This window comes from Moraxella catarrhalis (assembly GCF_001656295.1).
In the GTDB taxonomy this organism is placed as follows: domain Bacteria; phylum Pseudomonadota; class Gammaproteobacteria; order Pseudomonadales; family Moraxellaceae; genus Moraxella; species Moraxella veridica.
In genome coordinates, this window is record NZ_LXHE01000025.1 from 1 (window position 1) to 57,671 (window position 57,671).

Annotated in this window: 47 protein-coding genes and 3 pseudogenes (1 of these 50 running past the window's edge); 26 read left to right on the forward strand and 24 right to left on the reverse strand. The window is 42.2% G+C overall.

Annotation, left to right across the window (positions count from 1 at the left end):
- Position 1: 1 nt before the first annotated feature.
- The 4 genes from AO382_RS09735 to AO382_RS09750 form a co-directional block, all read right to left on the reverse strand.
- On the reverse strand, positions 2-1,393 hold the full coding sequence (locus AO382_RS09735) for an FAD-binding oxidoreductase (protein ID WP_064620685.1): 1,392 nt from the start codon (positions 1,391-1,393) through the stop codon (positions 2-4).
- A gap of 68 nt (positions 1,394-1,461) precedes the next feature.
- Positions 1,462-2,754, reverse strand: a complete 1,293-nt coding sequence (locus AO382_RS09740) for an NAD(P)/FAD-dependent oxidoreductase (protein ID WP_064620688.1) — start codon at positions 2,752-2,754, stop codon at positions 1,462-1,464.
- A 73-nt stretch (positions 2,755-2,827) separates the two neighbouring features.
- Positions 2,828-4,267 carry a Na+/H+ antiporter NhaC gene (gene nhaC / locus AO382_RS09745; RefSeq protein WP_064620691.1) on the reverse strand — a complete coding sequence of 480 codons (1,440 nt, stop codon included), beginning with the start codon at positions 4,265-4,267 and terminating at the stop codon, positions 2,828-2,830.
- Positions 4,268-4,411: 144 nt separating this feature from the next.
- Positions 4,412-5,929 carry an aldehyde dehydrogenase family protein gene (locus tag AO382_RS09750; RefSeq protein WP_081261409.1) on the reverse strand — a complete coding sequence of 506 codons (1,518 nt, stop codon included), beginning with the start codon at positions 5,927-5,929 and terminating at the stop codon, positions 4,412-4,414.
- Between the two features lie 320 nt (positions 5,930-6,249).
- Here AO382_RS09750 and AO382_RS09755 point away from each other — a divergent pair, with 320 nt between their 5' ends.
- Complete coding sequence (locus tag AO382_RS09755) at positions 6,250-7,455, forward strand: dicarboxylate/amino acid:cation symporter (RefSeq protein WP_227513682.1); 1,206 nt, start codon at positions 6,250-6,252, stop codon at positions 7,453-7,455.
- 77 nt (positions 7,456-7,532) lie between these two features.
- Here the strand turns inward: AO382_RS09755 and AO382_RS09760 are convergent, their stop codons facing one another.
- The 6 genes from AO382_RS09760 to AO382_RS09785 all read right to left on the reverse strand — a co-directional run bounded on the left by AO382_RS09760 (position 7,533) and on the right by AO382_RS09785 (position 16,180).
- Positions 7,533-8,822, reverse strand: a complete 1,290-nt coding sequence (locus AO382_RS09760) for an MFS transporter (protein ID WP_064620697.1) — start codon at positions 8,820-8,822, stop codon at positions 7,533-7,535.
- A 24-nt stretch (positions 8,823-8,846) separates the two neighbouring features.
- Positions 8,847-9,788 carry an ornithine cyclodeaminase family protein gene (locus AO382_RS09765; RefSeq protein ID WP_064611309.1) on the reverse strand — a complete coding sequence of 314 codons (942 nt, stop codon included), beginning with the start codon at positions 9,786-9,788 and terminating at the stop codon, positions 8,847-8,849.
- Between the two features lie 146 nt (positions 9,789-9,934).
- On the reverse strand, positions 9,935-11,299 hold the full coding sequence (locus AO382_RS09770; RefSeq protein WP_064620700.1) for a VOC family protein: 1,365 nt from the start codon (positions 11,297-11,299) through the stop codon (positions 9,935-9,937).
- A 59-nt stretch (positions 11,300-11,358) separates the two neighbouring features.
- The gene (locus tag AO382_RS09775) at positions 11,359-12,621 is read right to left on the reverse strand and encodes an aspartate aminotransferase family protein (protein WP_064620703.1); all 1,263 of its coding nucleotides are present in this window, start codon (positions 12,619-12,621) and stop codon (positions 11,359-11,361) included.
- Between the two features lie 131 nt (positions 12,622-12,752).
- A complete protein-coding gene (locus AO382_RS09780) occupies positions 12,753-13,661 on the reverse strand; it encodes a LysR substrate-binding domain-containing protein (protein WP_064620706.1) in 909 nt (302 codons plus the stop codon).
- A gap of 1,016 nt (positions 13,662-14,677) precedes the next feature.
- On the reverse strand, positions 14,678-16,180 hold the full coding sequence (locus AO382_RS09785) for a YhjD/YihY/BrkB family envelope integrity protein (protein ID WP_064620709.1): 1,503 nt from the start codon (positions 16,178-16,180) through the stop codon (positions 14,678-14,680).
- Positions 16,181-16,403: 223 nt separating this feature from the next.
- Between AO382_RS09785 and wrbA the strand changes: the two genes are divergently transcribed.
- On the forward strand, positions 16,404-17,009 hold the full coding sequence (wrbA, locus tag AO382_RS09790) for an NAD(P)H:quinone oxidoreductase (RefSeq protein WP_064620711.1): 606 nt from the start codon (positions 16,404-16,406) through the stop codon (positions 17,007-17,009).
- Positions 17,006-17,428 (forward strand): hypothetical protein, encoded by a 423-nt coding sequence (locus AO382_RS09795; protein ID WP_064620714.1) that lies wholly within the window; start codon positions 17,006-17,008, stop codon positions 17,426-17,428. The genes wrbA and AO382_RS09795 overlap by 4 nt, the downstream gene beginning before the upstream one ends.
- Positions 17,429-17,472: 44 nt before the next feature.
- On the opposite strand, the gene AO382_RS09800 is transcribed toward AO382_RS09795, so the two are convergent.
- A complete protein-coding gene (locus tag AO382_RS09800) occupies positions 17,473-18,156 on the reverse strand; it encodes a DUF3108 domain-containing protein (protein WP_227513683.1) in 684 nt (227 codons plus the stop codon).
- Between the two features lie 401 nt (positions 18,157-18,557).
- Here AO382_RS09800 and groES point away from each other — a divergent pair, with 401 nt between their 5' ends.
- The 9 genes from groES to ubiM all read left to right on the forward strand — a co-directional run bounded on the left by groES (position 18,558) and on the right by ubiM (position 26,401).
- Positions 18,558-18,851, forward strand: coding sequence for a co-chaperone GroES (gene groES, locus AO382_RS09805; RefSeq protein ID WP_201030233.1), 294 nt, complete (start codon positions 18,558-18,560; stop codon positions 18,849-18,851).
- 54 nt (positions 18,852-18,905) lie between these two features.
- Positions 18,906-20,525 carry a chaperonin GroEL gene (groL, locus tag AO382_RS09810; protein WP_064620716.1) on the forward strand — a complete coding sequence of 540 codons (1,620 nt, stop codon included), beginning with the start codon at positions 18,906-18,908 and terminating at the stop codon, positions 20,523-20,525.
- Positions 20,526-20,692: 167 nt separating this feature from the next.
- On the forward strand, positions 20,693-21,187 hold the full coding sequence (locus tag AO382_RS09815) for a hypothetical protein (RefSeq protein ID WP_064620717.1): 495 nt from the start codon (positions 20,693-20,695) through the stop codon (positions 21,185-21,187).
- Between the two features lie 108 nt (positions 21,188-21,295).
- Entirely contained in the window at positions 21,296-22,174 is an 879-nt protein-coding gene (gene lgt, locus AO382_RS09820; RefSeq protein WP_064620718.1) for a prolipoprotein diacylglyceryl transferase, read from the forward strand.
- Positions 22,171-23,010 carry a thymidylate synthase gene (locus AO382_RS09825; protein WP_064620719.1) on the forward strand — a complete coding sequence of 280 codons (840 nt, stop codon included), beginning with the start codon at positions 22,171-22,173 and terminating at the stop codon, positions 23,008-23,010. The genes lgt and AO382_RS09825 overlap by 4 nt, the downstream gene beginning before the upstream one ends.
- Positions 23,007-23,522 carry a dihydrofolate reductase gene (locus tag AO382_RS09830; RefSeq protein WP_064610096.1) on the forward strand — a complete coding sequence of 172 codons (516 nt, stop codon included), beginning with the start codon at positions 23,007-23,009 and terminating at the stop codon, positions 23,520-23,522. Before AO382_RS09825 ends, AO382_RS09830 begins: the two co-directional genes overlap by 4 nt.
- A 53-nt stretch (positions 23,523-23,575) precedes the next feature.
- The gene (locus AO382_RS09835) at positions 23,576-24,619 is read left to right on the forward strand and encodes an FAD:protein FMN transferase (RefSeq protein ID WP_064620722.1); all 1,044 of its coding nucleotides are present in this window, start codon (positions 23,576-23,578) and stop codon (positions 24,617-24,619) included.
- Between the two features lie 73 nt (positions 24,620-24,692).
- Positions 24,693-25,139, forward strand: a complete 447-nt coding sequence (locus AO382_RS09840) for a hypothetical protein (protein ID WP_064620725.1) — start codon at positions 24,693-24,695, stop codon at positions 25,137-25,139.
- Between the two features lie 65 nt (positions 25,140-25,204).
- The gene (gene ubiM / locus AO382_RS09845) at positions 25,205-26,401 is read left to right on the forward strand and encodes a 5-demethoxyubiquinol-8 5-hydroxylase UbiM (protein ID WP_064620728.1); all 1,197 of its coding nucleotides are present in this window, start codon (positions 25,205-25,207) and stop codon (positions 26,399-26,401) included.
- 580 nt (positions 26,402-26,981) lie between these two features.
- On the opposite strand, the gene xerA is transcribed toward ubiM, so the two are convergent.
- From xerA to lptM, 4 genes are all read right to left on the reverse strand, one after another.
- A complete protein-coding gene (gene xerA, locus AO382_RS09850; RefSeq protein ID WP_064620731.1) occupies positions 26,982-27,962 on the reverse strand; it encodes a site-specific tyrosine recombinase/integron integrase in 981 nt (326 codons plus the stop codon).
- Positions 27,962-28,861, reverse strand: coding sequence for a diaminopimelate epimerase (gene dapF, locus AO382_RS09855; RefSeq protein WP_064620734.1), 900 nt, complete (start codon positions 28,859-28,861; stop codon positions 27,962-27,964). The genes xerA and dapF overlap by 1 nt, the downstream gene beginning before the upstream one ends.
- Positions 28,862-29,129: 268 nt before the next feature.
- Positions 29,130-30,437: a diaminopimelate decarboxylase gene (gene lysA, locus AO382_RS09860; protein WP_064620737.1), complete on the reverse strand. Its 1,308-nt coding sequence runs from the start codon at positions 30,435-30,437 to the stop codon at positions 29,130-29,132.
- Positions 30,438-30,491: 54 nt separating this feature from the next.
- The gene (lptM, locus tag AO382_RS10560; protein ID WP_081258171.1) at positions 30,492-30,638 is read right to left on the reverse strand and encodes an LPS translocon maturation chaperone LptM; all 147 of its coding nucleotides are present in this window, start codon (positions 30,636-30,638) and stop codon (positions 30,492-30,494) included.
- 355 nt (positions 30,639-30,993) lie between these two features.
- On the opposite strand from lptM, the gene AO382_RS09865 reads away from it, so the two are divergent.
- The 3 genes and pseudogenes from AO382_RS09865 (at position 30,994) to ykgO (ending at position 34,088) form a co-directional block, all read left to right on the forward strand.
- A complete protein-coding gene (locus tag AO382_RS09865) occupies positions 30,994-32,178 on the forward strand; it encodes an acetate/propionate family kinase (protein ID WP_064620740.1) in 1,185 nt (394 codons plus the stop codon).
- Positions 32,179-32,662: 484 nt separating this feature from the next.
- Positions 32,663-33,736, forward strand: a pseudogene (pta, locus tag AO382_RS09870) (phosphate acetyltransferase); the annotation flags it as partial.
- A gap of 211 nt (positions 33,737-33,947) precedes the next feature.
- Positions 33,948-34,088 (forward strand): type B 50S ribosomal protein L36, encoded by a 141-nt coding sequence (gene ykgO / locus AO382_RS09875; RefSeq protein ID WP_003657744.1) that lies wholly within the window; start codon positions 33,948-33,950, stop codon positions 34,086-34,088.
- A gap of 134 nt (positions 34,089-34,222) precedes the next feature.
- Here the strand turns inward: ykgO and yaaA are convergent, their stop codons facing one another.
- Entirely contained in the window at positions 34,223-34,996 is a 774-nt protein-coding gene (gene yaaA / locus AO382_RS09880; protein ID WP_064620746.1) for a peroxide stress protein YaaA, read from the reverse strand.
- A 207-nt stretch (positions 34,997-35,203) separates the two neighbouring features.
- Between yaaA and AO382_RS09885 the strand changes: the two genes are divergently transcribed.
- Positions 35,204-36,268, forward strand: coding sequence for an enoyl-CoA hydratase/isomerase family protein (locus AO382_RS09885; RefSeq protein WP_227513684.1), 1,065 nt, complete (start codon positions 35,204-35,206; stop codon positions 36,266-36,268).
- Between the two features lie 48 nt (positions 36,269-36,316).
- Here the strand turns inward: AO382_RS09885 and AO382_RS09890 are convergent, their stop codons facing one another.
- Positions 36,317-36,922, reverse strand: coding sequence for a rhomboid family intramembrane serine protease (locus AO382_RS09890; RefSeq protein WP_064610118.1), 606 nt, complete (start codon positions 36,920-36,922; stop codon positions 36,317-36,319).
- Positions 36,923-37,316: 394 nt separating this feature from the next.
- Here AO382_RS09890 and AO382_RS09895 point away from each other — a divergent pair, with 394 nt between their 5' ends.
- Together AO382_RS09895 and AO382_RS09900 are read left to right on the forward strand one after the other, a co-directional pair.
- A complete protein-coding gene (locus AO382_RS09895) occupies positions 37,317-38,987 on the forward strand; it encodes an OmpA family protein (protein WP_064620748.1) in 1,671 nt (556 codons plus the stop codon).
- A gap of 115 nt (positions 38,988-39,102) precedes the next feature.
- Positions 39,103-39,837 (forward strand): pseudouridine synthase, encoded by a 735-nt coding sequence (locus tag AO382_RS09900; protein ID WP_064620750.1) that lies wholly within the window; start codon positions 39,103-39,105, stop codon positions 39,835-39,837.
- Between the two features lie 81 nt (positions 39,838-39,918).
- On the opposite strand, the gene AO382_RS09905 is transcribed toward AO382_RS09900, so the two are convergent.
- Positions 39,919-41,694: a M61 family metallopeptidase gene (locus tag AO382_RS09905; protein WP_064620810.1), complete on the reverse strand. Its 1,776-nt coding sequence runs from the start codon at positions 41,692-41,694 to the stop codon at positions 39,919-39,921.
- A gap of 248 nt (positions 41,695-41,942) precedes the next feature.
- Here AO382_RS09905 and AO382_RS09910 point away from each other — a divergent pair, with 248 nt between their 5' ends.
- The 6 genes and pseudogenes from AO382_RS09910 to AO382_RS09935 all read left to right on the forward strand — a co-directional run bounded on the left by AO382_RS09910 (position 41,943) and on the right by AO382_RS09935 (position 49,042).
- On the forward strand, positions 41,943-42,428 hold the full coding sequence (locus AO382_RS09910; protein ID WP_064620753.1) for an FKBP-type peptidyl-prolyl cis-trans isomerase: 486 nt from the start codon (positions 41,943-41,945) through the stop codon (positions 42,426-42,428).
- A gap of 203 nt (positions 42,429-42,631) precedes the next feature.
- Positions 42,632-43,609 carry a DUF1852 domain-containing protein gene (locus AO382_RS09915; protein ID WP_064620756.1) on the forward strand — a complete coding sequence of 326 codons (978 nt, stop codon included), beginning with the start codon at positions 42,632-42,634 and terminating at the stop codon, positions 43,607-43,609.
- A 100-nt stretch (positions 43,610-43,709) separates the two neighbouring features.
- Positions 43,710-44,744, forward strand: a complete 1,035-nt coding sequence (locus tag AO382_RS09920; protein ID WP_064620759.1) for a methionine synthase — start codon at positions 43,710-43,712, stop codon at positions 44,742-44,744.
- Between the two features lie 128 nt (positions 44,745-44,872).
- Positions 44,873-45,406 carry a flavin reductase family protein gene (locus tag AO382_RS09925; protein WP_064620763.1) on the forward strand — a complete coding sequence of 178 codons (534 nt, stop codon included), beginning with the start codon at positions 44,873-44,875 and terminating at the stop codon, positions 45,404-45,406.
- 226 nt (positions 45,407-45,632) lie between these two features.
- Positions 45,633-47,179 (forward strand): annotated as a pseudogene (locus AO382_RS09930) (AbgT family transporter).
- 342 nt (positions 47,180-47,521) lie between these two features.
- Complete coding sequence (locus AO382_RS09935) at positions 47,522-49,042, forward strand: catalase (RefSeq protein WP_064620766.1); 1,521 nt, start codon at positions 47,522-47,524, stop codon at positions 49,040-49,042.
- 123 nt (positions 49,043-49,165) lie between these two features.
- Here AO382_RS09935 and nqrF read toward each other — a convergent pair whose 3' ends face one another.
- Genes nqrF through AO382_RS09965 form a run of 6 tightly spaced genes read right to left on the reverse strand, consistent with a single transcriptional unit; the run spans position 49,166 to position 55,083 of the window.
- Positions 49,166-50,401, reverse strand: coding sequence for an NADH:ubiquinone reductase (Na(+)-transporting) subunit F (gene nqrF, locus AO382_RS09940; protein ID WP_003667198.1), 1,236 nt, complete (start codon positions 50,399-50,401; stop codon positions 49,166-49,168).
- Between the two features lie 19 nt (positions 50,402-50,420).
- Complete coding sequence (gene nqrE, locus AO382_RS09945) at positions 50,421-51,029, reverse strand: NADH:ubiquinone reductase (Na(+)-transporting) subunit E (RefSeq protein WP_003657760.1); 609 nt, start codon at positions 51,027-51,029, stop codon at positions 50,421-50,423.
- Positions 51,029-51,700, reverse strand: a complete 672-nt coding sequence (locus tag AO382_RS09950) for an NADH:ubiquinone reductase (Na(+)-transporting) subunit D (protein ID WP_064603138.1) — start codon at positions 51,698-51,700, stop codon at positions 51,029-51,031. Before AO382_RS09950 ends, nqrE begins: the two co-directional genes overlap by 1 nt.
- 2 nt (positions 51,701-51,702) lie before the next feature.
- Entirely contained in the window at positions 51,703-52,512 is an 810-nt protein-coding gene (locus tag AO382_RS09955) for a Na(+)-translocating NADH-quinone reductase subunit C (protein WP_064620769.1), read from the reverse strand.
- Positions 52,496-53,728, reverse strand: coding sequence for an NADH:ubiquinone reductase (Na(+)-transporting) subunit B (locus AO382_RS09960; protein WP_064603133.1), 1,233 nt, complete (start codon positions 53,726-53,728; stop codon positions 52,496-52,498). Before AO382_RS09960 ends, AO382_RS09955 begins: the two co-directional genes overlap by 17 nt.
- Before the next feature lie 2 nt (positions 53,729-53,730).
- Complete coding sequence (locus AO382_RS09965; protein WP_064620813.1) at positions 53,731-55,083, reverse strand: Na(+)-translocating NADH-quinone reductase subunit A; 1,353 nt, start codon at positions 55,081-55,083, stop codon at positions 53,731-53,733.
- A 794-nt stretch (positions 55,084-55,877) separates the two neighbouring features.
- Here AO382_RS09965 and AO382_RS09970 point away from each other — a divergent pair.
- Positions 55,878-56,948: a hypothetical protein gene (locus AO382_RS09970; RefSeq protein WP_201030231.1), complete on the forward strand. Its 1,071-nt coding sequence runs from the start codon at positions 55,878-55,880 to the stop codon at positions 56,946-56,948.
- Positions 56,949-57,218: 270 nt separating this feature from the next.
- Positions 57,219-57,671: pseudogene (locus AO382_RS09975) on the forward strand (SPFH domain-containing protein); it runs 548 nt beyond the window's last position.

Genomic DNA, 57,671 nt, shown 5'->3' on the forward strand with positions numbered 1-57,671 from the left:
CTCAATCAAAAATCTTCCCAGGATTGATGATGCCATTGGGGTCAAAGACGGCTTTGATGGCTTTCATATAGTCAATCTCAGTCTGGGTGCGTGTGTAGGTCAGATAAGGTTTTTTGGTCATGCCCACACCATGTTCAGCCGAGATGGAACCTTTGTATTTTTTGACGGTATCAAACACATAGGTATTGACCGTTTGACATTTTTCAAAGAACTCATCTTTGCTTAAATTGGCAGGCTTTAGGATATTTAAATGCAGATTCCCATCACCAATGTGTCCAAACCAGCAGATCTCAAAATCTGGATAATTGTCTTTGACGATCTGTTCGATATCACTGATGAAGTTTGCCAAATGGCTGATCAGTACTGACACATCATTTTTATAAGGGGTGAACACTGAAATGGTTTCAGAAATGCTTTCACGCAATTTCCAAAGCTCCTGAAGCTGACCGACACTTTGGCTCATCACGCCATCAATGATCAAGCCATCTTCGGCGCATTGCTCAAATACGCTCATCGCCAAATCCAGCACTTCTTCTGTCATCGCTTCAAATTCTAGCAATACATAAAAGGGTGCTTGGCTGTCAAAAGGTGCTTTGGTGTGACCTGCTGCGATGACTTTATCAACGGCAATTTGATCAAAAAATTCAAAAGCGGTTAAGCTCAGCGCCTTCCCAAAACGATCCAGCAGCGCCACAACGCTATTAAACTCAGGCACGCCCAGCACCATGGCGGTCAAGTTTACTGGCTGTTTTTCAAGCTTGATCAAAGCTTTGGTGACAAAGCCGAGCGTCCCTTCGGCACCGATGAACAGATGGCGAAGATCATAGCCTGTGGCGTTTTTAAGCATACCGCCGTTTAATTCTAAAATATCACCCTTGCCAGTGACGACGGTCAAGCCCAAAATTTGATTGCGCGTCATGCCATAGCGAATGACTTTGATGCCGCCAGCATTGGTGCCAATATTGCCGCCAATTTGACTTGAGCCAGATGACGCAAAATCCACCGCATAGTACAGATCTTTACTTGCGGCAAACTCTTGCAAAGCCTTGGTCACGACACCTGCTTCGACTTCTACCATACGATCGGCATCATAAAACTGCCCAATGTGATTCATCTTATCAAAACTAACCACCACTTCACCTTTTGATGCCACCGCCGCAGCCGACAGACCTGTGCGACCACCGCTAGGGACCAGGGGCGTGCCATGCTCATTAGCCAATCGGACAATGGTTGCCACCTCTTCGGTACTCTTTGGAAATAGCACCGCCTGGCAATCGGTGCTAAAGTGTACTGTCCAATCGCGTCCCCAGTGCTGCGTAGATTCGGTATCGGTTTTGATGTCAAGGCTTGGGATAGTAGTACTTAAAGCAGTTAGAAAAGTCTTTATAATCATGACATATACCCAAATTTAGAGTGTGATTGTTTGAATCATAATCTATCTGATAAACAAATTTTATATAATTAACTTATAATTTTTAGGCATTGCCCTGCATGATAAAGTGTCAAACCTATCTCGGTACCGACAGTCCGTAGGGTACGCAAAGAAAGTTTATTTTTAGCGTAATCGACAAACGGTAGGGGTAGCACATCAGGATTGTCACGCACAAGAAAATCGGCAAATGCCTTACCCATCATTGTTCCTGTGGTAATACCACGCCCATTGTATGCTGTCGCAGCAATAATTCCATCTTGTGGCGTGAATACTCGCATTATATGATCCGGGGTAAAGCCAAATTTTCCAAACCATTGACATTGCCAGTCAAGCTTGTTTAAATCAGGGAAGTAGTGTTCTTGCACATGCTTTGCCCATGAGAGATAAAAATTGGCGGGTTTAAATTCGCGACCCCCAACTGTTCCAAATAATATCCGGCCTTCATTATCTCTACGGATGCTAGATAATGCCATACGCGTATCCCACGAGCCATTTTTATAAGGTAAAATACGATTAGCAATCTCATTTTCCAAAGGTTTACTGGCAATTTGATAATAATACACAGGATAAAAGCTTTTTTGGATATCCGTCCATTCGCCCTCGGTATAGGCGTTAGTAGTGATGATGACTTTATTAGCTAAAACTTGCCCATTTTCACTTTTTACGCACCATTTATCACCATCTTTGATAAGTTCATTCACCTTGGTATTTTCAAAAATCTTTACGCCTAATTGTGCTGCCGCCCTTGATAAACCAATGACATATGCAAAAGGATTGATCGTGCCTGCGCGTTTGTCAAGCAAGGCTTTATTAATGCGTGTTGTACCTGTATATTCGTGGCATTTTGAACCTGTGATAATTTCTACATTTGCGCCGCGTCGAGTTAATTGAGAGTAACGGCTGTCAATATCCGCTTCTGCTGCAGCATTATGTGCCATATGTAGGTTGCCTGTGCGCGTATCGCCAGCATTGATCTGATGTTTGTCAATAAGATCAAAAACCAGTTTGGGAGCCAGTCCCAAAACATAGGTCAATTTTTCGCCTACCTTTTCACCCAAATACATATTCAGATCATCAGGCGGTGCCCATGTCCCTGCATTGACAAAGCCGACATTGCGCCCAGAGCCGCCTGAACCAATTTCTTGACATTCTAGCACGCATACTGATTTGCCATATTCTGCCAAATGCAACGCTGCTGACAAGCCAGTAAAACCACCTCCAATAACGCATACATCGACTCTTACCTCTCTATCAAGTTTAGGATAGTGTTCGGTTTTAGAGGTAGTGATTTGCCATAAGCATTTCTCAGGAATCTGACTCATAATATTATTTTCCTTAATTTTTATTTCAAAAAGTACGTCAAAATCTAGCATGCTTTTTGATAAGGTATATCACTTAAAGTGCCGCAATAGAGTCTTCCTCAGCCGTGGTGGCGATATTAGTCGATTCCTCTCGTGGAATAAATTTATCTAAGATTAGCCAAATAATCCCAAAAATAGGTGATAACCAACATGCAATTGCATAAGGCGCATATAAAATTGTCGCTACTCCAAGTGTCGCTGCTACAAAGCCACCGCCCATATTCCATGGAATTAAGGGTGATAATAATGTGCCACAATCTTCGATGGATCTAGTCAGGGTAGTTCTCTTGTACCCCATTTGTGTATATTTATCTTTCAAAAGTCGCCCTGGTAAGACAAGGCTGGTATAGACATCACCAATGATCGTGCCGATACTTATGGTGCTAGCATAACTTGCTCCAACAAGACCAAAGCGAGTCCGCACAAAGCTATTGATTTTTTGTAAAATGGCATTTAATGTACCATAGTATTCCAATGCTCCTACAAAGCTTAATGCAAGCAATGTTAGTATCACCACCCAAGTCATGCTCATCACACCTCCTTTGGAAAGCAGTTTATCAACAATCTCAACTCCGGTTTGACTAATCACGCCGTTTTGTAGAACATTGAACAATTCTTTAACACCAGTGCCTTGAAAAATTATCGCCATCAAGCATGCTACAATAATGCCACCTAAAACTGTCGGCAAGGCAGGCATACGCATCAATGCCGAAATAATTACCACAAGGCCTGGCAATAAAGTAAATAAGCTAATGGTATAGTTGGCTGCTAAAGTCTCTCGCATAAGCTGGATGTCAGCAAAATCTGCCACTTGATCTTGGTAACTAATACCTACGTAGGCATACACTAGCAATGAAACTGTCATTGCAGGCAAAGTCGTTGGGATCATGCCTTTGATATGATCCCATAAATCTACACCAACCACCGCAGGTGTCAAGTTAGTGGTTTCAGACAAAGGTGACATTTTGTCGCCAAAAAATGCCCCTGAAATGATTGCTCCTGCTGTCCATGCATCAGGAATTCCAAGCCCGTGACCAATGCCCATTAATGCTAAACCCACTGTACCGACCGTACCCCAAGAAGTTCCTGTTGCTAAAGACAAAATAGAGCACAGAATGCAGCTAGCCACTAAAAAAGTTGCAGGTGTAAAAACTGCAAAACCATAATATAGAACTGTTGCCACTGCTCCAGAAATAATCCATGCAGCAATTAACATGCCAATGGTAATAAATAGAATAATCGCGGGCAGACCCACTCGAATCACCTTATAAAAGTGATTTTCCATACCAATCCATTTCTTTTTACGAAAGCGGACAAATAATCCTGTGATCACAAGACCACAGACTAAAGGAATGTGAGGGGTAAAATCATCAAATCCGAAGAACTGCACCATCATAATAACGATAGTGAACAATAAAGGGGCAATGTCTAGTAAAAAATTGCCAGAAGGCTCAATAGGTTGTGTGCGTGCCATAAAATACACTCCTTGTATATGGCTATTTGTATTCATGCAAAATCTATTTGTGAATAAAATAGCCTTGGCATAAACTAATAAGACTTATGCCCGGTTATTTCATTACTTCACTTCTAAAATTGACTTAAAGATGTAATTGATCTATCAATCAAATGAAATGCCCTGTGCCAGTGGCAGATCTAATGAATAATTAATGGTATTCGTTTGACGGCGCATGTAGTTTTTCCAAGCATCTGAGCCTGACTCACGACCGCCCCCTGTTTCTTTTTCACCACCAAATGCACCACCTATCTCGGCGCCGCTCGTGCCGATATTAACATTGGCAATACCACAATCACTGCCTTCATCACTTAAGAAAAATTCTGTTTCCCTAACACTGTCACTAAAGATGCATGATGATAAACCTTGTGGCACATTGTTTTGTAGTTCAATAACTTCTTTGAAATCGTCATAACCCATTACATATAGAATAGGTGCAAAGGTTTCATTTTTGACTGCGTCGGTTTGATTTGGCATTTCAATGATCGCAGGTTGGACATAGTAGGCATCAGGGTATGTATCTATCAATACGCGCTCTCCGCCAGTAACTACACCACCTTCAGAGATGGCATTGGCAATGGACTTTTGCATATTATTGAAACTTTCCTTATCAATCAATGGGCCGACCAAATTACCCTTCATTGGGTTGCCGATGCTGATGCTTGCATAAGATTTTTTGACACGCTCAACCACATTATCTTTGATACTATTATGAATAAACAGGCGACGTAGGGTTGTGCAGCGTTGACCTGCTGTACCAACCGCTGAGAATAATATCGCACGGACAGCAAGTTCTAGATCGGCGCTTGGTGTGACGATCATTGCATTATTACCACCAAGTTCAAGCAAGCACTTACCAAAGCGCTCAGCAACTTTGGGAGCGACAGTTCGACCCATTCGTGTACTACCTGTGGCGCTCACTAAAGATATATTATGATTTTCTACCAGGGCATTGCCCACGTCGGCTTCGCCTATCAGTAGCGATGACAGACCTGATGGCACGGCTATCCCTGTGCTTTGAGCAAATTTGACGGCTGCTTTCTCAAATAGGGCTTGGCAGGCAAGGGCAGTTAATGGGGTTTTTTCGGATGGTTTCCATACGACTGAGTTACCGCAAACCCACGCAAGAGCTGCATTCCAAGACCATACTGCCACAGGGAAATTAAATGCTGAAATTACACCAATCACGCCAAGCGGATGCCAAGTTTCCCGCATATGATGACTTGGGCGCTCTGATGCAATCGTGAGACCATATAGCTGACGTGACAAGCCGACCGCAAAGTCACATATATCGATCATTTCCTGTACCTCTCCTAGGCCTTCTGCAGTGATTTTACCGACCTCGATAGACACTAGAGAACCTAGGTCATCCTTATGTTCTCGCAAAACCTCACCAAGGAGGCGTACAAGCTCACCACGCTTTGGTGCAGGGATTTTGCGCCATGCAGTAAAGGCAGATTTAGCATCAGAGATAATCTTGGCGGCATTATCTGTGCTATTCAGACCGATACTCGCAATTTGACTACCATCGATGGGGCTATGTACATTAAAGTCTCCTTTAATGGTATCAAGCGATACGCCCATTTTGGCAAGCAAGGCTTGCGTCTGATCAGCTAATGACATGAAAACTCCTTTTAAGTCTAGTTGGATAGGTATTTATAAATTAGCTTGTTTTATAATAAAGTTCAATCGCTGAAATTTCTTGGTGCCATTCCTTGATGGAATGCACAAAGTGATTGCGATAATTGTCATGTAAAAATCAGTCATAAGATCATGAAAATTTTTCGGCCAACTCTATAATGATCTACTTGAGTTTTTTGAGTAAACTGTATTAATCTATGAATTGGTGACCGCTTTTGGGGTGAGTTGCCTTATCAATCCTTAACTTAACATAAGGAATTGTTATATTATTATTTAGTAGTATTTGGCGTTGGTATACTAATTTGTCCTTTGACCAAAATGACCGCAGGCTTTGCCTGGGTATTCTTGCAGGCGTAATTCTAGGAGCGGATAGTATAATATTTAAGCCTCTCGGAGCATTGTTTTTAAATCTGTTAAGAATGATAGTGGTGCCTCTAGTGGTTTTATCATTAATTGTGGCAGTCAATCATTCCAGCCCAAAAGAGCTTGGAAGGATTGGTTTCAAAATTTTCCCATTTTATCTGATTTCTATGGCAATTGCGGTTGTTGTGGGAATTTTCTTCGGTAAATTAACCAATCCAGGGGTTGGGCTAAACCTGCCGATGGACGCCACAATTGAAACACCTAATAAGCCTGCATTTATTGATGTTATCCTGAATATGGTGCCAAACAATATCATCAATGCTATGTCGTCAGGTGATATCTTGGCAGTAGTATTTGTCTCTATTGTGTTTGGATTAGCAATTTTGCTTATGCAACATGCTGAAAGCGAACGAGAGCAAAATATGGGTAAATTGTTATTGAATATCGCAGATGCTGGCAATGAGGCAGTTGCTAAGGTATTAAATGGTATTTTGCAATATGCGCCGATTGGCGTCTTTGGGATTACTGCCAACACTTTTGGTACGCAAGGTATGGATATGGTTATTGCCTTGGGTAAGTTTATTGGTACATCTTATCTTGGTGTGATTGTAATGTTGACGGTAATATACCCGTTGATTCTAAAATTATTTAAGGTTAAAGTCATTGAGTTTTATAAAAATATCAAAGATGCCATTTTTACTGCATTTGCTACATCAAGCAGTCTTAGTACTTTACCGATTAGTATGCGGGCTGCTGAAAAAGCAGGAATTAGTGAGCGTGTTGCAAAATTAACCTTGCCAATTGGTGCAACTATCAATATGGATGGTACGGCGGTGCGCTTTGGTGTAGCGGTAATTTTTGCATCCGAAATTATGGGTATTCACCTTGGCATAACAGAGCTCGCAACCATCGTTCTGATTGGAACATTGGCGGCTGTTGGCACAGCAGGTGTTCCGGGTACAGGACTCATTGGCATGTCGATTGTCTTTGCTCAAGCGGGTCTACCACTTGAGATTGTGGCTTTGACCGCAGGAATCAATGTTCTTGTCGATATGATTTTTACTTGTGGTAATGTTACCGGAGATTTGGTAGGTGCCAAAGTTGTGGATCAAAGTGAAAAACTTCGTGATTCTGAAATTATATAAAAATTCATGGATGCTAAAGTTAAATAAAACAACCTCCAAGTCTTCTTGGAGGTTGTTTTATTTGGGTGTCTTATTATTTAATCAATCATCTCCTTGCCTGCGTGCTCACCAGCTGCCCATACAGCTGTAATTGAGACCAGACCCATGCAAATAATGTAAATTGCAATAGGTGTATAAGATAAATCAAATGTATTTAATAACCATAATGCTACCATGGGAGCTGTTCCACCAGCAATAGCTGCTCCAATTTGGTAACCCAAGGTAATACCAGTGTAGCGAACATTGCTTTTGAAGATTTCAGAAAACATTGTACCCAGCACGGCAGTAATTGGAGTCCAGATAATCCCCAAGCCAACAATAGTGGCAATATTTAACCAAAACACTGACCCTGTATTAAGCATCCAGAAATAAGGGAAGGCATAAATCATCATTAATACAACGCCGCCAATATAAACAGTTTTTCTACCCAATTTATCTGATAACGAACCTGCTATAGGAATAAGAAAAGTAGTAATTAGCGTTGCAATGGTAACTGCATTTAAAACTTGACTACGCTCAAAAGTTAAAACTTGTGTAGCATAGTACATAATAAAAGTAAACATTATATAAAATGGACCTGTCTCTACGCATTTTGCACCGATGGCAATCAATACTTCCTTTTTGTGCGTTCGCAAGGTTTCAATAAGGGGTATGGCTACCACTTTACCTTCTTCCTGATTTTTCTTAAAGGCTGGTGTTTCGTCAATACCTTTGCGGATCCATAAACCTAGTAGCACCAACAGGGCACTACCAATAAATGGAACCCGCCATCCCCAGGATATAAAATCTTCTTCAGGTAACATGGTCATTATTGTAAGGGCGAGTGTGGCAAGCAGCATGCCAAGTGTTACACCCATTTGAGGTACGGCACCAAATAGGCCGCGCTTTTCTTTAGGGGCATATTCTACCGCAAGTAGCATTGCTCCGCCCCACTCGCCGCCGATACCTAATCCTTGAATTAAGCGCAATAGTACCATTAAAATTGGAGCAGCAATGCCAATGGCTTGATATGTTGGCAGCAATCCCATTAATACTGTTGCACCGCCCATTAGGGTCAGCGTAAGAACTAAAGTTTTTTTGCGACCAATCTTATCGCCGATATGACTAAAAAAAATACCGCCAAATGGCCTGATAAAAAATGATAATCCAAAGGACATAAATGCCAACATGGTTCCAACGGTCGGATCTTCAGTAGGAAAGTATAGTTGGTTAAAAATCAATGCTGCTACCGTTCCGTATAAGAAGTAATCAAACCATTCAATAGCACTACCTATCAAGCTTGCTGCAAGCACTTTATAAGAAGTTTTTCTATTTTCAACTTGTTCCATGAGAACTCCTTGTTGATCTCACCATCATTGGTTTAAATTATCGTAGGCTAAGTTTGCTGCCGCTAGATCCTCCAAGCCTGTTCCAACAGATTTAAATACAGTGATTTCGTTTTTGCTAGTTCTGCCTTGGCATTGTGAGCGGCAAAGGTTGTAAAGTGTGCCGAGGTTTTTATTTTGATCAAAATAACCCTCTTTAATCGCAGATAAAATATCACCAGCTTTCATTAGGGCTTCTTCGGTATCCATGAAAACACTGGTATCTGCAAAGCATTTACCATCTGTTTCACGCATCTCTGGGCTAAAACTACCTATTAAATCTAAGTGTTGACCAGGTTGCAGCCAATCCCTCATTATAAGTGGCTTTGTTGATAGAGTTGCACAGCTAATAATATCCGCTTGACTAACAGCGGCCTTGAGATCTTTCACTATCTGCACTTTAAAGCCATCTTGGGTCAGCTTGTCGGCGAGCATCTCAGCATTAACAAGTGTGGGATTAAAAATACTGACCTCTTCAATTGGACGAACTGCTTTGTACATTTCAGGAAGTAGTCTTCCAACCTGTCCTGCGCCTACTACAAGCAAGCGATGACTATCTGGTCGACTTAAGAATCGAGCCGCCAAAGCCGAGGCTGCCGCAGTTCTTCTGGATGTGATGGTATTACCATCAAAGATAGCAATTGGCACACCTGTATTGGCATCGTATAATATATAAACTGAATGAAGCCCTGCCAAGCCTTGTTGGTTATTGTTAGGAAAAATGGAAACAGTTTTGAGACCAAGACGCCTTCCTGGTTGCCAAGCCGGCATGATTAAAAATCTTCCAACCTCTTCATTATTCCCATTTTGGATGGCATGATTGTGACGTAAGGGTACGTCGCAACCTTGTATGAATAAATGCTCGATTGCGGCAATAAGCTGTTCCGCAGGTAGAGCCTTAATGGTCTGATCCGTATTATAAAATTGCATATAACTCCCTGTATTGTTAACCGAATTTATAAATTAAAATAAAGACAAACTGAATCTTTGAAAATAATTTTCTTAAATTGGGGTAGTGATTCAGCTTGCGGTTTAGTTTTAAATTTTAAGTTAAAATTTCATTATAAATTAATAATTTAACCTAACTTTGCTAAACATTCCTCAAGTGACTTATCCATCATCGCTTGATACAGATCGCATTCGTCATAAACTTTTATACCTAAGTCTTGCTCAAAGCTATCTTGGTTAGATTTGCCTTCATAGCCTGGGTTGGTATCCTCACCTAGATTTGACTGAAAAATTCCCGCTGCTGATACAGGCAAAAAGTCTTCATATACAATCGGCTCAAGTCTTAATATATCGTTATCTAGCAGGCTTTGTACCGATTTATCACTGGTATCTTTATCTGAAAAATGATCATTTAACTGATAATAAAAGTACGCTAAGCCATCATTGTATAGCGCCTGATATTCATCAGGAAAAGCGGTGAAGGTTTCCGTAAGCGCTTGGTAATATGCGTTTGGGTCTTTTTCTGGTGCGAACTTAAGGCTTGCACGCGCTTTGTTCAAAAGCTTATCATATAAAGAACGGCCTTTTGGTGTCAAAGCAATGCCGCGCTGCTCGATCTCACCAAAACGCGCAGTGTGGTATCCTTCTTCTCGCCCATCGCCTGTGAAAATAATAGCTTCATTAAGTGCCTTAAAGCTTGTCTGGCGGAGTAAAATAGGGCATTTGCGTCGTGGCGGACCCTCAATAATCTCTTTGGCAGTAATCCCGCGGGAGCCCATTTCATCCTGTACTGCGTCAATATCTAAGGTACGTGGGGTTAAATGGTTGATGTGCGGCCCATAGAAACCTACTACATCAGCAATCAAGCGATGCTGAGATAATAATTTGTCATAAAACGCCTTAGAAATCGGTGAGGTTTTATGCCACTTAAAAGTTTTAATCGCCTCAGTGACAAATAAGTCCGCATCATCGGAGCTTAATCCCCCTTCTTTCTCAGATTTTTCAATTAAGAAAAGTACGCCATCACTGAAAATTTGGCGATTCTGTAATATCTCTAATGCGATTTGGCGAAGCTTATCATCTTTGATTAGCTCTAGACGCAATAGTGAGCAAAAAACCCGAAATGGACTCGCTTGTAACTCGGCGCTGTTGATAGCTCGAAACGCAGTCGAGTGCACAGGAACACCTGCAGACGAAAGATCGTAGTAGCCAACAGGATGCATATCCATGACAGCAAACAAACGACGCATAGTCGTAAGCTCACTTGGTAAACCTAAACGGATCGCACCATGGCGCTCAAGGTTAATGCGTTCAAGCTCGCCTGTGTTGGTCAGCTGGCGTTTTAATTCATCGTCCTTTTCTAATGTATCACTATTGATATCAGCAACTAAATCTATCAGCTCTTTATAAAGCGGCACCTCTGTTTGATACATCTTAGACATCGCTTGGCTAAAATTATGGCGAATAACGGTTTTTGGGACAAATTGAATCATATTTCTTCCTTTTCATTGGACTGTTGTTGATAGACTTTGGCTCTATTGGTAAAAGTATCTTATAAATCATTTGGGATTGATCCCAATACCTCTCTTAAAATTTTTAGTCCTTCTGTTAAAGTATCCGCCTCAATGGTCAAGGGTGGTAGCAAGCGGATGATATGGCGATATTTGCCGCTCGGCATGAGTAATAAGCCTTGATTACGAGCGCTGGTCAGCACATAGTCCATAACTTTTGGATTAGTACCGCGTACAGGATGTTTAAGCATAATGCCACGCATTGCACCAATGCCTGTCAAGCCTGATAACCACTCGCTTACACCCTCTTTTTGCCAAGTAGTAACAGTGTGCTCAAGCGTATCGATATATAGCTTACTATTTGCCCAAATTTTATCTTCTTCCATTATCTCAAGTACTGCTGTGGCTGCTGCACATGCGATAGGATTGCCCGAATAAGTGCCGCCAAGACTACCCTTGATTAAGCCTGTCATTAAACGATTGCGACCAACGACAGCGCCAAGCGGTAAGCCTCCTGCTATACTCTTGGCAAGTAGTATAATATCAGGCTCAACGCCAAGCTGCATAAATGCAAATGGCAAGCCCGTGCGCCCAAATCCTGCTTGAATCTCATCAAAAATCAATATAATGTCATTTTGATTGCAGAACTCACGTAGATATTTGGCAAAGTTTTTATCTATGACAGAAAAGCCCCCTTCGCCTTGAACCGGCTCAACAATTATGGCGCCTATGTTAGCGATGTCAACTTCAACATTAATCAGCCTTTCTAAAGCATCAATTGCAGTCTGTGCATTTAATCCTGTGTCAGGACTGGCAAAAGGGATATGGTACACACCGCTGTTTAGCAGTCCAAGCCCTGATTTGTATGGTGCGACCTTACCATTTAAATTAACAGTACTTAGAGTTCGACCATGAAAGCCTCCATCAAAAGCAATCACACCTGCTTTACCAGTTTTTTGTCTAACAATTTTTAGGGCATTTTCGACGGCTTCAGCTCCACAATTTGTGAGCATGACAGATAGTTCGTCATCGATGGGTATAGAATCGATAAGTTTTTTAATATAATCGGTATAAGTATTATGATAAGTGGCATTGAAAGCGGCATGGGTAAGTTTTTTGGCTTGTATGGTGATAGCATCAATTATCTTGGGGTGACAATGCCCAAAATTAAGCACACCAATACCACCAAAAAAGTCAATATATTCCTTACCATTCACATCCCAAACGCGCGCATTCTTTCCGTGGGTTAGAGTAATAGGATGGATGATTCCCATCCCGTCAGTTAGATGTTCAGTATTTGCCATAATAAACTTCCTGTTGTAATGATGGTTTATTTTGGCAAGTTTGGTTTAGGCTTTCAAACGAATATTTGGCGCTAGGGTATTCTATTCTCTCATGGATAATTTACTTAATTTCAATCTTGGATAAACGTCAATTATAAGCTAGTTGATCCATCCAGCTTCATTAAATAATCGCGAATCCATTTAATCATCACCTGTACTTTTTTGCTATTACCTAGATGTGAATGGTATACCATATAGTACGCACCGCGACCTGGCATTTGGTAGGGGTGGGCTTGAATTAGCTCTCCTTTTTGCAACTGATCTGTGACAAATCGGATCGGAACTAAAGATACGCCGCAGCCTAGTTTCGCTGCTTTGATACAGGCATTAAACGTGTCAAATCGTACACCAACAAGCGCTGAATCGGTGGTGTGATTTTGTTTGGCAAAATAATCATACCATGCACGAGGACGAGTACGGATTTGCAAAAGATGAGCACGTGACAAAGTTTCTAGGTCATTAATTTTATCTAAATAACTAGGTGCGCATACTGCTATAGAGGATTCATCAAAAAGCTTAATTGATTCCATCCCCGCCCATACACCGTCACCATAAACAAAACCCATATCAATGTTAATGTCAAGTAGGGCACTGGCTTGTTCAATAATGTCAAGATGCACGAGTGGATGTGCTTGTCGAAAGCCTTTGAGTGCGGGGATTAGCCACTGTGCACAAAAAGTGGAGTGTGAGATGATTTGTAGTGTATCTGCTTCTACGCCATGTGCCATCAGATTAAGTGTGGACAGCTCAAGTTGTTGCAAGATATTTTTGGCATCATTGTAATACGCTTGACCTGCCGGTGTTAAAAATAATCCCGAACTTGTTCGATTAAACAGTGGTATTGACAGCAAATCTTCTAGTTGAGCAACCTGCTTGCTTACCGCGCTTTGTGTCATGTGCAACTCTTTACCAGCTCGCGTAAAACTTAGATGTCGCGCCGTACATTCGAAGCATTGAAGAGCGGTGGTGGATGGATAGTGGCGAAAGTGTAATTTTATCATTGTATGAACTTAAAATATAGTAACTAGTTTGCTATATTTGCGCAATAACCGTATTATATAAAGAACTAGTTATCATTGCTTACATAGATGAGTTTATTTATTAATAAAAAATTTATATTTTACACACAGTCAGAAATAAGGGCTTTATACTAGATGGGCCAATTGGTGGTTATATCAAAAATAATTCCCTGTTAAGCAATATGCAATCAACTGAAATTGCAATTTTCTACAATGTTGTCATAATAACAAAAAATAAAAGAAAATCCCAGCAAGCCTTAACCTTTCTTTGAGCTAATTTCTAGCTGAGATTCTAAACCAATCTGATTGGATCACTATTCATTTGCTCAATTTTCTTTAGATGCAAAATAAATGTTTCTTGGCAATACCATCAACCAAGGAAAGTGCAAGTGTTGGATTTTTAAAACCTTTAAGAATAGTTGATTGTAAAGTAAGTAAATTTAATATTGGTTAACTCATGGTGGTCATTTTAATAAAGATTGTCCATCTGTACCCATAAGTTTCATTTTGCTGTCAATACTTCATGCAAAGTCTTATGTATAATGCTTAAGTAAATGAAATATAGGTTGTTGCAACAGAATCGTACCCGCTCTTGCTTGTTAATCACCAAATTATTTATTAAATATAATAAAATTTTTTAATTATAATGAACAATAAATAAATTGATAAATCAATAGGTAAAAATGGCGGAATGATAGTATGCCAAAGGTTTTTTAGTCGCTAATCTGAAAAATTTCTGATCGCCACACCTGCTATTATTGTATTGCATAAGTTTTTTGCTTGTCGATGCATAAGCAGATTTTTCTCATTGCTCGCTAGTATAATAAAGTTAATTGTTTAGGTGCATTTTATTCTTTATTGCCTAATTGATTCACACAAAAGGTGGATATTGGTCATTTTTGTATCTCTATTTGTATCTTTTACGGTTTAAAAACTAAAGATACAAAATCACCCCAGTTAGCACTGGGGTGATTTTTGGTAATTAAATTAATGAATGATCATTTGTCAATGATGCGTTTGATTTCATTAATATGCTGCTTATTTTTACCAAAGAAGTGATATGCTTTTTTTAGTAAGCGTAATACTTTGGTCAGTTTACTTTCGGTAAATGAAGCTTTGCCATCTGGAATAATGACAACATTTCCTGACTCATCAATCGTGCGACGAGCATTATCATCAAAGCCTTTGCCCTCACCAAGCTCATCGGTATTTTCAGAGACGATGCGTACAATTTCTTGTTTTTCTCGCAGGGGTGTAGTTTCAAACAGTTCTGCCAAAGGTAAATCCAGCTCTTTGATGGCAGCATCCTCAACCTTATCTAAGTGATGATACAGCTCAATGAACCAAGGATCGTAGTCTGCAGATTCTAACTGATCAAGCTCGCTACGAATGGGCAGTGGATACGGTAAGCTTTTATAAAATTTCCAAAAATTGATAGTTCTTAGGTCGGTTTTTAAGATATATTCATTATTTTTGGTTTCGGTAATAAAATCATTACTGACAAGTTGGTCTAAATACATACTCCATTTGGGCAGCTCTTTGCGGCCCAGCATGCCACGAAGTTCATCTTCGCTGACAGCTTCACCATTTTGATAACGCTTATATGTTAAATTAAGCATGTCCAAAAGGCTAAGCAGCGGATGGCGGACAGGTACTTCTTTGGTATCAAAAATCGTTAAAGTATAGCTGATTTGCACACCCAAAAGAATGATATTCCAAGAAATATAAATCCATAATAAGAAAATCGGCAGGGCGGCAAACGCACCATAGATGGCTTCATAGCTCGTGAAATTGGTCATCACAGTGCCAAAAACCTGCTTGATACTTTCAAATAAAATGGCAGTAACAACGCCTGCAATGGCAGCATTTTTTATGGGAACTTGGGCCTTGGGAATGAACCAATATAATAAAATAAAGCCACAAGTCATTAATGCCAAAGAAACCAAATATGCCCAAATACCCCAATCAATGCCATAACCTGCAATTTGACGATTTAAAAAGTCCACACTTTGGATAGCACTTGAGGCACCAAATGCCACACCCAAAATCACCGGACCTAAAGTGATGATTGTCCAGTAGCGTATAATGCTGGCAGCGCCGCCTGAGCGTTCTTGGACACGCCAAATCTTATTAAAAGCATACTCAATGGTATTTAAGGTCATGATTGCGGTAACAAATAAACCTGCTACCCCCACAAGTCCTAAATTACTGGATTTTTCAGCAAAAGAACGAATATATCCTGCCACTTGCTCACTGGCAGTCGGGAATAAATTGGCAGAGATGGTTTGTTGAACTTGTTCACGCAAACCCTCAAGTGCAGGCACGCTTGAAAAAATTACCAACACCACCGTTAATATCGGCACCAAGGCAAGCAATGTGGTATAAGTGAGACTGGCTGCTTTTTGCTGCGTATCGTCATCAATGAAGTGGCGCACAAGTAAGCGTAAGTACATAAACCAGGCATGGTGCGCAAAAGGAAGTTTGTTTAAAAAATTTGCCATAATATCCAATTAATTGTTTATCACCCAATATCGCATTAGTGTAACAAATATTACGGCATATTACAGGCGAAGTTTTGTACAATTATGTATCAAAGTTTTAGAGTGTGTAAGAAATTTTCATGGGATTACCAATAAATGTAGATGGATTTTAGGTAGCTAAGTTTGTTTATTTAAGATAAATCTTGTTATAATGCCAAACGATGCCAACTAAGATGATAAATTTATGACCACGCCTTATATTCTTGTTTTATATGATACCAATAAACACGCCACCAAGCAGCTGGCTTATTTGATCGCCCAAGGGGTGACTGATACAGGTTTAAAAGCTGTCATTCGCCGAGTGCCCAAAGTCTCTTTGGTCACCGAACAGACGCAGCCTACCATTCCTGATGAGGGTGATTTGTATTGCACGGCAGATGAGCTGATCGGCTGTTCGGGTTTGGCAATGGGCAGTCCGACGCATTTTGGTAATATGTCGGCAAGCCTTAAGTATTTTTGGGACAATACCGTTTCAGCATGGCTGTCAGGTGAGCTACAAGGCAAGCCTGCTTGCGTTTTTACCACATCAGGCTCAATGCACGGCGGTCAAGAAAGCACGCTTTTGACGATGATGATCCCACTATTACATCATGGTATGCTGTTGATGGGACTGCCTTATGCACATCCTGAGCTGTCCATGACGGCGCGCGGTGGCACGCCTTATGGTACAAGCCATGTCTCGGGCGCGGAGCATCAGCATGTCATTACTCAAGACGAGCAGGCGCTAGCCATCGCTCAAGGTGTGCGTTTGGCGACACTGGTCAAGCAGTTGCAAGCAGGCAGTCTATGAGAACCTCTAAACCCACCAAACCTGCCGAGCCGATACGCCGAGCCTTATGCCTGACTTGGTATGCTTGGATATTGATTGCCTTAATTGTTTATCCTTTGACTGTCAGTTTAACCACAGGTGCTTCTGTATGGGCAGGCGTCGGTGTGCAGCTTTTGGCATTGATGCCGGCTTTGATTTTTACGCCTTGGGTGCATCGAGGTACTTCTGCCTATGCGCTGATGTGGGCAAGTATGGTTTTATTGGTTTATTTGGGTGTGGGCGGCGTTTTGGCATTGCTTCGAATTTATGAACAAGCACCAACAACGGTCGGTATAATAAAGATAATTGAGTTTTTAATTTTGCTGATGATTAATTATCAGTTATTTGTCTTACTCAAGCGCCTACCTGCAATGCACAAACAATTCAATCAAACCAAATAAAACAAGCCCTGTGAGTAACAGGGCTTTTTTATAGATGTATTGGATTAGTTGATCTTGGTCAGCTCCATTGAGATGATTTTGCCTTTTGTGGTTTGGCTGACGCGCACCGGCAGATAGTCTAGGCTTGGCGCAAGCCAAAAGCTGGTCGCGCGGTCGCGATCGTCATGGATGCGATCGATGCGCACAGTATCATAAGTACCGGCAGGCACGGTGATTTTGGTATTACCCGCGCGGCGGAATTTGGTGGTTTCGATTTCGGTTTTTTTGACCAATTGATACGATCCACTGAATTTACCATTAATCAGCTCTTGGCGAATTTGTGCCTCTAAACTTAGATCATCGTAGGCTTGACGCGGCATGTTTAAAGTAGTAGCCTTGCCTTTATAGGTGCTGACCACCGATTTACCAGCATTATTAAAGCGGACACTGTGAGTATTGCCAATGCCTAAGATACGTGCAGACATCGTCGATGAGCTTGGCAGGATGCGACCATTAGATAGGCTAAAAGTCGCTTCTTGATTTAAGGTGGCAACACCAGCGGCGCGCGCATTGACGGTATATTTATAGTTATTACCGGTCTTAGTCAGTGTGCGCGTCGCTGTACCCGTTTTGCCATCAGCACTCACCCGATAGGTCGCTGAATAACCAGGCAAATCAGCCGCCACAGCCGCCACAGGCAGAGCTAAAAATGTAGAAGCGGCTAACAAAGTAATCAATGATTTTTTCACAATTTTCTCCAAGTTTTTTATCAATATTAATGTTATAAGCCTACTTTATAGTTTTATAGGCTGAATTATGATGCGACTATAATGGTCATATTTAGTTACAAACTCAAGGGGAGAGTGGGGTGATTTTGTCGGTTTTGTGTCATGGATTGATGAAAATAGGTAATAATCTGCCGCTTTGATTGAGTACTATGATCAAATCGTGAGTAATTGTATCGCTATGATCAGGCTTGACTTGACTGGTTAATCAAAATCACTGTCATCTTAATCAAAATCACTGTCATCGGCATAATAAAAGTCAAAAATTTTTGGAAAATGGCTTGAAATTTAGCAGCGCGACTCCAAAAAGCACTCACAACTATTTTATTTAATTTTTCCCTTGTAAAATCTTAGTTAACGGAGTGATTATGAAAATTCGTCCACTACATGACCGCATTGTTGTTCGTCGTACGGAAGAAGAGCAAAAAACCGCAGGCGGCATCCTGCTGCCAGGCTCAGCTGCCGAAAAACCACAACAGGGTGAAGTCATCGCTGCAGGCAATGGCTTAGTGCGCGACAATGGTGAAGCACGCCCACTGGATGTGAAAGTTGGCGATACGGTGCTATTTAGTCAATATGCAGGTCAAACTGTCAAGGTTGATGGCGAAGAGCTGCTAATCATGAAAGAAAGCGATGTATTGGGCGTATTGGAAGCCTAATATCAGTATTTTAACAGTTAATATTTTAATTAAAATCAAAACTCGGAGTAAAACATGGCAAAAGATGTAAGCTTTGGCGCAAGCGCTCGTGAAAAGATGATTGATGGTGTCAATATTTTGGCGGATGCTGTCAAAGTCACTTTGGGGCCAAAAGGACGCAATGTGGTGATCGATAAATCATTTGGTGCACCAACCATCACCAAAGACGGTGTGAGCGTCGCAAAAGAGATTGAGCTTGAAGATAAATTTGAAAATATGGGTGCGCAGCTGGTGCGTGAAGTCGCTGCAAAAACCAACGATGTGGCAGGTGACGGCACAACTACCGCAACTGTGCTTGCTCAAGCGATCTTAGTTGAAGGCATGAAAACTGTCGCAGCTGGCATGAACCCAATGGACCTTAAGCGTGGTATCGATAAAGCCGTACGCGCTGCTGTCGAAGAAATTCGCGCCATCTCAACACCTGCCAACGACCATAAAGCCATCGCACAAGTCGGCTCAATTTCAGCCAACTCAGACACCACCATCGGTGAGCTGATCTCTAAAGCTATGGAAACTGTTGGCAAACAAGGCGTGATCACTGTAGAAGAAGGGTCAGGTTTTGAAGATGCGCTTGAAGTGGTCGAAGGTATGCAGTTTGACCGTGGCTATATCAGCCCATACTTTGCTAATAAGCAAGATAGCCTAACTTGCGAATTTGACAATCCGTTCATTCTTTTGGTGGACAAGAAAATCTCAAATATCCGTGAGATTGTGCCTTTGCTTGAAAAAGTCATGCAAACCAGCCGTCCGCTATTGATCATCGCTGAAGATGTAGAAAACGAAGCTTTGGCAACATTGGTGGTGAACACCTTGCGCGGTGGCTTGAAGACCTGTGCGGTCAAAGCACCAGGATTTGGCGATCGCCGTAAAGCCATGCTACAAGATATCGCCATCTTGACTGGTGGTGTGGTGATTTCTGAAGAAGTGGGCTTAAGCCTTGAGTCAGCTGAGATTGAGCACCTAGGTACTGCTAAGAAAGTAACTATCGGTAAAGAAAACACCGTGATTGTTGATGGTGCAGGCGATAAAGCCGACATCGAAGCGCGCGTAGAGTCAATCCGCCGTCAAGCCGAAGAATCAACGTCTGATTATGATAAAGAAAAACTACAAGAGCGCGTGGCAAAACTGTCAGGCGGTGTTGCGGTGATCAAAGTTGGTGCGGCAACCGAAACCGAAATGAAAGAGAAAAAAGACCGTGTGGATGACGCCTTACACGCAACGCGTGCAGCCGTTGAAGAAGGTGTGGTTCCTGGTGGCGGTGTAGCGCTTGTGCGTGCTTTGGGCGCGTTAAACGACCTAAAAGGTGATAACGAAGACCAAAACGCAGGCATCAATATCCTACGCCGTGCGATGGAAGCACCACTTCGCCAAATCGTTACCAACGCAGGTGATGAGGCTTCTGTGATTGTTAATGAAGTTAAAAACGGCTCTGGCAACTATGGCTATAACGCCGCATCAGGTGAGTATGGCGATATGCTTGAAATGGGTATCTTAGACCCTGCCAAAGTAACTCGTTCAGCATTAGAACATGCCGCTTCTGTTGCAGGTTTGATGTTGACAACTGAGGTGATGATTACCGATAAGCCAGCACCAGAAGCGCCGATGTCAGCTCCTGGTATGGGCGGCATGATGTAATCACGCTTAGGCTTTAAGTCTTAACCGTATCAAATCCCCAAAGGCAAACTGTCTTTGGGGATTTTTGATAGATATTAGGATAAATTATCCTTTTTGGTGAAGAATTTGTTATGATGAGCGTTTATTAGATGATTTATTTTGGATAATGACATATTAAGGATAATATGATGAAACATCGCTTGATTACGGTTGGCATGATCTGTCTTAGTGTGGTCAGCATGGGTATGAATGCTCATGCCAAGAGCACGCCTGCGCTCAGCGCCCAAGAAAAGCTCATAGTGGGCACTTGGTTTTGTCAGTCAGATTATAAAGCTCCTGAATTTCATTTTAACTGGTATGGTTGGGTTGAATATTTTGCTGATAAGACTTATACCACGCATCAGGTAGGTAGAGAGGCTTATTATAGGGGGATTACTGGTATCGTGCGCTATAGCGATACTGGCACTTGGTCTGCCGATCGTGATAGATATACCTATATGGCTACCGAAGTCACCAAGCTTGATTACTCGCCCATTTTATCCATCATTCCTTATTGGCTTGAGTCTACTGAGTCTACAGGTGAGCGTTATACCATGCGCATTGAGACGCTTGATAAAGATGCCTTTATTTCTGTGGATGATGAGACAACTTTGTCTCATCGAGTCGTTTGTCGGCGCATTTGACCAAAATGCGCTGTTTGGTGTGATAAATATAATTTCAAAAGTGCCGCTTAGCAAAATCATATAAAATCCGCTATAATAAGCGCAGTTTATTATGAGAATGGATAATATATGGCAATCGTTCATCCGCAGATTGATCCTGTCGCCTTAGATTTGGGCGTTGTTGAGCTGCATTGGTATGGCTTGATGTATTTGCTTGCCTTTGCGGCGGCTTATTTTTTGGCATGGGTGCGCACCAAATCACGAGCCGATTTTACTACTGAGATGGTGTCGGATTTGGTGTTTTTTGGTTCGGTGGGCGTCATTTTGGGCGGTCGTATCGGCTATGTGATTTTATATAATTTTAGTGAATTGATTGCCAATCCTTTGTACTTATTTCGAGTGTGGGAAGGGGGCATGAGCTTTCATGGCGGCTTTGTGGGCGTACTGCTTGCCATGTGGTATTTTGCACATAAATATAAAAAATCGCCTTTTACGGTACTTGATTTTATTGCCCCTTGTGTGCCGACAGGCTTATTCTTTGGCAGGATTGGTAATTTTATCAATGGTGAGCTTTGGGGCAGGGTATCTCATTCAGATGCGTCGCATTTGATGTATTTTCCGCAGGCTGCCAATGCAGATTTTCAGATGATTCAAGCCAATCCTGCCTTGCAGCAGATTGCTGCTGATATTGGTGGATATCTGCTTTTGCCGCGCCATCCTTCTCAGTTGTATCAAGCAGCGACTGAAGGCATTTTATTATTCATTGTGCTTTGGTGGTTCAGCGCCAAGCCAAGACCGCGCTATGCGGTGTCGGCGATGTTTTTGCTGATCTATGGCTTGAGCCGTTTTACGACAGAGTTTTTCCGTCAGCCAGATGTGGGCTATGAGCTGATTTTTGGATGGATGACTAAAGGTCAGCTGTACAGCTTGCCCATGATCGTCATCGGAGTGATTTTGATGGTGATGGCATATCAAAAACAGATTTATGATTGGAATAAAGCCAAATGAAGCAATATCTTGAATTATTACAGCATATTTTGGATCAAGGCGCGGACAAAGGCGACCGCACAGGCACGGGCACGCGTTCGGTCTTTGGCTATCAGATACGCTTTGATTTGGCACAAGGCTTTCCGCTACTCACCACCAAAAAAGTACACATGAAATCCATCACTCATGAGCTTTTATGGTTTTTAAAGGGTGAGACTAATACTGACTATCTGAGCGCCAATCAGGTGACGATTTGGGATGAATGGGCGACGCCAGAGCAGACGGCGCGCTTTGGTAGGCAGGCGGGTGACTTAGGTCCAGTATATGGTCACCAGTGGCGAAATTTTGGCGCAACCAAAGATAATGGTGGCTATAATGACGATGGATTTGATCAGATTTCGTGGCTTATCAATGAAATTAAGACCAATCCCAACTCGCGCCGTTTGATCGTGTCAGGATGGAACCCCAACGAAGCTGCCCAAGTGGCGCTGCCACCTTGCCATACGTTGTTTCAGTTTTTTGTGGTCGATGGTAAATTGTCTTGTCAGCTGTATCAGCGCAGCGCGGATGTGTTTTTGGGCGTGCCTTTTAATATCGCAAGTTATGCGCTATTAACACATATGATCGCACAGGTATGCGATTTGCAGGTGGGCGAATTTGTGTGGACAGGCGGTGATACCCATCTCTACCAAAACCACTTTGAGCAAGCCAAACTTCAGCTAAGCCGTGAGCCATTGGCGCTTTGCACGCTCAAGCTCAATCCAGTCGTCAAAGATATTTTTGAATTCACCTTTGATGATATTCAGATTGTCAATTATCACGCCCATCCAGCCATCAAAGCGGAAGTGTCGGTATGAGCGACGATATCAAAATTGTGCATGTTGTTGCGATGAGTCAAAATCGCGCCATCGGTAAGGGCAATCAGCTGCTTTGGCACATCCCTGCTGATTTGCAGCATTTTAAGCGCATGACTGATGGTGGGGCGATCATCATGGGGCGTAAGACGTTTGAGTCGCTGCCCCGATTATTGCCAAATCGGGCACACTATGTCATCACGCGCCAGCCGATTCATTATGACGGCGCCATCACGGCTCAGTCACTACAAGATGCCATTATGCTTGCCAAAGCTTATGCCCAGACTAAAGACCAAGATAAAATCTTTATCATCGGTGGCGGCGAGATATATGCTCAAAGCTTAGATATGGCAGATACACTTGAGATCACCGAAGTTGATACGGTCATTGAAGGGGATGCCTTTTATCCTGAGATTGATGAACGATTCATAAAAACAGACGAAACGAAGGTTTTTGATTGTGATAAAAGCGGGCTTAGATTTCGCTTCACCACATGGCAAAAAATATCACAGTAACCTAAAACTCATCCATTTAATTTTTGCTTAACTCATTTCAAAAGAGGCACACAATGCGCCACGCCCCCATAGTCATCATGACGGCTGTCATGCTGACGGCTTGTAGCCAGCAATCAACTTATCAGACCATCAGCGGCGAAACCATGGGCACAAGCTATCATATCCGTTTTGAATATGCGGATAATGCCAGTGATGCCGTAAGGATTCAAGTCACCATTGATGAGCGTCTGAAAGCCATCAATGACAGCATGTCCACTTACCAAGAAAATAGTACCATCAGCCGATTTAATCGCCTGCCTGCCGGCGAAAGCTTGATGATTGATGATGATTTTGTGCAGGTGCTTAGCGACAGTCGGGCTGTCTATGAAGCATCGCACCATGCATTTGACCCAACGGTGTACCCTTTGGTTGAGCTGTGGGGATTTGGCAGTCAGATGAGCATTGAGCGCTTGCAATCACCACCTAGGGCAGATGAGCTTGCCGATGCCAAGCGCTTGGTGGGGCTTGAAAAAGTGATGCTAAACGGGCATGAGCTGAGCAAAACAGTGGACGGTGTTGGGCTTGATTTTTCTGCCATCGCCAAAGGCTATGCGGTAGACGTGATCGCTGATACTTTGCATGATCATTATGGCGTTGTCAATTATATGGTAGAGATTGGTGGCGAGGTGGCGACTTTGGGCGTCAATGACAAAGGCAAGCCTTGGACGCTTGGCATCGATGCGCCTGTTGTTGATAGTAGCGTTGCTAGTAGATCTGTTTTGACCACTTTGACGCAGCCTGTCGGTGAGTCCATGCGTTTGGCGACATCGGGCGGCTATCGTAATTCGGTGGAGTATGATGGCGTACGTTTTAGCCATACCATTCACCCTGTGTCAGGCGAACCTGTGGCAAATAATGCGCCCAGTGTGACCGTGCTGCATCAGACAGTGGCATTGGCAGACGCTTGGGCGACGGCTTTGACAGCATTGCCATACCCTGAGGCTTTGGCACTTGCTGATGCTCAAGGTCTGATGGCGATGTTCGTGATAGAAAATTCAATCAAAACGGGCTTTGAAATCGTGCAAACAGCTTCAATGAAACAAAAATTTGCCAAATAGATCCTCGTCATTGCACGGATGGCACTTTTGAATTACAATAATGATCACGATTAAAAAAAACTGAAGGTTTGATATGGCTAATTTTTCACCCAGTATCAATTTTGCCAAGCGCTGGCTTGCCACACCGTCCGAAGCGCGCACTGCCATTTACCAAGAGCTTGATGATATTATTGATCTGCTTGACAGTGAGCTTTTGGTGAAGGATTTTCGTTTTCAGCACGAAGATTTTGATGCTGCTGTCGCCCAAGGTATGCAAAAAAACAGCGATTCTGCATCAGCCAACCGATTAATTCATACCATTGAGACCACTTCTTTGAAAGATGATGACGCCAAAGTGCTTGAGTCACCGAATGTCGATGAGCTAGAAGCTCGCTTGATTCAGAGTATGTCTGGGCAGATCGATGAATTTTTGGGTGAGCACATGGCTCAGCTTTCTGAAGACTTGCGTGCTTGGGTAAAAGTGGCGGTGCGTCATGAGCTGGCGAATTATCAGTCTGAAGAACCGACTTCCCAAGAATAAATTACTAAAATAAAAACTACTTGCTTTGGCGATCTTGCCAAAGCCAATATATGATAGAGAGATTTATGAGCGACAGTGCCCATCACAGTGACATTATTATCGTGGGAGCAGGTCCAGCAGGTCTTGCGTTTTGTCGATTTTTTAAGGGCAGTGATCTGCGTTTGACCCTGATCGAAAAAGCGCCATTGACAGCCTTACAAACCCCTGCTTACGATGGTCGCGAGATTGCTCTGACCAACACCTCCAAAGAAATTCTACAAAATTTGGGTGCTTGGCAAAGATTTAACCCTGATGAGATTTACCCCCTAAAAGATGCCAAGGTGTATAGTGGTCATCTAAACTATGCCCTGCATTTTCAAGTACCCAAATTGATGCACTTACAGCGTTCGCTGGATCGGCTTGGGAATTTGATTTCTAATCATAATATCAAAAAAGCACTGTACGATGAAGTGGCAACGATGGATAATGTCACGCTCATTACCGATGCGACCGTAACGGATGTCAATACAGATGACAATAAAGCCTGCGTGACCTTGATGGATGGCAGACAGTTACAGGCAGATCTTGTGATCGCTGCAGACAGCCGCCTATCTGGTGTACGGCGCATGCTCGGCATTGGGGCGCAGATGCATGACTTTGGGTGTACCGTCATTGTCTTTCGTGTAACGCATCCGCTGTCAAACCATGCCACTGCCCAAGAGTGTTTTTTGTATGGTCGTACTTTGGCGCTGCTGCCACTGAATGAGACCATGACGAATTGTGTCATTACGCTAGATAATACACAAGCAGATGAGCTGCTAAAGATGACTCCAGAGCAGCTGGCTCACGAAGCCCAAAGAATGTTTGGTGATCGATTCGGTGCATTTAGCATCGCTGGTAGTGTGCACCATTACCCACTGATGGGTGTTCATGCACATAGGTTTAATGCCAATCGGGCAGCGCTTATAGGTGACGCAGCGGTAGGCATGCATCCTGTGACTGCGCACGGCTATAATCTGGGTCTGCTCAGCGCCAACACTTTGGCGCCACTGATTCTGCAGGCGCACCGCCGTGGCTTGGATATTGGCTCAAATCAGCTGCTATCTACCTACAATCGTCGCCATCAGGCGCACACCAGACCCTTATATCACGGCACCAATGCGATGGTAACCTTGTTTACAACCGATACGCCGCCCATGCGTGCGGTGCGTGATTTGGCTTTACGCTTCAGTAATAACTTCCCTCCAGTCAAGCACTGGATCGCCAAACAACTGGTGGGTTAAACTGCCTAGTTCTGACACTGCCATAGTTACTAAAAAGGTCAAAATGATTAGATTTTGACCTTTTTATATCAATATCGACCTAGATATGCTGTGGATAAGCCTGTGGATAGTTTGTGTATAAAGTATCTTTTATTATAATGTCCATATCTGTATTATGACAATCGCGTGAAACAGGGCGTTTTGTATTATTGTTATTTTATGGTTTTAACTAATAAAAATTTAATATAACTATATAATTTAAACTGCTGAATGGGCCTATCCTTGGGTTTATAAGGCTTAGCAGGGTTTTCCCCATAAACTGTGGATAACTTAAAATATTGACCTGATTTATGATAAGTAAAGCAAGTAGTATCAAGCGATGACATAGAATTGAACAAAATTTAATCAAATTGTAATTTTAAAAATAATATCATAAAAATCAATAAGTTAAAAATTTTTTGTTTGACAGTTTGATGAAATATTGACAAAATTTTCAAAATATTATCCGAAAATTTTTGATAAAAAGGTTTCACGATATAAATAAAATTTTGTGGAAAAAACTGTGGATAACTTTGAGAATTAGACTGTTAAGCCATGATGATTACTTTGAGCGATGCGCACGGGGATGGGCGTGATCATAGACTCTCGTGAGCGCGCCAAAGTCAACATGCGTGTATATTTGGGTAGTGCTGATATTTTGGTGACCAAGCATCTCTTGAATGGCGCGCAGATCGCCACTGGATGACAGCACATGAGAGGCGAAGCAGTGACGCAGCATGTGTGGGTACATATTCAGCTCAATACCTGCCATGGCGGCGCACGCTTTTAGGCGAAGCTGTATCGCGCGCGTGCTCAGGCGAGTGCCATGGCGTTCACTGATAAACAGCGCTTCGGAATTTTGTTCTTGCCATAAGTCGCGATGGGGCAGGTAGTCTTGAAGGGCGATGATGGCTTTTTTGCCGACGGGGACTTGGCGAGTTTTGTTGCCTTTACCTAATACGCGTACGATGCCGGTGTCAAAATTAACATCACCCACATTTAAGCCTGCAAGCTCAGACAGACGAAGTCCGCTACTATACATCAGCTCGAACATTGCCTTATCGCGTACCCATAGGCGCGCCTTGGCTGCATCTTCGGGCATTTTTTGGTCAAGTAGCTGCTGTATGAGCATCTCGTCGGCGACAGTGGGCAGTTTTCGAGGTGCGGATTTGATTTTATAGCCGGTGGCGGGGTTGGATGCAAGAGCCCCTTGCTTGATCAAAAATTGATAAAAAATCCGAATGGCAGATAAGCTAAGCTTGGCACTGATTGGTTTTATTTGTGCTTCTTCTAAACGGGTGCCAAAAAATCGGGTCAAGTCTTGGCGGCGGCAAGCCAATGGATCACCGTTAAGATATTTGTCAGACGCCACAAAATTTAAAAACTGTATCAAAGCCGTTTGATAAGTTTTGATGGTACGCTCAGAGTAATTTTGTAGTCTTAGCTCATCACACCAAGATGATAAATAACCCCAAGCAGCTGAGTTTGGGTCTGCTTGGGGACTAGGATAGATGGGCGCGACGAGATGCGACAGCCTGCTCATCAGTAAACATCATCCGCATTTGGATCAAGCTTGATGCCAGCAGATGCTGCCAAGCCATCTGGGCTAAATACACCTTCATATACAAAGGCAGTCGGTCCAGTCATGATCAAAGAGTAGCCATCTTGCCAACGAATCGCCAAGCTCCCGCCGTATAACTGAGCGCGAATATCCACCCCTTCATCTAGCCAGCCTTCACGAATACCTGTCGCAACAGAAGCACAAGCACCCGTACCACAGGCTTGGGTTTCGCCGACACCGCGCTCATAGACGCGAATTCGCACATGACGCTGATTAATGACTTGGACGAAATTGACATTGACTCTTTCGGGAAATGCTACATGCGACTCGATGAGCTTACCCAATCTATCTACATCGGCAGCCAAGACATCATCGACCTTGATGATCGCATGCGGATTACCTATGTTGGCGACATACAGCTGAACTGGTGTGCCGTCGACATCCAAGCGATAAGCGCGTCCGACTTTTGTGATGGTTTTTGGGGTAAAAGGAATTTGGTCAGGCTCAAACTTGGGCTTACCCATGTCTACTTGTACCCAACCATAGCGATCGGTGCTTAAGACGATGACACCGCTTGAAGTTTCAACTCGTAAACGCTGCTTAAAAGACAGTTTTCTGGCTTGTACAAATGAAGCAAAACACCGAGCGCCGTTTCCGCACTGGGAGACTTCAGAACCATCTGCATTGAAAATCCGATATTTAAAATCAATATCTGGACGACTTGGTGGCTCAACAATTAATAATTGGTCAAACCCTACCCCAATCCGTCGATTGGCAAGCAGGCGAATTAATTCAGGGGTCAGTGTCATGCGCTGGGTAACCAGATCAATCACCATGAAATCGTTGCCCAGTCCATGCATTTTTGTAAATTCTATGAGCATTGGTCTGTCCTTATTTTTATTTATACCACTTGTATCTTAACATGAAAACAGCGTGGTGGCTAATGATTTTATGGGGATGATTGATGAAAAATAAATGACAATATTGGACAGTATTTGTTTAATATTGTCCATAAAATTTAATAAAATTATTAAAAAATTAATATCAATAAATTACATTGAATCAGTCATCAAAAGCTTGGGATATCAGCCTTGATTTGGGAATCAAAAAATGCCCTGAAAGTTTCAGAGCATCTAAGATGGGTGTGATTTAGATGAGTTCATCTTTCCACAGATCATCTAACGCCTCACGCTTGCGAATCAGGCGATGAGTGCCATGATTGACCATCACCTCGCACGGTCTTGGGCGGGTATTGTAGTTACATGCCATACTAAATCCATATGCACCTGCACCTGTGATAACTAGGGTATCACCAACTTGTAAAGATAAAATGCGGTCTTTGCCTAAAAAGTCGCTGGATTCGCAGACTGTGCCAACCACATCCCAAGTTTTGGCAGTATCCCGACTAAGCTTAGCGGGAATGATTGCCATTTGTGATTCATACAGTGCTGGGCGAATCAGCTCACTCATCGAAGCATCAACGATGGCAAAGTTTTTAAATTCGGTGGGCTTAAGCACATCCACAGTTGTCAAAAGTACGCCAGCATTTGCTACCAAGCTGCGACCTGGTTCTAAGTACAATTTTAATCCAAGCTGTTTTAAGCGTGGGAGTAATACCGTTGCAACTTGATCAACGCTGACAGGATTTTCATCAATATAGCGTACGCCCAAGCCACCACCAAGATCAATGTGCTGAAGCTTGATACCCTTATCGGTCAAGGTATCTATCAGCTCAATCAATTTATCCAACGCATCAGAAAAACCATCGGTATCTAGTAGCTGTGACCCGATATGGCAATCAATACCGACAATCTTAAGATTTGGTAAATTGTGTGCGTACATGTAGGCAGCCACCGCTTGTTCATGACTGATGCCAAATTTATTATCTTTCATACCAGTTGAGATATAAGGATGAGTCTTAGCATCCACATCTGGATTGATACGCAGCGAAATGCGTGCGATTTGGTTTTGGCGACCTGCTACCTCATTGATGGTATCAAGCTCGCTTATCGCTTCTACATTAAAGCAATGAATATCTGCCTTGAGTGCATACTCAATATCATCAGCCGTTTTACCAACACCAGAGTACACGACCTTTTTGGCATCGGTGACTTGAAGCACACGAGCCAGCTCGCCTTTGGAGACAATATCAAACCCTGCTCCTGCTTTAGCAAGTGTTTTTAGGATGGCAAGATTTGAGTTGGCTTTGACGGCATAACAAATTTGATGGTCAATGGCATCAAAGGCATCAGTGTAGCTTTGATAATTTTCTAAAAGTGTACGCTGTGAATATGCATACAAAGGCGTGCCATAGATTTCTTTGAGCGTGTGAGTGCTGACACCATCAAAATGTAAAGTGTCATTAATATACTCAAAATATGGTAAAGCATTTGCCAAAGCTTGGGGGTTGATATACAGTGCACCATCTTGATGATGGCTGACTGGGCTAAAGGTCATAACATTATCCTAATTTTAAATAAAAATAGCCGATATAGTTTTACCGATATAGTTTTAGTAGTCATTCATATCATCGCTGATGGGTGTCGGCTCAATCACGGGCGTACTTTCATCGGGTAGATATAATGAACCTTTTTGACCACAAGCCGAAAGCAAAACTATCATTAAAGATAAACCAAATAAGTGCTTCATCATATTCATAAATCATCAAATCCATTACTGTGCTTGGTCAGGCAAGCCAAATTTTAGATCAAACAAAGTTGCCCATTTGCTGAACATTTTAGCACAACACCCAAGGCTTGGGCGATCAATTAGACCAAATATGATAAAATTGGTATGCGTTTTTGCCAAATTGGTCGGTAGATGTGAATTTAGATCACTTAAATGGATTGCATTATTTATCAATGGTTATGAGTGTATATTTTTCAAAAATTATATTTAAAATGATACTTATTGCTTGACAAGAAAGATGGTACAGGTTGATTTATTGGGAATTTTGAGATAAACTTTCTTGTTAGCAATCGATACAATAGACGCAATACATCAAGGAGCGTACATGAGCTTAGCAAATCCCACTTTGGTTCTAAATTGTGGTTCTTCATCCATCAAATATGCCCTTATCAGTGAAGATGGTGGGAGTCGCATTGAGGGCTTGGCAGAAGGCTTGGGCAATCCTGAAGCTCGCATTAAGCATAAAAATCTAGAGGGCGAAGCGACGATTATTGACATTCCAAATGGTGTTCATGCTGACGCACTGAAAGTTATCTTAGAAGATTTGATTAAAGAGCATAAGCCTGTGGTTGTGGGTCATCGTGTGGTGCATGGTGGCGATAAATTTAAATCTGCCACCGTGATTGATGAAGAGGTATTGTCAACCATTGAAGCATTGACAAGTCTAGCACCGCTACATAATCCTGCCAATGCTGCAGGTATCCAAGCGATCAATGCCATTTATCCTGATTTGCCACAGGTAGCAATTTTTGATACGGCATTTCACCAAACCATGCCTGAGTATGCCTATCGTTATGCGGTGCCAAAAAATCTGTATACTGAGCATCAAATCCGCCGTTATGGATTTCATGGCACTTCGCATGCGTTTGTCTCAAATCGTGCCAGCCAGCTTACTGATGCCAAAGGCGTACATGGTTGGGTGGTTGCCCACTTGGGTAATGGCTGCTCTGCTACTGCCGTTTATGATGGTAAAAGCTTAGATACCTCAATGGGCATCACGCCGCTAGAAGGGCTGATGATGGGTACACGCTCAGGGGATGTTGATCCAAGTTTGCATATTCATCTAAATCGTACATTGGGCTTATCATTAGACGAAGTTGACACCTTACTTAATAAAAAATCAGGTCTGCTGGGCGTATCAGGCATCTCTAATGACATGAGAAATCTTGAAGCTGCTGATAAAGAAGGCAGTGCAGATGCTCGTTTGGCACTGGATATGTTCGCTTATCGTACCGCCAAATATCTCCTAAGCCTGACTGCAGCATTGCCTGAGTTTACAGGCATTGCCTTTACAGGTGGTGTGGGTGAAAATGCTGTTGAAATGCGTACCGATATTATCAAACACCTAAAACATTTGGGTGCAAAAATTGACACTGCTAAGAATGATAAGTTGATGCGTGGTGCCGAAGGCAGTTTCCATGCCGAAGATTCATCGATTGAGCTTTGGGTAATTCCAACCGATGAAGAATACCAAATCGCCAGCGAAAGCCGTGCGGTCTTGGGATTATAATTTAGTTACAAATACTTAACTAACCGTTCAAGCAGTTGAGCGGTTTTTGTGTTAATACCAATCTATCATATATTTATTAAGGGTACATATGAAAGCACTGTTATTGATTCCGACATTTGACGCTCCAAATTTTTCAACCATCGCAGAAAATTTTGCCAAAAGCATTGGTGCAGCTTACATTGCACCATTTGATGGCGATGGCGATAGTAAGCTTAGAGCGGCAATCAGCGAAGGTCGGCTTGATGAACTGCTTGAAAAAGTAGTTGCTACCCAAAGTGCAAAGCTGACGGTTGTTAAGGGTTTGGCTACTTTACCAAATACGCCTTATGCCAGCTTGGTCAATCGTAATTTGGCAAATGGTCTGGATGCTGATGTCGTATTTGTCAGCCAAAATACTGAAGAGTTGGCTGTATTTGCTGCTGCGTTTGGTGGTCTTAAGTCTGAGCGTGTGCTCGGTGTCATTGCAGCAGGCTTGGGCGAATTTGAGGTGCCTGTCTGGGCGACCGCCGATGGTGAGCAGTTGACAGTTGATGAAGAAGTTATTAAAAACTATCAAGCAGCAACAAGAGTCAAAAAACTCTCACCATATGCGTTTCGTAACCAAGTTGTCCAAAAAGCACAAGCCGCCAAAAAACGCATTGTACTACCAGAAGGTGATGAGCCAAGAACCATTGAAGCTGCTGCAATTTGCCAGAGTCGTGGCATTGCTCAGTGTATGCTTTTGGGTGAGCGAGCCAAGATCGAAGCTGTAGCGGCAGAGCGCGGCGTAGTCTTGCCAAGCGATATTGAAATCATTGATCCTGCCAGTATCGCTGATAAATATGTTACCCCTATGGTAGAACGCCGTAAGGGCAAAATTGATGAATCTGGGGCAAAGCAAGCATTACAAGATACGGTGGTTTTAGGTACCATGATGCTACATATGGGCGATGTTGATGGTTTGGTATCAGGAGCGGTTCATACGACTGCCGACACCATTCGCCCAGCGTTTCAATTGATTAAGACAGCACCACAGTACAGCTTGGTTTCTAGTGTCTTTTTTATGCTCTTGCCTGAACAAGTCATGGTTTATGGCGACTGTGCGGTCAATCCAAATCCAATCGCAGAACAGCTTGCTGAGATTGCTATTCAGTCTGCCGAATCAGCCAAAGCCTTTGGCATTGATCCAAAAATTGCCATGATCAGTTACTCTACCATGAACTCAGGTTCGGGCGAAGATGTTGATACGGTCAAAGCAGCGGTACAAATTATCCGTGAAAGAGCACCGCAGCTAAAAGTGGATGGACCGCTACAATTTGACGCCGCGACTGTCAAAAATGTCGGTAAACAAAAAGCACCAAATTCAGCGGTGGCGGGTGAGGCAAATGTACTGATCTTCCCTGATCTCAATACAGGTAACACGACCTATAAAGCCGTTCAGCGTACCGCTGATGTGATCAGTGTTGGTCCAATGCTCCAAGGGTTGAATAAGCCTGTCAATGATTTATCTCGTGGGGCTTTGGTGGATGACATTGTTTATACGATTGCTCTGACGGCAATACAGGCCATTAATGAATAACCTTAAGATTTGATTGGTAAAACAAAGATGGCGATTGATTGTTTAACAACATTGAAATGTGGCATGATTTTTCTTGCATATTCTTAAAAATCATCGTATATCGTATAATGTTTTAATATCTATTTCTTGCCATCTATTTTATTATCATATTTATGCTTAATATTGAATGATATCGTATTAATATTAAGTCAATTATCAACGGAGTAAGCTCATGCAAGTATTATCATCGCTGAAATCTGCTAAAAATCGTCATGAAGACTGCCAAATTGTTCGCCGTCGTGGTCGTACTTTTGTGATTTGTAAGTCAAATCCACGCTTTAAGGCTGTACAAGGCGGTAAAAAGAGAAAATAAGCTAAATAACCCAATAATTAGCCTAAATCATTGATTTGATTAATTATTAGGTTGTGTTATTTTAGTAGATTTTTATGAACAGTATTAATTTAATACTGTTCATTTTATTTTGTGCGATTATTTTTTGCCAACGATTACCATTCTCTGCGAAATACCCAGTTGTCCTCATCGCTGAGTTCAGGGGCAAAATAATACCCCTCGGCATCAAAGTTTTTTAGATCTTCAGCGTTGGTTAATTGATGTTTAGCCGCATAGTTCACCATGAGCCCGCGTGCTTTTTTGGCATAAAAACTGACCACTTTATACTTGCCATTTTTTTCATCTTCAAAGCGAGGTGTGATAATACGACTCTCGATCTGACTTGGATTGACTGCGCTGAAATATTCATTCGACGCCAAATTGACCAATACTTGATCTGACTGCTTTAGGTGCTGATTGATTTGATCGGTAATTTTATCGCCCCAAAATTGATATAAATTATCCGCCTTGGCTGTCTTAAACTTAGTGCCCATCTCAAGGCGATAAGGCAGCATCAAGTCCAGCGGTCTAAGCAAGCCATAAAGCCCTGATAAAATACCCAATCTGTCATTAAGGTAGCTAATCTCATTTTTATCAAGATGATAGGCGTCCAAGCCTGTATAAACATCGCCTGCAAATAAATAAATCGCAGGCTTGGCATCTTCGCCAAAGGGATAAGCCCAGCGCTGATTACGATCGACATTGAGCTCGGCGATTTTGGCGGATACACCCATCAATTCTTGAAGGTCAATGACATCGCAATCTTTGAGTGACTGCATTAAGGTGATAGCGTCATCAATGAGCGCAGGCTCGCTGTATTGATCAGCAAGGGATAGCGGAACGGGAGTTTTTTCGTCAAGATTTTTGGCAGGGGATAATAAAAAAAACATAATTGGCTCTTTTTCATGATTAATGTATCTATGCACAAACTATCAAACCTATGCCAAAAATGCAAATTTAAAAAACAAGACACTAGATTTGGGTATCCAAAAGTGTGCAAATCCGATGAAATTTTATTTGGCAATTTCAAAAATTTTAGTATAATCAAAAACAGTGTGGTTTTTGTCTTTGAATTTTATGATGAAAAAGGAATGATGATGACAATTGTGACGGATTTTTTGGCGATTAATGACACGCAGCGTATCGGAACGATCTTATTAAATCGCCCTGAGGCGTTGAATGCTCAAAACTTACAGATGGTGACCACCACAAAATCACTGCTTGATGAATGGGCGGAAGATGACAGCGTGGTCGGTGTGTTGATCCGAGGTGCAGGCGATAAGGCGTTTTGTGCAGGTGGCGACATTCGTGGTTTATATCATAGCCATGACTCTGAAGTTTTCCCCAATCCAACGGCTCAAGCGTTTTTTACCACCGAATATGGTCTATGTAAACAAATAAAAAGTTATAAAAAACCCATCATTGTTTGGGCAAGTGGCATTGTCATGGGCGGTGGTATGGGTCTGGCAGTGCCTTCAAGTCATCGCATCGTCACAGAAACGACGATGATGGCGATGCCAGAAGTTAGCATTGGGCTTTTTCCTGATGCAGGTGGGTCGTATTTTTTAAAGCATATGCCTAATAAGATTGGTTTGTTTTTGGGGCTGACGGGCGCGCGATTTAATGCAGTGGATGCCTTGGCGCTGGGTGTGGCTGGTTTTAGTATGGTAAGCGGCGACTTTGATCTGTTAATTCAAGCGCTGACCACTGCCAAGTGGACGGACGATGCCGCCAAAAACCACGACATGCTCAACTCATTACTTGCAGACCTTGAAAATACGGATGTGCTGCCAGAAGGATGGCTGCTGCCACATCGTGATGAGATAGAAAAGATCAGTCAAGTGGACAGCTTGCTTGAATTTGATGCGCTTGCTAAAGCAGGTTCTGATATTGATTATATTCAAAAGGCATTTGATACTTATACTGCTGGCTCACCGACATCGGCGGCGATTACATGGCATATGGCAAATCAGGTGACAGGCATGAGCTTTGATGATGTCATGGATTTAGAATACATTGTTGCGATTCATTGCTCACATAATGGCGAATTTGCCGAAGGGGTGCGCGCGCTTTTGATTGATAAAGACAAAAATCCAAAATGGCGATATACGCTTGAAAGCCTACCCGATGGCTATATCGAAAGTCATTTTAAGGCTTGGTGATTAAATCAAAAAACGTGGTTATAGCCACGTTTTTTTGATTTGATTCGCTTAAAATGAGGGGTTTAGCAGACGATTTAAGAAGTGAAAAATAATGCCTGGCTCAATGGCAATGGTGGCGACCACGCCAAATACCGCGCCAAACAGATGGGCTGAGTGGTTGATATTTCCACCGCCTCGGCGGTCAGCCCAGATGCTATAAGCCACATAAGCAATCGCAAACACAATCGCAGGAATGGGCAGCACGGCAAATAGATATAGCGTGTTCCAAGGTGCAAATAAAATATACGCAAATAAAACAGCACTTACCGCGCCTGATGCACCTAAGCTTGAGTAGCGGGGATTATTTTTATTACGCGCGTAAGTGGGCAAAATCGCAACAATAATCGCCAAAACATAAAATGCCACAAAGCCCAAATTACCAAATTTATTAATATAAAACCGTTCAATCACGCTGCCAAAAAAATACAGCGTAAACATATTAAACAGCAAATGCATCCCATCGGCATGGATAAATCCATGTGTCAGTAGCCGATCGTATTGACCTTTATTGACAGCAGGCGGATAAAAAATCAGTCGCTCAAGCAAAGGTCTAGATTGCCATGCAGCGATGCTGATGATGACAGTGATGATAATAATGACAGTTGTATGATTCATGAAACGCTTTAGAAATGTTTTGTAAATACTTCCTTAGTCTAGCAGATTTTTAATTAAAAGTTTTGATTTGTGTGTAAATTATGGTTAATCCAGTTTTGAGATATTTAATCATGATTCAAATCCTAAAGCACACAATCTAAAATTATAAAGAATTTAATTGCCATAGTATTACACTCATGTAAATAATGAATAACTCATCAGTCATTTTTGTAATTTCTTAACTTTTTATGGGCGTAAAAACAGAGGTTTTGTTTATCAATTGTTGCCAGCTCTTTTAAGTTGCCATAAAATCAGTCACAATAGAGCCATAAGAACAAGCAATCTGTTGTTTTTCTTAAGGATGACATTAGCATTTTGCTGATGGACAACGAAATTTTTACCCATGGAGCGACTTATGAGCTTAATCAATAAATTAAATGAACACATTACCCCGCATGTTTTGGCATCAATTAAAAATCAAGATGGTGATAACGCCAACAAATCAAATTTGCTAAATGCATTTTATGCAATCTTTGCGGGTCGATTGAGCAATGAGGATGTCTATCAGCGCGCCAATGCCTTACCTGATAATGAGCTTGAGCATGGTCATCATCTTTTAAATGTGGCTTTTAGTGATGCTTCAACAGGTGAAGATCAGATCGCTTCTTTGAGTAATCAATTAGCTGATGAATATCACGTCTCACCAGTGACCGCACGCACCGCGATCGCCACGGCAGCACCTTTGGCTTTGGCGCGTATTAAGGAGCAAGCAGGCGCTTTGTCTGTCCCTTCTTTTATTCGTAACCAATTGGCTAAAGAAGATGAAACCCGCTTACCAGGTTGGGCACATGCTTTATTGCCAGCAGGGCTATTTGCAGGTACAGCTGCCGCTGCCAGTATGCCAGTAACGCCAGCTTCTACAGTTGTGACAGAACCAGTGGCGACTCAGGTGGTCACAGAACCAGTTCAGCCTGTATCTAAGCCTGCTCATGTTAATACCGCTGCTACTGACAGACATTATGAAAACAAAGAAAAAAGCCCTTTCTTAAAAACACTGCTACCGATTATTGGATTGATCATTTTTGCAGGCTTGGCATGGCTACTATTGAGAGCTTGTCAAGATAAACCAACACCTGTTGCAGCACCTGTTGCGACAGATACAGCACCTGTGGTAGCGGATAATGCTGTACAGGCAGACCCAACACAAACAGGTGTTGCCCAAGCGCCTGCAACGCTTAGCTTATCTGTTGATGAAACAGGTCAAGCGTTGTACTCGCACCGTGCTCAGGTTGGTAGCGAAGAGCTTGCAGGTCATATCCGTGCAGCCATAGCTCAAGTCTTTGGTGCACAAGATTTAACCATTCAAAATACCAATGTACATACCGCCACGATGCCGGCGGCAGAACACTTACCAGCCATTTTGGGTTTGATGAAAGGTGTACCAAATTCAAGCGTTGTGATTCATGATCATACGGTACGCTTTAATGCAACCACGCCAGAAGATGTGGCAAAACTGGTAGAGGGTGCTAAAAATATTCTACCCGCTGATTTTACTGTGGAAGCAGAACCTGAACTTGATATTAATACTGCGGTTGCCGATAGTATTGAAACGGCGCGTATTGCTATTGTTGCTTTGGGCGATACGGTTGAAGAAAATGAAATGGATATTTTAATCAATGCGTTAAATACCCAAATCATTAACTTTGCCTTAGACTCAACCGAAATTCCCCAAGAAAATAAAGAAATCTTAGATTTGGCTGCCGAAAAATTAAAGGCAGTACCTGAAACAACTTTGCGTATTATTGGTCATACAGACACTCAAGGCACGCATGAGTATAATCAAGATTTATCAGAATCTCGTGCTGCTGCTGTTAAAGAGTATTTGGTATCAAAAGGTGTTGCTGCTGAACGCTTGAACACTCAAGGTGCAAGTTTTGATTATCCAGTTGCATCAAACGCCACCGAACAAGGTCGTTTCCAAAACCGTCGTATTGAGTTTGTACTTTTCCAAGAGGGTGAAGCAATCACTCAAGTCGGTCATGCAGAAGATGCGCCAGCAGTTAAGGCACCGACTGAGCAAAAATAATGTTCAAGTCCCCTTAATGCTTTATATTTAAAATAATCAAAAACCAAACAGCCAAGGTTGTTTGGTTTTTTGTGTTATAGTGGTTGCATGAATGTGAGTAAAATGACAGGTAAATATGGCAAAACTTATCTTATTTAATAAGCCTTACGGCGTGCACAGCCAATTTAAAAAAGATCATCACGATATGGCGACTTTGGCAGAGTTTATTGATGATAAAACGATGCGTGTGGCAGGGCGACTTGATAAAGACTCAGAAGGTTTATTGTTATTGACCGATCACGGTGAACTCAATCATGCCATCACCACGCCACCAACCGCTCATAACGCCAAATATACACACGCCAAATACGCCAAAACTTATCTGGTGCAAGTGGAAAATATACCAACCGAAGCACAGATCAAGGCGCTGGAACAAGGGGTGATGCTAAAAGATGGCAAAACCTTGCCAGCCAAGGTGCGACAGCTTGACGAAAATGCACTGCCCATTCACTTATGGCCGCGAAATCCGCCGATCCGCCAGCGGGCAAACATCCCTACTGCATGGCTTGAAATTACGATCACTGAGGGCAAAAACCGTCAAGTGCGGCGTATGGTCGCCCATGTTGGCTTGCCATGCCTTAGACTGATTCGCCATCAGATCGGTAGATGGCAATTAGACGGCTTGGCGGTCGGTGAAAGTCGTGCAGTGCATTTGGATGATCAGATGTTGGCAGATATGGGTATTTTTAATCATTCTGCCAGTAGATCGCCTACCAATAAAGCACATTCAAGCGCTTATCATGCCCCAAAGAATCAATCCAAGCCAAACCTAAAACGCACCCGACCACCTAAATTTGGTGGCAGGGGATAGGTTTGGGTGTAATGGCTTGATCAAGCGTGATTGGCTTGGCTTCTACGCAGGTCTTCGCAGCTAAAGCAATGCTGATAATCTTCATGGTTTTGGGGTAAAGTCAAGCCATTGACCGCCATCACCCTTAAGCTGAACCGTTTGATGCGTGGTTTTTTGAGGCTTGATGCTGACACTAAACAGCTCATCTCGCCGAAAAGCGTGCACAGTCAGCGCTAAGCCTGTGGCATCTTGGTGTTTTATCAGCTGAGTGAGTAGGGCTGAAGTGGCTTTCAATCCATCGATGGCGATGATGATGTCGCCAAATGCCAGCCCAGCAGCACTGGCTGCAGACTGGCGGCTGATATGCTTGATCGTCAGCCCAGCTGCGCTTTCATCAAAGCTGATGCCCCAAGGTTTATCTTTGTCTTGAGACTCTGTGCTGATGGCAAATTTTTCAAAGTAGCTCTCAAGCGGCAGATCGTCCACACCGATGACATAGCGATCATAAAAGTCATCCCATGCCTGTTGTCCCATCATCTCAGCGATGATCTCGCCTAAGATTTGGGTTGTCAGACCAAAAGGCTGATTGGCTGATTTTTGATAGCAGGCTTTGATGACGTCAAACAGGCGATACTTACCGTCTGTTTGATCCATCAGCATCATATCAAGCAATAAGGCAACCAATGCACCTTTATTATAGTAACTGATACCTTGATTATTGGTGTTTTCGTCCGCGCGATATAGCTTAATCCAAGTGTCAAAACTTGACTGTGCTACACTTTGGTGCGCACGACCCTCGGTTTGATAGTAGCGGTTGATTTGTGCAGCGATGAGCTTAAGATAGCTGTCTTTATCAATCACCCCTGACACAAGTAGCATTAAATCATCAATATAGGAAGTAAAGCCCTCAAACACCCACAAAAGCGGCGTATAAGCCTCATCGGTGAGCGGATTGTTCATCATCACATCAGGTTTGACCGTTTTTACCCACCATGCATGAAAATACTCATGGCTGCACAGCCCAAGAAACCGCTGATAATCACCACTTGGCACGGCACTTTCACCAAAGCTTGGCATATCAGCGCGCGGACTGATTAAGGCGGTGGAGTTGATGTGCTCAAGACCGCCGTAATCCTTATCGGTCACCATGGTCATAAAGGTATAATCTGTAAATGGCGTCTCACCAAGCCAATCGACATAGCTTTGGCAGATTTTGGTTAAGTCAGTTTTTAGGCGCTGCAAATCGCCATGATGCCGACCTGCCAAAAAAAACCGATGCGGCACGCTGATTTGGTCATGTTTTGTGATTTGAAAATCAAAGGTGTCTTGTGTGCCGATCTCAAACGGAAAATCCAAATACTCAAATGCTGCCAAAGCATCAAAATGATATTTAAGCCCTGATTTTGTTTGGGTGCATTCAAAATCCAAGCCGCAAGCGATCGTACACTCAGGATGATGCACCAAAAACGCAGTCGGCACTACGAGCGTCAAGCTTGCCTGCGTGTGCTTATCAGCATCGGGTAATAGCAGTAGCGAAGTAAAATTCCCAAAAATACGCGTGGCATCAATGAACGCTGTGCGTACCGATAAGTCGCGGCAATACACTTCATAACAGATGGTAAGCTGATCACCTTGGCGAGCTTTTGAAAAAACGAATGTTTTTTTGTCAATTTTTTCGGCACGATGGCGTATTGGGTTATCACCAATTTGATAATACACTGTGGTGATATTTTTACTAAATTCACGGATTAAGTAACTGCCTGCAATCCATGTCACCATCGAAAAAGTCGGTGCGTCGCTCACCACCGTATGCGTGATTTGCACATCCGCCAAATGTTCTGTAAATCGATCAAAACTGATTTGATAAGCTAAGTTCATTTCGATACCTTTAAATAACAATGCCAGATTGGCTAATTTGGAGTGATATAATTTATTGATTAAAATATCAATTATATCAAAACCCATTGATTTTTTAAATGAGTGATGAGCTTTTACACAATGTAACGACTTTTTTGTAAAGCATTAGGCAATGGATTGATTTTTTGGTATACTAATAGACAAAATTTGTCATTTGACAGCTTGGGCAGTCGCCTGGGCGATGGCATTTTATTTATAAGGAATTTCTTATGACAACCATTAGTAATGATACCGTTGTACAATTCAACTATACACTCACTAACGCTGAAGGCGATGTGCTTGATCAATCTCGTGGCGAGCCATTGGCATACTTGCATGGTCATCACAACATCATCCCAGGGCTTGAAAAACAGATGATGGGTAAATCAGCGGGCGATACATTTAAAGTAACGATTGCCCCTGAAGATGCTTATGGTGAGTATGTTCAAGAAGCAGTACAAGAAGTACCACGCGCTAACTTCCAAGGTGTGGATAACATTGAAGCAGGTATGCAGTTTCAATCACAGACCGATGACGGTCAAGTCATGCTTGTGACTGTCAAAGATGTCAATGATGAGATTGTTGTGGTTGATGGTAACCATCCTTTGGCAGGTGTTGAGCTAACTTTTGATGTTGAAATTGTTGAGGTTCGTGCGGCAACAGCTGACGAAATCGCTCATGGTCACGCACATGGTGCAGGCGGTCATCAGCACTAATCACTGATTATCCCAAAAGCCCAAGATAAGCATCTTGGGCTTTTTTACGTTTTATTGAGCGTCTTTGGAGAATTATCCACTGCATCAGATGAATTGGCTTTAAGTGAATTTTATTCATCTTCTTTAAAAAATATTTCGCTTTTATTTAGATTAAAAATGCGGTTTAATATCTCATCTTTAAATTTTAGCCAAGAGGTAACAACATGACCACACAATTTCAATGCCGAGTGCATACTCAGCGTTTTGATGAAAACTATGAGCCAGCCAGTAGCACTCGTTTGACCACCAACTTTGCCAACCTTGCTCGTGGTGAAAATCGCAAAGAAAACCTACAAAATGCCATCAGAATGATTAACAATCGTTTTAATGATTTGGCACATTGGGACAATCCGACAAATGACCGTTATTCAGTGCTCATTGACATTGTGTCTATTGATGTTGATGTGGCAGGCAAGGGCGAATTTTTCTCAGGATTAGAATGGCTAAAAACATCTGTGGTTGACCACAAAACAGGCAAAACCACCCCTGGCATCATTGGCAACAGCTTTTCATCATTTGTTCGTGATTATGATTTTAGCGTATTGCTTCGTGAATATAACAAGGATAAGGCTGAATTTAGTGTGCCTGAGGGTTATGGCGATTTGCATGGCAAATTGTTCAAATTCATGGTGGCATCCGAAGAGTACAAAGCCCAATCCAAAAAACCACCCGTGCTGTGCCTAAGCGTGGCGACCACTCGCACCTACCACAGAACGACCAACACGCATCCGATTTTGGGCGTGGAATATGTGCAAAATGATTATTCATTGACCGATGAGTATTTTGCCAAGATGGGCTTAAAAGTGCGTTATTTTATGCCCCCAAAATCGGTTGCCCCTTATGCGTTTTATTTTGATGAAAATGCTGATTTGTTGAACGATTACACCAATTTAGAACTCATCAGCACCATCGCTACCATGGAAGCGTTTCAGCGTATCTATCGCCCAGAGATTTATAGTGCCAATTCGGTTGCAGGTCAGGTATATAAGGGCAGCTTAACTTATGAAGATTATGCTGTGCCAAAAGTGGATTATGACCGTGTGGAGCGTAATGATTTGGCAATCAAGCAAGGCAAAATTGCCGAAGAGCAGTTTATTAAACCATATCAAGAGATTTTGGATGCTTGGCTTGCCGAAAAATAAGTGATAAGTATTAATCAATCAGCCGATGAATGTTTATCGGTTGATTGATTTATTAATTGAAATTTTTGGTATAATGGCAAATTTAGTTTAGGAAAATACAATGAGCAAAATTTTACTTCCCACATCTACCGCAGGCAGTCTGCCAAAACCATCTTGGCTTGCTGAACCTGAAAAACTGTGGTCAGAATGGAAATTTGAGGGTGATGAGTTATTACAAGCCAAGCAAGATGCTCTGTTGGTGTCGCTTGCTGAGCAAACCCATGCAGGCATTGACATTGTCAGCGATGGCGAACAGACTCGACAGCATTTTGTTACCACATTCATTGAGCATTTGGATGGCGTGGATTTTAATCAGCGTGAAACCGTCCGCATTCGTAACCGCTATGATGCGTCTGTGCCAAGCGTGGTAGGTGAGGTATCTCGCCCAAAATCGGTATTTGTGGATGATGCCAAATTTTTACGCGCTCATACCGACAAGCTCATCAAATGGGCACTGCCTGGTCCTATGACGATGATTGATACTTTGTATGATGGTCATTACAAAAGCCGTGAAAAGCTGGCGTGGGAATTTGCCAAAATCCTAAACGAAGAAGCCCGTGAATTAGAGGCGGCAGGCGTGGACATCATTCAGTTTGATGAACCTGCGTTTAATGTATTTTTTGATGAGGTGAATGATTGGGGTGTTGCAACCTTAGAGCGTGCCATTGAAGGGTTAAAATGCCAAACAGCGGTGCATATTTGCTATGGTTATGGCATTAAGGCAAATACTGATTGGAAGCAAACGCTTGGTAATGAATGGCGACAATACGAAGAAAGTTTCCCAAAACTTCAACAATCAAAAATTGACATTGTCTCATTAGAGTGTCAAAATTCACATGTGCCAATGGATTTGATTGAACTCATTCGTGGCAAAACCGTTATGGTGGGTGCAATTGATGTGGCAACAAACCAAATTGAAACGCCAGAACAAGTGGCAGATACGCTTCGTAAGGCGTTACAGTTTGTGGACGCTGATAAATTATACCCATCAACCAACTGTGGCATGGCACCCTTGTCTCGCACAGTGGCTCGTGGTAAGCTCAATGCCCTAAGTGAAGGGGCGGCGATTGTTCGCCGTGAACTGCTTGGCAAATAACTAAGATTAAAACTGAGTTTGTGAAACTGTACTTATTGGTGAGAAATCTATCATAAATCAGTTTTAAATACAATAATAACTTTAAGGGTGTATCAACTACATCCTTTTTAATTTTAAATGGGAAAATCATGGTAGAAAAATTAATTTTTAAAGATGCCATGGCGCGCCTAGCTACTGCTGTTCATATCGTCACCACCGATGGCGATACAGGTCGTCATGGGTTTACCGCATCGGCGGTATGTAGTGTGACAGATTCGCCACCGTCGCTGCTTGTGTGCATGAATGCCAATGCTCGCTCTTATGAACATTTTATCGCCAATCAAATATTGGCAGTTAATACTTTATCCGCTGAGCAGGCACATTTATCAGATGTTTTTGCATCACCACTTGAATCAAAGGCACGATTTGAGCATGCTGATTGGAGTGTGTTAAGTACAGGCGCACCAGTTTTAACAGATGCTTTGGTTAATTTTGATTGTGAAATTCAAACCATCCAAGATGTTGGTACGCACAGTATTTTTATTTGTAAAATTATCGCCATTCGACAAGGTGAAAATGAAAAACGCAGTTTGGTTTATTTTGATAGACAATATCATAAAATAGGTCAACCAGTTGCCATTGACAGACAGCCTGCATCGCCTCAAGTTCAAAAAGTGGGCTAAAAGTGATTTGATGATAAATAAGCAAAAGTTTTTAAGCCTTGGTCGTTGGCCGGGGCTTTTTTCTGTAAATGACAAAGAATAGTCAAAGATGGCATTAGATATCATACCAAAATTATTGCTATACTATGTTGCTATGTTTTTTTAACATTAAATCAATCTATCGGAATAAAAAATCATGACTTTGCAATCACCTAATGATTTTGATCAAGCTGGTAAAACTTCCCACATGCAACGCTTTTTAAAAGGTGTTGAGTGGTTGGGGAATTTATTGCCCCATCCCGTGGTTTTATTTATTTGGATGTCAGTCATCTTACTGGGATTATCAGCCATCTTATCTGCCATGGATGTTGCTGTCATTGACCCACGCCCTGAAGGTGCCAAAGGTCGTGCTGAAGATGGCATGATTTATGTTGTCAATTTGCTCAATGGCGAAGGCTTGGCAAAAATTGTTGAAAATCTAGTCAAAAATTTTACAGGCTTTGTGCCTTTGGGTACCGTGCTGGTGGCCTTACTGGGTGTGGGTATTGCTGAGTATTCTGGAATGATTTCAGCGGCACTGCGTGGTATGGTTATGAATGCCCCCAAAAAGATGGTCACTTTAGTCGTGGTATTTGCTGGTATTATGTCAAATACCGCCGCCGAGCTTGGCTATGTGGTGTTAATCCCCTTAGCCGCCATGATTTTCCATGCTTTAGGAAGACCCCTTTGGCAGGTTTGGCTGCTGCTTTTGCAGGTGTTTCAGGCGGTTATAGTGCCAATTTACTGCTTGGTACGGTCGATCCATTATTATCAGGTATTAGCCAAGAAGCTGCCCGTATCATTGACCCAAATTATGTGGTTGGTGCAGAAGCCAATTGGTATTTTATGGCAGTCAGTACTTTTTTAATTAGTGCCTTGGGTTACTTGGTTACTGAAAAAATTGTTGAACCCAGTCTTGGTAAATATAACCCCCATGATGCTGATGACCCTACCGTGCTTGATAATAAAATTGAGCGGTTAAATGCCCTTGAGAAAAAAGGTCTGGTTTGGGCGGGGGCGAGTATGCTAATTTTTTGTTTACTGTTGGCATGGACGGTTGTACCAGAAAATGGTATTTTAAGACATCCTGAAACAGGACTGATTGCAGGGTCGCCATTTTTACATGGTATTGTTGTATTTATTTTTGTATTTTTTGCCATCCCCGGCTATATCTATGGCAAAGTGACAGGCAGCATTAAAACAAATCAAGATGTTGTCAATGCGATGAGTCAAGCAATGAGCTCATTGAGCATGTATATTGTGCTTGTGTTCTTTGCTGCACAGTTTACCGCTTTTTTTAATTGGTCAAATTTAGGATCAGTAATGGCGGTGTCAGGTGCTAATTTTTTAAATGAGATTGGCTTAACAGGACCTTTGCTACTGATTGGATTTATTTTAATTTGTGCCTTAGTGAATTTGATGTTAGGTTCAGCATCGGCACAGTGGGCGATTACGGCACCGATTTTTATTCCGATGCTGATGCTAACAGGTTATGCACCTGAGATGATTCAGGCTGCTTATCGCATTGGCGACAGTACAACCAATATCATCACACCGATGATGAGTTATTTTGGATTAATCATGGCGGTTGCAATTCGTTATAAGAAAGATACAGGTGTTGGTACCTTAATGGCGATGATGTTACCTTATTCGATGATATTTTTGTTCGGTTGGATGCTTTTATTTTATCTTTGGGTATTTGTATTTGGTTTACCTGTTGGTCCAAATTCGGCAACCTATTATCACATGGGCTAAATCACATGGGCTAAATCAGAAAAGCTAAAAGGCGTATTTGAACCTAAAAAAGAGATAATTTTTGGTTATAAGTTAATCATTCATTTAAAATTTATTAATTTTATTATTTTTAGTTTTATAAATTTAATTAAAGATATTTAAAATTATCGGTAGGCTCATGAATAAAATTTTGAGATAATAACCTTGTTGGAGCAGGTTTGGCTAAATCTCTTAGGTCATTAATGGTTTATATTAAAAATATTAATGATTTGACGGCTGTTAATCAGCTGACCTAGTGAGCCAACTTTCTTTGATATTCTAAAGTTCTAAAATTCATTAACCCACCGAGTAGGAAGGAAAATTATGAGTGAAATGAAATGCCCTTATGACCATACCAACTTGACCATGAGTAATGGCGCACCTGTTATTGACAACCAAAATTCAATGACCGCAGGTGCCAGAGGGCCACTGCTTGCCCAAGATCTATGGCTCAATGAAAAATTAGCCGACTTTGCCCGTGAGGTCATTCCAGAACGCCGCATGCACGCCAAGGGTTCAGGGGCATTTGGCACATTTACGGTAACCCACGACATCACCCAATACACCCGTGCTAAGATTTTTAGTGAAGTGGGCAAAAAAACTGAGATGTTCGCTCGTTTTACCACCGTAGCAGGTGAGCGGGGGGCGGCTGATGCGGAGCGTGATATCCGTGGTTTTGCCCTAAAATTTTATACCGAAGAGGGTAATTGGGACATGGTGGGTAATAACACGCCTGTTTTCTTTTTAAGAGACCCAAAAAAATTCCCTGATTTAAATAAAGCGGTTAAACGAGACCCACGCACCAACATGCGTTCTGCCACCAATAACTGGGATTTTTGGACACTGCTGCCAGAGGCGTTTCATCAGGTTACCATTGTGATGAGCGACCGTGGCATTCCAAAATCTTTTCGTCATATGCACGGCTTTGGCTCGCACACTTATAGCTTTATCAATGCTGATAATGAACGCTTTTGGGTCAAATTTCACTTTCGCACCCAACAAGGCATTGAAAATCTAACCGATGCTGAAGCTGAAATGGTGGTTGGTAAAGACCGTGAGAGCAATCAGCGTGATTTGTTTGATGCCATTGAGCGTGGTGATTTCCCAAAATGGACAATGTATGTGCAAATCATGCCAGAAACCGATGCCCAAACTGTGCCTTATCACCCATTTGATTTAACCAAAGTGTGGCCAAAAGGCGACTATCCGCTCATTGAAGTGGGTGAGTTTGAGTTAAATAAAAACCCTGAAAACTTCTTTTTAGATGTTGAACAATCCGCTTTTGCCCCAAGCAACCTAGTCCCGGGTATCAGTGTGTCCCCTGACCGTATGCTTCAAGCACGCCTATTTAACTATGCTGATGCCCAGCGTTATCGCTTGGGTGTCAATCGTAACCAAATTCCAGTGAATGCCCCACGCTGTCCTGTGTACTCAAACCAAAGAGATGGACAAGGGCGAGTGGGCGATAATTATGGCGGACGACCACATTATGAACCAAACAGCTTTGGGCAGTGGCAAGACCAGCCACACTTGGCAGAACCAGCATTAAAAATTCATGGCGATGCTAAGTTTTGGGATTATCGTGAGAATGATGATGATTATTTTAGCCAACCCAGAGCCTTGTTTGAGTTGATGAGCGATGAGCAAAAACAGGCGTTATTTGATAATACGGCTCGTGCGATGGGCGATGCCCCTGATTTTATTAAATACCGCCATATCCGTAATTGCGATAAATGCCACCCTGATTATGCCATGGGTGTGGCCAAAGCGTTAGGCTTGACGGTCGAAGATGCCAAAAATGCCCGTGAGACCGACCCTGCTCGCCATCTGCCCAGCTTTTTATAATTTAGTGATAATCATAAAAAACTGTTTAGATATGAACACCCCAAAAGCTAACTTTTGGGGTGCTTTTTATGGTTAAGTTCAATCATGATAAAAAATCCGCCAATAAATTGACGGATTTTGTATTTAGCCACCGAAGTCATCTAATAAGATGTTTTCATCTTCGACGCCCAGTGATTTGAGCATACTGATGACAGCAGCATTCATGACTGGAGGCCCACACATATAGAATTCACAATCTTCTGGTGCAGGGTGATCCTTAAGATAGTTTTCGTATAAGACATTGTGGATAAAGCCAGTATAACCTTCCCAGTTATCTTCAGGCTGAGGGTCTGACAGTGCAACATGCCATTCAAAGTTGTCAAATTCTTCTGCTAAGCCATCATAATCTTCTACATAGAACATTTCACGCTTTGAGCGAGCACCATACCAAAACGAGATCTTACGAGTTGATTTTAGGCGTTTTAGCTGATCAAAAATGTGTGAACGCATAGGTGCCATACCAGCACCACCACCGATAAAGACCATTTCGGCATCGGTATCTTTGGCAAAGAATTCGCCATAAGGACCTGAAACGGTAATCTTATCGCCTGGTTTTAGGCTGAATACATAAGATGACATCTTACCTGGTGGAATGCCTTCAGGAGCTCTTGGCGGCGGACTTGCGATACGGATATTAAATTTAATAATACCTTTTTCTTCTGGGTAGTTTGCCATTGAATAGGCACGAATCACAGGCTCATCAACGGTTGATGTGTAACGCCATAAATTAAAATTATCCCAATCTTCGTGATACTCTTTGGCGATGTCAAAATCTTTATAATGTACAGTATGAGGCGGTGCTTCTAGTTGCACATAGCCACCAGCACGAAATGGGACAACTTCACCTTCAGGAATCTTCAAGGTCAACTCTTTAATGAATGTTGCAACATTATCATTTGAAATAACTTCACATTCCCATTTTTGTACATCAAAAAATTCTGGGTCAATCTCAATCTTCATATCTTGTTTGACTGCCACTTGGCATGCCAAACGCATATTGTCACGGATTTCACCTTGAGTAAAATGTCCCTCTTCGGTGGGCAAAATTGAACCACCGCCTTCAGTTACTTTACAGCGACATTGCCCACATGTGCCACCGCCACCGCATGCTGAAGATAAAAATATGCCTTCGTTAGCAAGGGTTTGTAGTAGCTTACCACCTGCGGGAGTAACCACATCATTATCTGGATTGTCATTAATGCGGATGGTGACATCACCAGAACTCACCAGCTTGGAGCGAGCCACCAAAATGACAGCAACCAAGCTCATGATAATAATGGTAAACATGATAACACCGCCAATTGCGGTACCAAATTCCATGATACTTTCTCCTATCTATTTATAGCGACATACCGCCAAATGACATAAAGCCCAAGGACATAAGCCCAACGGTAATAAAGGTGATGCCAAGACCACGAAGCGGTGCAGGTACATCTGAATATTTGAGCTTTTCACGAATCCCTGCAAGTGCAGAAATCGCTAATGCCCATCCCAAACCTGACCCAATACCATATACAATAGACTCACCAAAATTATAATCACGCTCAACCATAAACAATACACCACCCATGATGGCACAGTTTACTGTAATCAAGGGTAAAAATACCCCCAAAGCGTTGTATAAAGACGGTACAAATTTATCCAAAAACATCTCTAAAATCTGTACTGTCGCAGCAATCAATGCAATATAGCTTAATAATCCCAAAAAGCTTAAATCAACATTAGGATAGCCTGCCCATGCCAAAGCACCGTCTTTTAATAAGAATTGATACAATAAGTTGTTTAATGGAACACAGATTGCCATGACGGCAATTACTGCAACACCTAAACCAATTGCCGTTGATACTTTTTTAGATACTGCCAAAAAGGTACACATGCCCAAAAAGAAAGCAAGTGCCATATTCTCAATAAATACTGAGGTGATAAATAAACTGACATAATGTCCCATTAGTGACCTCCTCCGTGTGATAAGCCTTTAGATTGAGGTTTCATGACAAATTCAGCAGCTTCTTGCTGGTCTTTTTTCCAAAGACGAATAATTGCAATAAAACCTGCAATCACAAAGAATGAAGAGGGCGGTAATAACAACAAACCATTGGGAATATACCAGCCACCTTCGGTGATTTTTTCAAGCAAAGTAATACCAAACCAGCTGCCATTACCAATGACTTCACGGACTGTTGCCACAAAAATCAATACCGCTGAATAGCCAAGCCCATTACCAATACCATCTAAAAAACTTGGGACGGGTGGATTGCTCATGGCAAAGGCTTCAGCACGACCCATGACGATACAGTTTGTGATGATTAAGCCGACAAATACCGATAATGAACGGCTGATTTCATAAGCAAAGGCTTGTAAAATTTGGTCAACTACGATAACCAGTGAAGCGATAATCACCATTTGTACGATAATACGAATGGATGAGGGGATTTTGTTACGGATAATGGAGATAAAGAAACTTGAAAATGCTGTAACTAAGGTTAATGCGATACACATGACCAAAGCGTTTGCAACACTTGTGGTAACCGCAAGTGCTGAACAGATACCCAAAATTTGTAGTGCAATTGGGTTATTATTAAAAATTGGCGTCGTTAAAATACTTTTGGTATCAGCCATGATTATACTCCTTCACCCTTATCTGCTTGACCAGCCTTTAGGTTGTCCAAAAATGGCTTATAACCATCTTCGCCAATCCAGTACTGAAGTAGATTATTGACACCACGGATGGTCAAGGTAGCACCACTGATACCATCAATTTGACCTTCGCGTGCCGTACCTGATTTTACAACGGCAATTTTTCTTGAACCATCGTCATTATACAGCTCTTTGTCCACCCATGTGGCTTGCCATTGTGCTTCTTCAATGCGTGACCCCAAGCCAGGAGTTTCTTTGTGTTGATAAAAATTAACCCCTTTAATGGTATTTAAATCTTTATCCAAGGTCAAAAGACCAAAAATTGGTCCCCATAAACCAGCACCATGAATGGGCAGCACAATTTGCTCAAGCTGACCATTGGCATCTTTTGCCAAATATACTTTGGCAAAATTTGGTTTACCGCCAATTTTGGCAATATCATTTGTTAATGAAGTGGACAGGCTAGGTGTGCGAGCTGCTTTTGAGACATTATAGCTATTGACATCACTGATACCAGACGCCGTAATTTCTTGTTCTGTTGCAAATTGACCTGTTTGTAGGTTGACCAAGCGTATTTCAAAATCAGCAAAACGCTCTGCAATGACATCGGCTGACTCTGTTTCTGGGTCGTACATATCTGCCGCCATCAAGATATTTTTATTCAAATCCAGACGGGCGTTTTCTTGCTGCTTTGGCTTAAGACCAACAGCAACCGCAGAAACCATGACCGAACAGACCAAGCACAAAATCAGTGCCGTGGCTGCGGTACTTACATTATTATTCTTGGTTGACATGGCTTAATCTCCGTGCGTTTTGGCGTTTGATATTAGCTTGAGTGACAAAATAGTCAAACAGCGGGGCAAACAAGTTGGCAAACAAGATAGCTAACATGATACCCTCTGGAAAAGCAGGGTTTGCCACACGGACAGCCACCGTCATAAATCCGATAAGCAGACCGTAACACCAGCGACCAATGTTAGTATGGGCAGCTGAAACAGGGTCAGTTGCCATAAATACTGCACCAAACATAAAGCCACCAATCACCAAGTGCCAATGAGCAGGTAGGCTCATCATCACATTTTCGTCTGAACCAAACACATTAAACAGTAAGGCAGTAACAACCAAACCAATGACTGAGCCTGCAATCACACGCCAAGAAGCAATGCGAGTCCAAAGAAGTCCAACCATACCAATTAAGATGGCAAGTGTTGACACTTCACCGATTGAGCCTTGCATGTTGCCCAAAAATGCATCCATCCAAGTGATGGTTTGACCGTAGGCATCGACAAACTGATCTGGGCTAACGCCTATGGCAGCCAGACCTAATGGTGTTGCACCCGAAAAGCCATCTACAGCGGTCCAAATGGCATCGCCTGACATATAAGCAGGATAGCTAAAGTACAAAAATGCTCGACCTGCCAAGGCAGGGTTAAGAAAGTTTTTGCCTGTGCCGCCAAATACTTCTTTGGCAACCACAACCCCAAAAGTGATGCCTAAAGCCACTTGCCATAACGGAATATCTGGGGGAAGTGAGAGTGCGAATAGTACCGAAGTCACAAAGAAGCCTTCATTAACTTCATGACCACGCACAACCGCAAAAATAATCTCCCAAAGAATACCGACCGCAAAAGTTACGGCATAAATGGGTAAAAATTGCATCGCCCCATAAACAAAACTTGCCCAAATACTATTTGGGTCATAGCCTGCCATATTCGTGATGATAGTACGCCAGCCTTCTGGTGTGATACCCATGGCTTGGATGGCACTTAGTGCCTGAAAGCCGACATTATACATACCCCAAAACATTGCTGGGAATGTACAAAGCCAAACGGTAATCATGATACGCTTTAGGTCGACACCGTCACGCACATGCGATGCACTATAAGTTTGAGATGATGGCTGACGAAAGAAAGTGTCAAACATCTCAAATACAGCATAATATTTTTCGTACTTGCCACCTTTGGTAAAGGATGGCTCCATACGGTCAAAGATATTGTGAATGAACTTCATGGTTAGCCTTCCTGCTCAATACGGGTCAAGTTATCACGCAAAATATCACCGAACTCATATTTGCCTGGCGATACGAAAGTACACAGTGCCAAATCTTCTTCATCAAGCTCAAGTGCACCCAATTCAACCGCACTGATGATATCTTCGACAATCAAAGCACGCAGTAGCTGGGTAGGTAGATAGTCTTGAGGCATGACAGTTTCAAATAAGCCGATTGGTACCATGGCACGAGGCGAGCCGTTGGTACTGGTCGTAAAATCGTATTTTTTGCCTTTAAAAAACTGTGAAATATAAATTGGCAATTTTGAAAAACGATTTGCCCCTGGTGCAAAAAAGTGAAGTGCAGGGCGTTCACGACCTTCAGTAAGTGCAGAGACTTGATTATGAAAGCGACCCAAAAATGCCGTAGCACCAGCAGCTGTGCGACCTGATAGAACAGACCCTGAAATGACACGGTTATCATCGCCGTTGAGTTCACCTTGGGTCAATTCGGTCAAATCAGCACCTCGAGTGGTACGCACCAAGCGAGGATTGGCTACTGCTGGACCTGCCAAACTGATCAGACGCTCTGTGTAAATGCGACCTGTGGTAAATAGCTTACCAATGGCGATGACATCTTGATAATTAATCGTCCAAACCGAGTTGCCTCGTGCCAAAGGGTGTAAAAAGTGAATGTGTGTACCTGCGTTACCTGCTGGATGTACACCAGTAAACCCTTCATAGATGGTATCGTTACCGTCAGCGGTTTTACTTAAGGTCTCAGGTGCGATATCACCATGGCAGACATAGGTTTTTGGGGATAGCGTTGATAAAATTACCAAGCCATCATTAAATGCTTGTATTTCTTCAAATAATACGGTGGCAGGGTCAACAGCCAAAGGATTGGTATCTGTTGCCGTCACAAAAATGGCAGAAGGTATGCTATTAATTTCTGGTGTACGGCTAAAAGGACGAGTGCGTAGGGCGGTCCATTCACCTGAAGCGACCAACTGCTCAACAACTGTCTTGCGATCCAGCATTGACAAATCTTCAGAGCGATAAGCATTAAAAGTGATTTCTTCACTTGCATTTGGATCGACGACGATGACCAAGCTTTCAAATACTCGTCGTTCGCCACGATTGACAGCAACGACAGTGCCGCCAACTGGTGCTGTATAAAGGACGCCTGCTCGTTTTTTGTCTTCGTAAAGCACCTGTCCTTTGGTGACCTTATCACCTTCTTTGACATGCATGGTCGGACGCATGCCGACATAATCGTAGCCGACTAACGCCACCTTAGTGGGCGTGTGCTCGCTAATCTGCTTGGAGGGCTCGCCATTGATTGGCAGATCCAAGCCTTTTTTGATGGTAATCATAAGCGGATACTTAAATTGAGACCAAAACATACCAGCCTTCACCAAGTGGTGATTGATTGGCTGGACACCAAGTTTCCTAAAAACATCCAAAGCCGTGCGACCGATGAGTGGCGGGCTGATTTTGTCTAAAGGAGTCAGTATGAAACTTTGATGAACTTTGAAAAAAATTGGCAACTGACTTTATTGCTCAATTCTTGCCAAAAAAACGATTGTTCACACCATTAATCTAACAATTATACGCTAAAACGCTCAAAATTTATAGTCTTAAAGACAATTTCTATGGCAAAAATTCATGAAAATATTTGAAAAATCAATGAATGACAGTCAAAAAGATGAAACATTTATTGAATAATTCGACGCAATTTTAAGGAAAATTAAGATGTCCATCTCATTTGGGTTTTGGGGTGATAACATTAATAAAATTGACAAGCTAAGCCTTTGGCAATTTACCCAATCTGATGAATATTCATTAAAGACAAAGTGCGATGAATCCTTTGGATGGCGTTGTATTTTAAGGTTTGTGTTTTCTTGAATTTGACATGGTCAAATAAGCTTTGACAGCCATTAAAAACATATGATTAAAGATAATAATCTATCTTTAGATTTTATTAAAATAGTGCCATGTTTTTATTGGCCTATTTTTTACTTTGACAATTTGGTTAACCAAATGTTATCGTTGCTAGTGCTTGATAAAACTGCGATATATCTGCTTGTCTCATTTATACGCGCAAGTACACTTATATTTGATTTGTAAAATGTAACTTTAAAATGGCAAAGCGAATCAAAGCAATCAAATGCCCAGCAATGTGGCAGCACACAAGCCACCAAGACCAAATCTGATCATTATCGCCGTGATAGCTGCCAATCAGAATTTTTTTTTCGATAGTGATGATATTAATATAAATCATAGGCATACATATCATATACCTCAGCTTTCGGTAAAACATCTAAAAAAGCTCAAATTTTTTGGGCTTGGGATCGCCGTGTTTTTTGTGATGGTGATGGTAATTTCATTACTGTCATCAAAATCAACCTATTCTCCTACTGATGCTCAAGACAACAAACCCTATTGGCAGATAGAAGAAACCATACCCGCAGCCGATAAAGAGGGTGAGCCCATTGTCGTTGCGGTGGGTGAGGTTGTTTCTGGCAGTGACTCTAACCAAATTTATAAGCCTGCTTTTGGTTTTTTTCACGCCAAGACTTTTGATCAAATTGCTGCTGTACCGATTTATATAGAAAAAGTGCTTAATGTTCGCTGGAAAAAATTGGACGAAGACAAAACCTATATCGTCATCAATGAAAATCGCTTGTTTTTATTGGAAGAAACAGCATTGAGTATCAACGAAATAACACCGCAAAGCATTGGACTGCCTGAATTTAACAAAGGATTTGCCAAGGTAGACACAAACACTGCCTATGAAAATTCACTAGAAATAACTAACAATTTAGGGCAAGAATATTATTATTTTCCTAAGATGAATAAGGCGTTTGTTGAAGATGCTTATTCTGAAGTCAGCCTTGCCATTTTAGAATCTCCGACAACATCGCAGGGGGTAACTCGATTTGTTTTTTCAAAAGAAAATGGTGCAAAAGATAAACTGCCTGAGCTTTTTAAAGTAAAAGCACAAGGGCAGGAAGGTTATCCATATAAACATCTTTATTTGCGTTGGATCAATAGTGGGTTATATATTGACAAAGAGTCACGAGTTACGTCTTATGAAAATTTTACCCCTGAGCGAACTTATTTAAAACTGAAGTATTGCACTATGATGAAAATGAGGTGCTCATACATTTCAAGCACGAATTGGCAGAAAGCAGCCCTTACTTTTTTCAAGTGCTTGATGCTCAGACGGGCGAGGTAAAATTTACCTTACAGCGTAAAGACATGGGCTATCTTAGGGATGACCATGTTGCTAAAACAAAAGACGGTTATTTAATAACGCTCCATGGTATTTTCCTGCTAAACACACAAGAAGGAAAATTGGAGGAGCTTAAGCTTAGAGAAGCCTTAACCCAGCGATAACACCCGCATAATTATAAGGTTGTGGCTAAGCATTTCTCAAAAATCAGCAGCTGATCTTGCGGTGATCTCAAGTAAAAGCTCAAATGGCTTGATATAAAATCAAAAAACGATGAGTATATTCAACATTTTTAGCAATCAGATCTCCGCCGTCATCGAGTGGAAAAAACCCAAAGCCAATGTGATTTGGTGGAAATATCCATCAAAACGCGATGAAATCATCAACGCCTCAAAACTGATCGTCGCTCCTTCGCAAGGCTGTGCTTTGGTGTACGAAAGGTCTTTGGTGGAAATTATTGAACAAGAAGGTATCTATAACCTTAAAACCGACAATCATCCGTTTATTGCGACGCTTGTCAATCTGCGTCAAAATTTTGAAAGTGAACACAAACTCAAAATTTATTTTTCCGCAAGGCTCAGATTCTCAACCAGCGTTGGGGTACGCCAAGCCCCATCAAATTCATTGATATCAATTATAAAATCCCTGTGGAATTAGGATTAAACGGGAATTTTTCGTACAAAATCACCAATCCGAAGTATTTTTATACCGAAATTATTGGTAAAA

Excerpts from the sequence above, each read along its gene's own strand:
- AO382_RS09970 (WP_201030231.1), top strand. The coding sequence starts at position 55,878 with ATGCCCAGCAATGTGGCAGCACACAAGCCACCAAGACCAAATCTGATC.
- AO382_RS09925 (WP_064620763.1), top strand. The coding sequence starts at position 44,873 with ATGGTAGAAAAATTAATTTTTAAAGATGCCATGGCGCGCCTAGCTACT.
- AO382_RS09895 (WP_064620748.1), top strand. The coding sequence starts at position 37,317 with ATGAGCTTAATCAATAAATTAAATGAACACATTACCCCGCATGTTTTG.
- AO382_RS09765 (WP_064611309.1), bottom strand. The coding sequence starts at position 9,788 with ATGCAATTTTATAATACGGATCAGACCATTAAGGCTCTACCTGCGGAA.
- dapF (WP_064620734.1), bottom strand. The coding sequence starts at position 28,861 with ATGCTCATAGAATTTACAAAAATGCATGGACTGGGCAACGATTTCATG.
- AO382_RS09915 (WP_064620756.1), top strand. The coding sequence starts at position 42,632 with ATGACCACACAATTTCAATGCCGAGTGCATACTCAGCGTTTTGATGAA.
- AO382_RS09775 (WP_064620703.1), bottom strand. The coding sequence starts at position 12,621 with ATGGCAAATACTGAACATCTAACTGACGGGATGGGAATCATCCATCCT.
- AO382_RS09840 (WP_064620725.1), top strand. The coding sequence starts at position 24,693 with ATGGCTAATTTTTCACCCAGTATCAATTTTGCCAAGCGCTGGCTTGCC.
- AO382_RS09780 (WP_064620706.1), bottom strand. The coding sequence starts at position 13,661 with ATGATAAAATTACACTTTCGCCACTATCCATCCACCACCGCTCTTCAA.
- nqrF (WP_003667198.1), bottom strand. The coding sequence starts at position 50,401 with ATGGAATTTGGTACCGCAATTGGCGGTGTTATCATGTTTACCATTATT.
- AO382_RS09910 (WP_064620753.1), top strand. The coding sequence starts at position 41,943 with ATGACAACCATTAGTAATGATACCGTTGTACAATTCAACTATACACTC.
- AO382_RS09865 (WP_064620740.1), top strand. The coding sequence starts at position 30,994 with ATGAGCTTAGCAAATCCCACTTTGGTTCTAAATTGTGGTTCTTCATCC.
- AO382_RS09735 (WP_064620685.1), bottom strand. The coding sequence starts at position 1,393 with ATGATTATAAAGACTTTTCTAACTGCTTTAAGTACTACTATCCCAAGC.
- lysA (WP_064620737.1), bottom strand. The coding sequence starts at position 30,437 with ATGACCTTTAGCCCAGTCAGCCATCATCAAGATGGTGCACTGTATATC.
- AO382_RS09905 (WP_064620810.1), bottom strand. The coding sequence starts at position 41,694 with ATGAACTTAGCTTATCAAATCAGTTTTGATCGATTTACAGAACATTTG.
- ubiM (WP_064620728.1), top strand. The coding sequence starts at position 25,205 with ATGAGCGACAGTGCCCATCACAGTGACATTATTATCGTGGGAGCAGGT.
- AO382_RS09900 (WP_064620750.1), top strand. The coding sequence starts at position 39,103 with ATGGCAAAACTTATCTTATTTAATAAGCCTTACGGCGTGCACAGCCAA.
- AO382_RS09935 (WP_064620766.1), top strand. The coding sequence starts at position 47,522 with ATGAGTGAAATGAAATGCCCTTATGACCATACCAACTTGACCATGAGT.
- AO382_RS09955 (WP_064620769.1), bottom strand. The coding sequence starts at position 52,512 with ATGTCAACCAAGAATAATAATGTAAGTACCGCAGCCACGGCACTGATT.
- wrbA (WP_064620711.1), top strand. The coding sequence starts at position 16,404 with ATGACCACGCCTTATATTCTTGTTTTATATGATACCAATAAACACGCC.
- ykgO (WP_003657744.1), top strand. The coding sequence starts at position 33,948 with ATGCAAGTATTATCATCGCTGAAATCTGCTAAAAATCGTCATGAAGAC.
- yaaA (WP_064620746.1), bottom strand. The coding sequence starts at position 34,996 with ATGTTTTTTTTATTATCCCCTGCCAAAAATCTTGACGAAAAAACTCCC.
- nhaC (WP_064620691.1), bottom strand. The coding sequence starts at position 4,267 with ATGGCACGCACACAACCTATTGAGCCTTCTGGCAATTTTTTACTAGAC.
- AO382_RS09885 (WP_227513684.1), top strand. The coding sequence starts at position 35,204 with ATGACAATTGTGACGGATTTTTTGGCGATTAATGACACGCAGCGTATC.
- AO382_RS09825 (WP_064620719.1), top strand. The coding sequence starts at position 22,171 with ATGAAGCAATATCTTGAATTATTACAGCATATTTTGGATCAAGGCGCG.
- AO382_RS09965 (WP_064620813.1), bottom strand. The coding sequence starts at position 55,083 with ATGATTACCATCAAAAAAGGCTTGGATCTGCCAATCAATGGCGAGCCC.
- lgt (WP_064620718.1), top strand. The coding sequence starts at position 21,296 with ATGGCAATCGTTCATCCGCAGATTGATCCTGTCGCCTTAGATTTGGGC.
- AO382_RS09890 (WP_064610118.1), bottom strand. The coding sequence starts at position 36,922 with ATGAATCATACAACTGTCATTATTATCATCACTGTCATCATCAGCATC.
- nqrE (WP_003657760.1), bottom strand. The coding sequence starts at position 51,029 with ATGGGACATTATGTCAGTTTATTTATCACCTCAGTATTTATTGAGAAT.
- xerA (WP_064620731.1), bottom strand. The coding sequence starts at position 27,962 with ATGAGCAGGCTGTCGCATCTCGTCGCGCCCATCTATCCTAGTCCCCAA.
- AO382_RS09795 (WP_064620714.1), top strand. The coding sequence starts at position 17,006 with ATGAGAACCTCTAAACCCACCAAACCTGCCGAGCCGATACGCCGAGCC.
- AO382_RS09785 (WP_064620709.1), bottom strand. The coding sequence starts at position 16,180 with ATGGCAAATTTTTTAAACAAACTTCCTTTTGCGCACCATGCCTGGTTT.
- AO382_RS09740 (WP_064620688.1), bottom strand. The coding sequence starts at position 2,754 with ATGAGTCAGATTCCTGAGAAATGCTTATGGCAAATCACTACCTCTAAA.
- AO382_RS09830 (WP_064610096.1), top strand. The coding sequence starts at position 23,007 with ATGAGCGACGATATCAAAATTGTGCATGTTGTTGCGATGAGTCAAAAT.
- groL (WP_064620716.1), top strand. The coding sequence starts at position 18,906 with ATGGCAAAAGATGTAAGCTTTGGCGCAAGCGCTCGTGAAAAGATGATT.
- lptM (WP_081258171.1), bottom strand. The coding sequence starts at position 30,638 with ATGAATATGATGAAGCACTTATTTGGTTTATCTTTAATGATAGTTTTG.
- AO382_RS09920 (WP_064620759.1), top strand. The coding sequence starts at position 43,710 with ATGAGCAAAATTTTACTTCCCACATCTACCGCAGGCAGTCTGCCAAAA.
- AO382_RS09760 (WP_064620697.1), bottom strand. The coding sequence starts at position 8,822 with ATGGAACAAGTTGAAAATAGAAAAACTTCTTATAAAGTGCTTGCAGCA.
- AO382_RS09770 (WP_064620700.1), bottom strand. The coding sequence starts at position 11,299 with ATGATTCAATTTGTCCCAAAAACCGTTATTCGCCATAATTTTAGCCAA.
- AO382_RS09960 (WP_064603133.1), bottom strand. The coding sequence starts at position 53,728 with ATGAAGTTCATTCACAATATCTTTGACCGTATGGAGCCATCCTTTACC.
- AO382_RS09950 (WP_064603138.1), bottom strand. The coding sequence starts at position 51,700 with ATGGCTGATACCAAAAGTATTTTAACGACGCCAATTTTTAATAATAAC.
- AO382_RS09835 (WP_064620722.1), top strand. The coding sequence starts at position 23,576 with ATGCGCCACGCCCCCATAGTCATCATGACGGCTGTCATGCTGACGGCT.
- AO382_RS09815 (WP_064620717.1), top strand. The coding sequence starts at position 20,693 with ATGAAACATCGCTTGATTACGGTTGGCATGATCTGTCTTAGTGTGGTC.
- AO382_RS09750 (WP_081261409.1), bottom strand. The coding sequence starts at position 5,929 with ATGTCATTAGCTGATCAGACGCAAGCCTTGCTTGCCAAAATGGGCGTA.